Annotated in this window: 44 protein-coding genes (1 of these 44 cut by a window edge); 10 read left to right on the top strand and 34 right to left on the bottom strand. The window is 66.1% G+C overall.

Going from position 1 to position 50,958, the window contains the following annotated elements:
• Positions 1-243 precede the first annotated feature (243 nt).
• Entirely contained in the window at positions 244-900 is a 657-nt protein-coding gene (locus tag HK108_RS14725) for a response regulator (protein ID WP_181272053.1), read from the bottom strand.
• Entirely contained in the window at positions 900-2,702 is a 1,803-nt protein-coding gene (locus tag HK108_RS14720; protein WP_181272052.1) for an ATP-binding protein, read from the bottom strand. Before HK108_RS14720 ends, HK108_RS14725 begins: the two co-directional genes overlap by 1 nt.
• A gap of 143 nt (positions 2,703-2,845) precedes the next feature.
• Between HK108_RS14720 and HK108_RS14715 the strand changes: the two genes are divergently transcribed.
• Both HK108_RS14715 and HK108_RS14710 read left to right on the top strand, forming a co-directional pair.
• Positions 2,846-4,339 (top strand): CitMHS family transporter, encoded by a 1,494-nt coding sequence (locus tag HK108_RS14715; RefSeq protein ID WP_181272051.1) that lies wholly within the window; start codon positions 2,846-2,848, stop codon positions 4,337-4,339.
• Positions 4,340-4,352: 13 nt separating this feature from the next.
• A complete protein-coding gene (locus tag HK108_RS14710; protein WP_181272050.1) occupies positions 4,353-4,814 on the top strand; it encodes a universal stress protein in 462 nt (153 codons plus the stop codon).
• A gap of 52 nt (positions 4,815-4,866) precedes the next feature.
• Here HK108_RS14710 and HK108_RS14705 read toward each other — a convergent pair whose 3' ends face one another.
• Both HK108_RS14705 and aceB read right to left on the bottom strand, forming a co-directional pair.
• A complete protein-coding gene (locus tag HK108_RS14705) occupies positions 4,867-6,021 on the bottom strand; it encodes an FAD-binding oxidoreductase (protein ID WP_181272049.1) in 1,155 nt (384 codons plus the stop codon).
• A 160-nt stretch (positions 6,022-6,181) separates the two neighbouring features.
• Entirely contained in the window at positions 6,182-7,786 is a 1,605-nt protein-coding gene (gene aceB, locus HK108_RS14700) for a malate synthase A (RefSeq protein ID WP_172174384.1), read from the bottom strand.
• Between the two features lie 336 nt (positions 7,787-8,122).
• Between aceB and HK108_RS14695 the strand changes: the two genes are divergently transcribed.
• Positions 8,123-10,015: an L-lactate permease gene (locus HK108_RS14695; protein WP_229664177.1), complete on the top strand. Its 1,893-nt coding sequence runs from the start codon at positions 8,123-8,125 to the stop codon at positions 10,013-10,015.
• 328 nt (positions 10,016-10,343) lie between these two features.
• Here HK108_RS14695 and HK108_RS14690 read toward each other — a convergent pair whose 3' ends face one another.
• Together HK108_RS14690 and dapA are read right to left on the bottom strand one after the other, a co-directional pair.
• Positions 10,344-11,990, bottom strand: a complete 1,647-nt coding sequence (locus HK108_RS14690) for a ribonuclease J (protein WP_181272060.1) — start codon at positions 11,988-11,990, stop codon at positions 10,344-10,346.
• Between the two features lie 34 nt (positions 11,991-12,024).
• Positions 12,025-12,948, bottom strand: coding sequence for a 4-hydroxy-tetrahydrodipicolinate synthase (gene dapA / locus HK108_RS14685; RefSeq protein WP_139468766.1), 924 nt, complete (start codon positions 12,946-12,948; stop codon positions 12,025-12,027).
• A 174-nt stretch (positions 12,949-13,122) separates the two neighbouring features.
• On the opposite strand from dapA, the gene HK108_RS14680 reads away from it, so the two are divergent.
• Positions 13,123-14,436 carry an ATP-binding protein gene (locus HK108_RS14680; RefSeq protein WP_181272048.1) on the top strand — a complete coding sequence of 438 codons (1,314 nt, stop codon included), beginning with the start codon at positions 13,123-13,125 and terminating at the stop codon, positions 14,434-14,436.
• 11 nt (positions 14,437-14,447) lie between these two features.
• Here the strand turns inward: HK108_RS14680 and HK108_RS14675 are convergent, their stop codons facing one another.
• The 3 genes from HK108_RS14675 to ypfJ form a co-directional block, all read right to left on the bottom strand.
• Positions 14,448-15,140, bottom strand: a complete 693-nt coding sequence (locus HK108_RS14675) for a TetR/AcrR family transcriptional regulator (protein ID WP_181272047.1) — start codon at positions 15,138-15,140, stop codon at positions 14,448-14,450.
• Positions 15,137-17,137 carry an oxidoreductase gene (locus HK108_RS14670; RefSeq protein ID WP_181272046.1) on the bottom strand — a complete coding sequence of 667 codons (2,001 nt, stop codon included), beginning with the start codon at positions 17,135-17,137 and terminating at the stop codon, positions 15,137-15,139. Before HK108_RS14670 ends, HK108_RS14675 begins: the two co-directional genes overlap by 4 nt.
• A 163-nt stretch (positions 17,138-17,300) precedes the next feature.
• On the bottom strand, positions 17,301-18,179 hold the full coding sequence (gene ypfJ / locus HK108_RS14665; RefSeq protein WP_181272045.1) for a KPN_02809 family neutral zinc metallopeptidase: 879 nt from the start codon (positions 18,177-18,179) through the stop codon (positions 17,301-17,303).
• Between the two features lie 68 nt (positions 18,180-18,247).
• Here ypfJ and HK108_RS14660 point away from each other — a divergent pair, with 68 nt between their 5' ends.
• Entirely contained in the window at positions 18,248-19,528 is a 1,281-nt protein-coding gene (locus HK108_RS14660) for a heparan-alpha-glucosaminide N-acetyltransferase domain-containing protein (RefSeq protein WP_181272044.1), read from the top strand.
• On the opposite strand, the gene HK108_RS14655 is transcribed toward HK108_RS14660, so the two are convergent.
• The 8 genes from HK108_RS14655 to HK108_RS14620 form a co-directional block, all read right to left on the bottom strand.
• A complete protein-coding gene (locus tag HK108_RS14655) occupies positions 19,491-19,949 on the bottom strand; it encodes a tetratricopeptide repeat protein (RefSeq protein ID WP_139908413.1) in 459 nt (152 codons plus the stop codon). The genes HK108_RS14660 and HK108_RS14655 overlap by 38 nt on opposite strands.
• Positions 19,949-20,695, bottom strand: coding sequence for a 4-hydroxy-tetrahydrodipicolinate reductase (gene dapB, locus HK108_RS14650; protein ID WP_181272043.1), 747 nt, complete (start codon positions 20,693-20,695; stop codon positions 19,949-19,951). The genes HK108_RS14655 and dapB overlap by 1 nt, the downstream gene beginning before the upstream one ends.
• A gap of 221 nt (positions 20,696-20,916) precedes the next feature.
• Entirely contained in the window at positions 20,917-21,486 is a 570-nt protein-coding gene (locus HK108_RS14645; RefSeq protein WP_181272042.1) for a GNAT family N-acetyltransferase, read from the bottom strand.
• A 122-nt stretch (positions 21,487-21,608) separates the two neighbouring features.
• Complete coding sequence (locus tag HK108_RS14640; RefSeq protein WP_135539373.1) at positions 21,609-22,235, bottom strand: superoxide dismutase; 627 nt, start codon at positions 22,233-22,235, stop codon at positions 21,609-21,611.
• A 123-nt stretch (positions 22,236-22,358) separates the two neighbouring features.
• The gene (locus HK108_RS14635) at positions 22,359-23,525 is read right to left on the bottom strand and encodes an acyl-CoA dehydrogenase family protein (protein WP_181272041.1); all 1,167 of its coding nucleotides are present in this window, start codon (positions 23,523-23,525) and stop codon (positions 22,359-22,361) included.
• Positions 23,526-23,595: 70 nt separating this feature from the next.
• Positions 23,596-25,230 (bottom strand): thiamine pyrophosphate-binding protein, encoded by a 1,635-nt coding sequence (locus HK108_RS14630; protein WP_229664178.1) that lies wholly within the window; start codon positions 25,228-25,230, stop codon positions 23,596-23,598.
• Positions 25,231-25,232: 2 nt separating this feature from the next.
• Positions 25,233-27,320 (bottom strand): acetate--CoA ligase family protein, encoded by a 2,088-nt coding sequence (locus HK108_RS14625; protein WP_181272039.1) that lies wholly within the window; start codon positions 27,318-27,320, stop codon positions 25,233-25,235.
• 4 nt (positions 27,321-27,324) lie between these two features.
• Positions 27,325-28,509 carry a Glu/Leu/Phe/Val dehydrogenase dimerization domain-containing protein gene (locus tag HK108_RS14620; protein WP_181272038.1) on the bottom strand — a complete coding sequence of 395 codons (1,185 nt, stop codon included), beginning with the start codon at positions 28,507-28,509 and terminating at the stop codon, positions 27,325-27,327.
• Positions 28,510-28,624: 115 nt separating this feature from the next.
• Here HK108_RS14620 and HK108_RS14615 point away from each other — a divergent pair, with 115 nt between their 5' ends.
• Positions 28,625-29,290 (top strand): SDR family NAD(P)-dependent oxidoreductase, encoded by a 666-nt coding sequence (locus HK108_RS14615; RefSeq protein WP_181272037.1) that lies wholly within the window; start codon positions 28,625-28,627, stop codon positions 29,288-29,290.
• A 105-nt stretch (positions 29,291-29,395) separates the two neighbouring features.
• On the opposite strand, the gene HK108_RS14610 is transcribed toward HK108_RS14615, so the two are convergent.
• The 14 genes from HK108_RS14610 to rimP form a co-directional block, all read right to left on the bottom strand.
• Positions 29,396-29,983: a TetR/AcrR family transcriptional regulator gene (locus HK108_RS14610; protein ID WP_181272036.1), complete on the bottom strand. Its 588-nt coding sequence runs from the start codon at positions 29,981-29,983 to the stop codon at positions 29,396-29,398.
• A gap of 77 nt (positions 29,984-30,060) precedes the next feature.
• Positions 30,061-31,332: a M16 family metallopeptidase gene (locus HK108_RS14605; protein ID WP_229664179.1), complete on the bottom strand. Its 1,272-nt coding sequence runs from the start codon at positions 31,330-31,332 to the stop codon at positions 30,061-30,063.
• A gap of 62 nt (positions 31,333-31,394) precedes the next feature.
• Positions 31,395-33,617 (bottom strand): polyribonucleotide nucleotidyltransferase, encoded by a 2,223-nt coding sequence (locus HK108_RS14600; protein WP_139468948.1) that lies wholly within the window; start codon positions 33,615-33,617, stop codon positions 31,395-31,397.
• Between the two features lie 334 nt (positions 33,618-33,951).
• Entirely contained in the window at positions 33,952-34,221 is a 270-nt protein-coding gene (gene rpsO, locus HK108_RS14595) for a 30S ribosomal protein S15 (RefSeq protein ID WP_039210907.1), read from the bottom strand.
• Positions 34,222-34,312: 91 nt separating this feature from the next.
• Entirely contained in the window at positions 34,313-35,251 is a 939-nt protein-coding gene (locus tag HK108_RS14590; protein ID WP_181272035.1) for a bifunctional riboflavin kinase/FAD synthetase, read from the bottom strand.
• A gap of 90 nt (positions 35,252-35,341) precedes the next feature.
• Positions 35,342-35,713 (bottom strand): hypothetical protein, encoded by a 372-nt coding sequence (locus HK108_RS14585; RefSeq protein WP_139468782.1) that lies wholly within the window; start codon positions 35,711-35,713, stop codon positions 35,342-35,344.
• Positions 35,703-36,344, bottom strand: a complete 642-nt coding sequence (locus HK108_RS14580) for a hypothetical protein (protein ID WP_139468783.1) — start codon at positions 36,342-36,344, stop codon at positions 35,703-35,705. The genes HK108_RS14585 and HK108_RS14580 overlap by 11 nt, the downstream gene beginning before the upstream one ends.
• 99 nt (positions 36,345-36,443) lie before the next feature.
• Positions 36,444-37,382: a tRNA pseudouridine(55) synthase TruB gene (gene truB, locus HK108_RS14575; RefSeq protein ID WP_181272034.1), complete on the bottom strand. Its 939-nt coding sequence runs from the start codon at positions 37,380-37,382 to the stop codon at positions 36,444-36,446.
• An 11-nt stretch (positions 37,383-37,393) separates the two neighbouring features.
• On the bottom strand, positions 37,394-38,269 hold the full coding sequence (locus HK108_RS14570; protein ID WP_139468785.1) for a VldE C-terminal domain-containing protein: 876 nt from the start codon (positions 38,267-38,269) through the stop codon (positions 37,394-37,396).
• Between the two features lie 194 nt (positions 38,270-38,463).
• Positions 38,464-38,898, bottom strand: a complete 435-nt coding sequence (gene rbfA / locus HK108_RS14565) for a 30S ribosome-binding factor RbfA (protein ID WP_181272033.1) — start codon at positions 38,896-38,898, stop codon at positions 38,464-38,466.
• A gap of 189 nt (positions 38,899-39,087) precedes the next feature.
• Positions 39,088-42,006, bottom strand: a complete 2,919-nt coding sequence (gene infB, locus HK108_RS14560) for a translation initiation factor IF-2 (RefSeq protein WP_139468787.1) — start codon at positions 42,004-42,006, stop codon at positions 39,088-39,090.
• Positions 42,007-42,136: 130 nt separating this feature from the next.
• Positions 42,137-42,412, bottom strand: a complete 276-nt coding sequence (locus tag HK108_RS14555) for a YlxR family protein (protein ID WP_101547294.1) — start codon at positions 42,410-42,412, stop codon at positions 42,137-42,139.
• 72 nt (positions 42,413-42,484) lie between these two features.
• Complete coding sequence (gene nusA / locus HK108_RS14550) at positions 42,485-43,447, bottom strand: transcription termination factor NusA (RefSeq protein ID WP_172174327.1); 963 nt, start codon at positions 43,445-43,447, stop codon at positions 42,485-42,487.
• Between the two features lie 137 nt (positions 43,448-43,584).
• On the bottom strand, positions 43,585-44,049 hold the full coding sequence (gene rimP, locus HK108_RS14545; RefSeq protein WP_139468788.1) for a ribosome maturation factor RimP: 465 nt from the start codon (positions 44,047-44,049) through the stop codon (positions 43,585-43,587).
• 223 nt (positions 44,050-44,272) lie between these two features.
• Between rimP and HK108_RS14540 the strand changes: the two genes are divergently transcribed.
• Positions 44,273-45,271: a hypothetical protein gene (locus tag HK108_RS14540; RefSeq protein ID WP_139468789.1), complete on the top strand. Its 999-nt coding sequence runs from the start codon at positions 44,273-44,275 to the stop codon at positions 45,269-45,271.
• On the top strand, positions 45,268-46,287 hold the full coding sequence (locus HK108_RS14535) for an aminoglycoside phosphotransferase family protein (protein ID WP_139468790.1): 1,020 nt from the start codon (positions 45,268-45,270) through the stop codon (positions 46,285-46,287). Before HK108_RS14540 ends, HK108_RS14535 begins: the two co-directional genes overlap by 4 nt.
• Before the next feature lie 69 nt (positions 46,288-46,356).
• On the opposite strand, the gene HK108_RS14530 is transcribed toward HK108_RS14535, so the two are convergent.
• Together HK108_RS14530 and HK108_RS14525 are read right to left on the bottom strand one after the other, a co-directional pair.
• On the bottom strand, positions 46,357-47,166 hold the full coding sequence (locus HK108_RS14530) for a TSUP family transporter (RefSeq protein WP_229664181.1): 810 nt from the start codon (positions 47,164-47,166) through the stop codon (positions 46,357-46,359).
• Between the two features lie 9 nt (positions 47,167-47,175).
• Positions 47,176-49,023, bottom strand: coding sequence for a proline--tRNA ligase (locus tag HK108_RS14525; protein WP_139468791.1), 1,848 nt, complete (start codon positions 49,021-49,023; stop codon positions 47,176-47,178).
• 205 nt (positions 49,024-49,228) lie between these two features.
• On the opposite strand from HK108_RS14525, the gene HK108_RS14520 reads away from it, so the two are divergent.
• Both HK108_RS14520 and HK108_RS14515 read left to right on the top strand, forming a co-directional pair.
• A complete protein-coding gene (locus HK108_RS14520; protein WP_229664182.1) occupies positions 49,229-50,089 on the top strand; it encodes an NUDIX hydrolase in 861 nt (286 codons plus the stop codon).
• Entirely contained in the window at positions 50,089-50,505 is a 417-nt protein-coding gene (locus HK108_RS14515; RefSeq protein ID WP_139468792.1) for an RNA-binding S4 domain-containing protein, read from the top strand. Before HK108_RS14520 ends, HK108_RS14515 begins: the two co-directional genes overlap by 1 nt.
• Positions 50,506-50,517: 12 nt before the next feature.
• Here the strand turns inward: HK108_RS14515 and HK108_RS14510 are convergent, their stop codons facing one another.
• Positions 50,518-50,958 carry the end of a GNAT family N-acetyltransferase gene (locus tag HK108_RS14510; protein ID WP_139908433.1) on the bottom strand. Its footprint extends 441 nt past the window's final position, so 441 of the gene's 882 nt are visible here — the last part of the coding sequence; its start codon lies off the right edge, out of view; it ends in the stop codon at positions 50,518-50,520.

The raw sequence follows: 50,958 nt of genomic DNA, 5'->3' as shown, positions 1-50,958 counted from the left end.
TGGAAGGGCAGCCGTGGACGTCTGTAGTGCGTGGTCATGGGGGTGTTCCTTCGTTCAGTGGAAACACCCGGTCTGATAGTGCTGGTCAGACCGGGTGTTGCACTAGAACCTAGAAACCGCCTCGCCTATTTGGCAATCTGCGCACACTTAACTTGCCGTTGGCGGCGGACTCAGTGCGGCCAGGCAGCGGCGAAGTCGTCGATCGAAAGAGTTCGAGAGGGACCGAGACGAGCCCGAAACACCTCAGCGGGTGGCGTAGAGGTGTTCGGGCCGACCAGTGTTGCCGTACTGCAGGGACACCGTGATCGTGCGGGCTTCGGCAAGTTTCGCCAGATGCCGCTGCGCGGTCGCACGGGAGGCACCAACCGCCTCGGCGACCTCGAGAGCCGTCATCGGACCGCTCGCCTCCTCGAGTGCGGCGAGAATCCGGGTCGTCGTCGACGATCCCGCCGGGCTCGCTCCGGTCCCGCCGACGGCCGCGGCATCGTGGAGGTTGCGCAGCTGCCGCTCGAGGTCGGTCTGCCCGACCTTCTCCCGCTCCCAATAGCGGAGGAACCGCGCATAGCGGCGCAGGAAGTTCTGCAGCACCTCGGCGGCGAAGGGCTTGACGATGTACGTCATCGCCCCAGCACGCAGCGACGAACGGACCACCTGCGGATCAGTGACCGCCGAGAGCACTATCGCATCGATGTCGGTCTCACGGATGAGTTCGACTCCGGTGCCCTCGGGCAGCACATAGTCGACGAGAAGCAGGTCGACCTCGTTCTCGGCGATGACCTCGCGGGCCGTCGTCAGGTCGCGGACTGGTTCGAGCGCCGTGAAGCCGGGCACCTCGTCGACGTACCGGGCATGGATCTGCCCGACGAAGAAATCGTCATCGAGCACGAGAACTTTGACCATCATCTCTCCTCATCTTGCTGAAATTCATCGAGGGCATCGGGCAGGCGCATGCCGAAGCTCGCCCCGCCGAGGTCCGGGTCGTGGCCGTCGATGAGCCACACCGCTCCCCCGCCCTTCTCCGCGACGCGGCGGCTGAGCGCAAGTCCGATGCCGAGTCCGTGGCCGTCCCCGGTGCCGGTTCCGGTGGTCAGTCCGATCCCGAAATCCGGCGCCGAGGCGGCCGTCGAGGTCGAGAATCCCTCGTCGAAGATCTTCCCCGCCACCTCGTCGTCGATCCCGTCACCGGTGTCCGTGACGACGGCGTGGAGCTCCGTCCCGGAGCTGAGCACCTGCACTTCGACTCGGCCTCCGTCCTCGGCGTACCGCCGGCCTGCGACGGCCGCACGGACAGCATTGTCGATGAGGTTGCCGAGGATGAGCGTGACTGCCTCCGGGTCGCGGACCGCACCGACGGCCAGGGAGTCAGGGGTGACGGCCAGGGCCACTCCCGCCTCGGCGGCGGTCGTTCCCTTCGCTTCCAGAACTGCGCGCAGGTACGGGTCGGACACGAGGTCGATGTCCTCGACGGGAGTCGTGATCGGCCCGGTGCCCAGGAGGGAGGACAGGTAGGTGTGGGCCTCATCGGTGGCGCCCGTGTCGACGAGTCCGAGCACGGTGTGCAGCCGGTTGGCGAACTCGTGCCGCTGGGTGCGCAGGGCCCGGGCCATGGCGGTGACGGACTCGAGCTGGCGAGCCATCGTGAGCATCTGGGTCTCGTCGCGGAGGGTCACGACTCCGCCGACGGACACCCCGTCGCGTTGGACCCGCACGGCTGTTGCCAGCAGGATCCGGTCGCCGATCGTGACACGCCGCCGCAGGGCTCCGTCCGCCGGGGCGTCGGCCATGAGCGCGGTGATCTCATCGGGCACATTGACGAGTTCGTTGTCGGAGGCGTCGACCAGTTCGCGGCCGGAATCCCCCGCCGAGGCGGCTCCCCCGTTCGCGCCGGCCGTTTCGCCCGCGCGGTCAACGTGCTTCGCCGAGGAGGCCCCAAGCAGCTCCTTCGCGTTCGAATTGCTCAGGGTCAGCTTTCCGTTCGTATCGAATCCGAGCACTCCGTCGTCGAGGCCGTGGAGCACGGCCCCTTGGTCGCGGGCCATCTCGGCAAGCTCTTCGGGTCCGACGCCGAGCGTCTCCCGCCGCAGCCGGCGCCCGAGCATGACGGAGACGACCCCGCCGAGAGCGAGGGCGAGCACCGCGACAGTGCCGAGCAGGATGAGTTCGCGGCGGACATCGGCGTCGAGCACAGAGGCGAAGATGCCGACCGAGACCTCACCGACGACGGTCTTGCCGTCCTCATTCGAATAGATCGGCACCTTCGCGCGCACCGTCTCGCCCAGGGTTCCTGATTCGTGGGAGACGTTCTCGCGTCCGGCAAGTGCCTCCTCCGGCGACGTCGAGACCCTGTGCCCGATCTTCGACCGATCAGGGTGGGTGAGTCGGATGCCGCGATCGTCGGTGATGACGGCGAAGCTGATGCCCGACCGGTCGCGCAGATCATCGGTGATCGCCAACATCGAGGTCACGAGCTGCTCATCGGGCTTCTCGGCATGCTCGGCAGAAGCCTGGGTGGCGGCGGCGCGGACGTCCGGATCGATCGCCAGCGTGCGGGCAGTGGCCAGCGCCTTCGTCTCGGTCACCTCGGTGACGGTGCGCGCACCCATCCACGCGAACACTCCGGTGACCAGGGCGAGGATCACGATGACGAGCGCGAGCTGAGAGATCAGCACACGTCGGGAGAACGAACGATGGGGCCGGGGCACGCGCTCAGCGTAGCCGCGTTTGAGCGCAATGCGCAAAAGGCGCGCAACGATCTAAACGCCATCAGTGCACACAAGCGCGCGCGGCCCGTGATCTGGGCCCTACGGTGTTTCGAGCCTCACATTCGCCTTCGAAGGAGAAGCTCGTGCTTGTCATTCTCGGTTTTGCCATGATCCTCGTCTTCATGACGCTGATCATGACCAAACGACTCTCGCCGATCCTCGCGCTCATCCTCGTGCCCACGATCTTCGGCCTCTTCGCCGGGGCCGGTCTGGGCATCGGGGACATGGTCATGGACGCGATCGCCTCGATGTCGTCGACAGCAGCGCTGCTGCTCTTCGCCATCATCTACTTCGGCATCATGATCGACGTCGGTCTCTTCGACAAGCTCGTCGAGTTCATCCTCAAGGTCGCCGGCAACGACCCCGTCAAAGTCGTCCTCGGCACCGCACTGCTCACCGGCGCCGTGTCCCTCGACGGTGACGGATCGACGACGTTCATCGTCGTCACCGCGGCCATGTTGCCGATCTACCAGCGCCTCGAGATGTCACCCGTGGTGCTCACCTGCGTCGCCGGCCTCATCAACGGCACCCTCAACATCGTCCCGTGGGGCGGCCCGACTGCCCGAGCCTCCTCGGCGCTGCAGATCGACGCCAACGAGATCTTCGTCCCCATGGTCCCCTCCCTGGTGGCCGGCCTGCTCGCGTGCCTCGTCTTCGCCTACGTGCTCGGCATCTCCGAACGTCGCCGCCTGGCCAAGAACGGCGTCGCCTGGGTCGAGGACCGCGGTTCGAATCGTCGCATGGACCTCGTCGGCGCTGTGGCCGGAGCCAGCACGACCGCGGGTTCGTCCGCGGGCACCACCGCGGGTGGTCACGGACACGGAACCGGCTCGGCCGCCTCGGCGAATGATGACACCACCCCCGAGGCGGGACCCGCCTCCGCGAACGACACAGGCGATTCCGCTGGTTCCGGCACGGGCCTGTCGAACACCGCGCTCGATCCCAACCGCGCAACGCTGCGTCCGAAGCTGTTCTGGTTCAACCTGGCTCTGACCGTGGCCGTGATGGTCCTGCTCATCATCGACATCCTGCCGCTGCCGTACCTGTTCATGATCGGCACCGTCATCGCGCTCATGGTCAACTTCCCGAAGATGAAGGACCAGCAGGAGGAGCTCGCCTCCCATGCGACCGCGATCATCTCCGTCGTGGCCATGGTCATGGCCGCGGGCGTGCTCACTGGCATCATGTCCGGCACCGGAATGGTCGACGCGATGGCCGAATGGCTCGTCGAGGTCATCCCGAACTCGATGGGCCCCTACATGGCCGTCATCACCGGCCTGCTGTCGATCCCGATGACGTTCTTCATGAGCAACGATGCCTTCTACTTCGGCATCCTGCCCGTGCTCGCCGAGACCGCCTCCCACTTCGGCATCTCCGCTGCAGATATGGCCCGCGCCTCGATCACCGGCCAGCCCGTGCACATGCAGTCGCCGCTGGTGCCCGCGATCCTGCTGCTCGTGTCCCTGTCCGGCGTCGAGCTCGGCGATCACCACAAGAAGGTGCTGTGGCGCGCGCTCATCGTCGCCCTCGTCATGCTCGCCGTGGGTGTCGCCGTCGGCGTCATCGGAATCGGCTGAGCGGAGGACTGCGATGACTGACCTCTATTCGACTCCGCAGCGCCGCTTCCCTGCCCCGTCGCTGCAGGTCACTGCCTCACCGAGCATCAATTCGGCTTCAAATACTGTGGTCCTGGCGCTGCGCCCGGATGCCTCGGATGAGGTGCTCGAGCAGGCGATCGCCGCGGCCCGCCGTGAGAACGCTGCGGTGCAGGCGGTCGTGTTCGGCACGGATACGACGACGGCCCCGTCGACGTCGTCCCTGTCCGAATGCACCCGGTTGGGGGCCGCCCTCGCCGAGGCGGGGCTCGAGTATGCCGTCCACCGCTCCGGGCCCGACCCGGCCGAGCAGATCCTCGGTCTCGCCGAGGATCACGATGCCGCACTCATCGTCATGAGCACGAAGCGACGCTCGCCCGTGGTCAAGCTGCTGCTCGGCTCGAGTGCGCAGCAGGTCATCCTCGAGGCCGAGTGCCCGGTGCTGTTGGTCAAGTAGAAGTTCGGAGCCGGCCGCACGAATTTGGTCGCCCGGCCTCGGTGGCGCGACGCTAGATTCCGGCGATCCCGCGGCCCGGAGCCAGGATTCCTCGAGGGTCGACCAGTTTCTTGATCTCGCGCAGACCCGACCGCCCCGGCTGCGGACCCCAAGCGTCCACCTCGTTCCAGACCGGTGCGGGTGCGTGGATCAGCCGGGCGGCGATGACATGCAGGCCGAAGCTGCGCAGATGCTCGAGGGCCACTCGGGTGGCCACCCCCGGTTCGGATTCCGGTGCGCCGATGCCCAGTTCGAACGTGCCCGTTGCACTGCCGCGCAGCTGCAGCGGATAGCCGATCGTCGTCTCCAGTCGGGCGACGGCATCGATGAGCCTCGGAATGAAACTCGGCACCACGGATACTCCGATAGTCGCGGCCAGTCGCGCCCGGCGCCCCCACCATTCCGGCTCCCCGCACGGGGTCGCACCGGGGTTCCGATCGACGAGGTGGCCCACTTCGGCCTCGACTTCGTCGGTCTCCCCTTCGATGAGGACCACTGTCGCCGCCAGTGAACCAGGTGGGCGTTCGATGACGACCGCGTCCGGGGCTCTGCGGGCGATGAGGAGATCGGCAGCCGCCTCGGTGCCGGGAATCCAGACGAATCCCTGCGCTGCGGGGCGCTCTGTCAGACGGATCTCGGCCTCGGCAATGATCGCTCGGGTTCCCCAGGATCCGGTGACGAGTCCGGGCAGATCGCGGCCGCCCAGGTCCCGGTGGAGCCCGTGAGAGGTGCGGGCGATGGTCCCATCGGCACCGACGACGGTCACGGATTCCACGGTCTCGGCCAGGCGGGGACGGCGCAGACTGCGGGGCCCGGTGGCCGCGGTGGCGATCATGCCACCGAGGGTGGCGCCGGCTTCGATGCGGTCGGCGGGAAGGTCGCCGAGGAGCTCCAGATCTGACTGTGCGGCGAACCTGGTCAGGGCGCTGATCCGGGAGCCGGTTCCGGCACGGATGGTGCCGCCTCGAGGATCGGCCGCCTCGGCGATGGATGTCAGGTCGATGAGGAGCACCGGAGTGGAGACCGGCGGATGATCGTCGAAGGCGGTACCGCCGCCGAACACGGTCACGGTGCGGTGCTCGGCATGGGCGCGGGCCATGAGCTCGGAGAGTTCGGCGATGTTTGAGGGGCTGGCCAGTCGGGGCAGTTCGTCTGTGGTCAGGCTCATCCCCACCTCCGTAGGTCCATCCGTCGTCGGCACCTCCCACCTGCGGGTCGAGTTGGAACCCTCACGTGGGTGTGTATGTCGAGCTTAGCGAAGAACGCCCCCGAAATCGGTGCTCAAGGCACAGATTTCGGGGGCGTTCGGCTTCGTCAGCGAGTGCCGATCACGGCATGCGGGCGTAGGCCGGCAGGGTGAGGAAGTCGACGTACTCGGGATCGAGGGCGACCGAGACGAAGGTGTCGGTGGCGTCCTTCCAGCCTGCGTCGTCACCGGGCAGCTTGGCGACCTCCTCGGCGACGATGCGCTCGACGAGCTCCTTCGTCACCTTCTCACCGGAGTCCAGGGTGATTCCGGCGTCCAGCCACTGCCACACCTGGGACCGTGAGATCTCGGCGGTCGCGGCGTCCTCCATGAGTCCGTTGATGGCGACCGCGCCGTTGCCTTCGAGCCAGGCGCGCAGGTACTGGATGCCGACGGACACGTTGGTGCGCAGGCCCGCCTCGGTCATCGCACCCGGGGTCGACTTCACGTCGAGCAGATCGGCAGCGGTGACGTTGACGTCTTCGCGCTTGTTGTCTATCTGGTTCGGCTTCTCGCCGAGGGTCTCGGTGAAGACCTCCTTGCAGAGGGCGACCATTCCGGGGTGTGCGACCCAGGAGCCGTCGAAACCGTTGGAGGCCTCACGCGACTTGTCCTCGCGCACCTTGTCGAAGGCGGCCTTGTTCGCGGCTTCGTCCTTCGAGGGGACGAACGCGGACATTCCGCCGATGGCATGCGCACCGCGCTTGTGGCAGGTACGCACGAGCAGTTCGGTGTAGGCGCGCATGAACGGCACCGTCATCGTCACGTCCGAACGGTCCGGCAGCAGGAAGTCGGAGCCGCGGGAGCGGAAGTTCTTGATCACGGAGAAGATGTAGTCCCAGCGACCGGCATTGAGTCCGGCGGAGTGCTCGCGCAGCTCGTAGAGGATCTCCTCCATCTCGAAAGCCGCGGTGTAGGTCTCGATGAGCACGGTGGCGCGGATGGTGCCGCGGGCCAGGCCGAAGGCATCCTCGGCGTGTTCGAAGACCTGGTTCCACAGGCGGGCCTCGAGGTGGGATTCCATCTTCGCGAGGTAGAAGTAGGGGCCGCGGCCCTTCTCGATCTGGATCTGACCGGCGGTCGAGAAGTACAGCGCGAAGTCGACGAGCGAACCGGAGGTCTCCTCACCGTCGATGAGGATGTGCTTCTCCGGCATGTGCCAGCCGCGGGGGCGCACGACGATGGTCGGCAGCTCCTCGTCGGGGGCGAGCTTGTATTCCTTGCCCTCGGGCGAGGTGAAGTCGATTTCGCGGTTGAGCGAGTCGAGCAGGTTGATCTGGCCCTGGATGACCGAGTCCCACTGCGGGGTGTTCGCGTCTTCCTGGTCGGCCAGCCACACCTTCGCGCCGGAGTTGAGCGCGTTGATCGTCATCTTCTTGTAGGTGGGGCCGGTGACCTCGACGCGGCGGTCTTCGAGACCGGGTGCCGGGGGTGCGACCTGCCAGGAGGGATCGTTGCGGATCTCCGCGGTCTCGGGGAGGAAGTCGAGGTCCTTGCCCGCGGCGATTTCGGCCTGGCGTTCCTTGCGAGCCTCGAGGCGCTCGAGACGGTCGCCGTTGAACTTCCGGTGCAGATCGACGATGAGCTCAAGCGCCTTGGGCGTGAGGACCTTCTCAGCCCCGTCCGGCAGCTCACCGGTGATCTCCATCCCGGCGGGGATGTCCAGGTTTTCGATATGAGCGGTCATCGATGGTTCTCCTTAGTCAGCACATCGGTGCTGCGTCCTTATCCACATCTGGTGATGCGATATGTTCGCTGGTCAACGGGGTTTTGACTGCGAAACTTTCACATTGTGAAAATGTTTGTTCACACAACGAAAGAATATGAGGTGATGCACGTCTCGTCAAACCATATCCTGCATTCGAGACGGTGTGTTCATTGACTCTGATCAGGCGGCTGGGGAGGATAAGGGGAACATCTCTCATGGACTCGCCGAGGCGGCCCATCGTCACCGACCACCGCTGGTTCTCGGTCGGCTGAGGAAGATCGTCGCTCCAGGTCAGGTCCGTGGAACGATGCGGCAATGACGCCGCGGATCGGACTTATGGTGGACAACCTCGCTGTTGCAGCACTCCTGGCCCTCTCCCCCATCCTCTTGGCCGGAATCCTTCTCATCGGATTCCGCTGGCCCGCGAAATACGCCATGCCTGTCGGACTGATAGCCGCGGCGCTCGTGGCGAACTTCGCCTGGAAGATCGAGTGGGTGACGATCGGCGCTTCGGTCGTCCAGGGCCTCCTCGTCGCGATCGGCCTGCTGTGGATCGTCTTCGGTGCACTTCTGCTGTTGGCCACGATCACCCGGTCCGGAGCGATCGAGACGATCCGCGCCGGCTTCATCGCGATCTCCCCGGACCGGCGGGTGCAGGTCATCATCGTCGCCTGGCTCTTCGGTTCGTTCATCGAGGGCGCCGCCGGATTCGGCACTCCGGCCGCCGTGGTCGCCCCGCTCATGCTGGCCCTCGGCTTCCCCGCGATCGCCGCGGTGCTCGCCGGTCTCATCATCCAGTCGACACCGGTGAGCTTCGGCGCCGTCGGCACCCCGATGGTGTTGGGCATCGGCTCCGGGCTGGCGCAGGAGGACGGATCGATGTCGGCCGACGTCGCTGAACGTGCCGGTCAGCTCAGCCTCGGCCAGGCCGAATTCGTCGCCCACACCGCGACTCAGGTCGCACTCATCCACGCCTGCTGCGGCATCCTCATCCCGCTGCTGCTCTCGTGCCTGATGACGGGATTCTTCGGTGCCAACCGACGCTTCGCCGACGGCCTGGCCATCGCCCCGTTCGCGATCTATGCGGCCCTGGCAATGATCGTGCCCTACCTCATCGTGGCCAATGTGCTCGGGCCGGAGTTCCCGTCGCTGCTCGGCGGGCTCATCGGTCTCGCCATCGTCGTGACGACCTCGCGGATGGGCTTCCTCATGCCGAAGAAGACCTGGGACTTCGCACCGCGCGAGAAGTGGCCGGCCTTCTGGATGGGCACCGTCGACCCGAACAAGGAGAAGGCGCAGCTGACCAAGAAGATGTCGCTGCCCCGGGCGTGGTCGCCCTATCTCATCGTCGTCGCCCTGCTGCTCATCACCCGCAATGTGCCCGCGATCAAGGAGTTCCTCAACGGTCCGGCCGTGATCAAGATCGACAACATCTTCGGCACCCCGATCAGCCAGAACATGGATCTGCTGTGGTCGCCCGGCGCGATCTTCGTCCTCGCCTGCGGGCTGACGTACTTCATCCACCGGATGACTAAGAAGCAGATCGCAGGGTCCTGGCAGATCGCCGGTTCGCAGATCGCCGGCGCGGCCGTTGCCCTGCTGTGTTCCCTGCCGCTGGTTCGCGTGTTCATCAACTCCGGCGCCGACTACAACGGCGCCGGCTTGGAGTCGATGCCGGTCACCCTCGCCGAGGCGGCCGCCAGTTCCGTGGGCGACGCCTGGCCGCTGTTCGCCCCGTTCGTCGGTGCCCTGGGTGCCTTCGTGGCCGGATCGAACACCGTCTCGAACGTCATGTTCTCGCAGTTCCAGTTCTCCACCGGCACCGCGATCGGTGCCGCCAGCCCTGAGACCGTGGTCGCGGCTCAGGCGGTCGGCGGCGCCGCTGGAAATATGGTGGCCGTGCACAACGTCGTGGCCGCCTCGGCGACGGTGGGACTCATCGGTCGGGAGGGTGAGCTCATCCGTCGCACCTCGATCCCGATGCTCGTGTATTCGCTGGCCGCGGGTGCCCTGGCGTTCATCGGACTCAACGGGCTGGGCTTCAACGCGGGCACCGTCGTCCTCACTGCGATTGTCATCGGCCTCGCCGCCGTCGTGGTGATGATCCGCCGCTCGCCGGGCAAGCCTCTGCCGGGCCTTGAAGCAGGCGTCAGCGACCTTCGCACCTCCGACCCCGACGACGAACCGGAGTCCACCGCCCGCGCCTGACCGGTGTGGCAGCCACAGACGCGGCCATGACCGACGGGATTGCCGAAGGCGCCGACGGGCACTCGGCTCGCGGCGGCAGCTCTGACATCGACGATGACGAACCGGAGCCCACCGCTCGCGCTTGACGCTTCCGCACGCGCGAATCGTCCCCCGAACCAGGTGTCATCGCCTTTTGATCCACGCATCGGGTTCAAACGCGATGTGCCGATCAAAAGGCGATTCGCCCAGAACGCGACAACGCCCGCAGAGCCTCACGAGGAGGCACCTGCGGGCGTTCGCAGTTTCGTCGGGCAACAGACCGACGACGGAGCCGCTCGAAAGCGGAGTCTCAGACGATGACGACCATGGGGACGATCATCGGCTTGCGGCGCAGCTTCGAGGACACCCAGCGGCCGATGGTGCGGCGCACCACCTGCTGGAGCTGGTACTGATCGGTGGTGCCGTCGCGCAGAGCATCCTCGACGGCTTTCTGCACCTTCGGGACGATCGAGTCGAAGACGTCATCGGACTCGGCCACACCGCGGGCGTGGATCTCGGGACCGGCGATGAGCGACTTCGTCTGCGAGTTCACGGCCATGAAGATCGTCACGAAGCCCTCACCGGACAGGACGAGACGATCCTTGAGGTCCGCCTCGGTGATCTCACCGACCGAGGAACCGTCGACGAAGACGTAGTTGCAGTCGACGGCGCCGACGACCTCCGCGTGACCGTCCTTGAGGTCGACGACCCAGCCGTCATCGGCCAGGACGATGTTGTTCGGGTCGACTCCGGTCGCCTCGGCGTGGCGGGCGTTGGCCAGCAGGTGGCGCCATTCGCCGTGGACGGGCATGACGCCGCGGGGCTTGACGATGTTGTAGCAGTAGAGCAGCTCGCCGCCGGAGGCGTGGCCGGACACGTGGATCTTCGCGTCGGCCTTCGAGATGACACGAGCGCCGAGCTTCATCAGGCCGTTGATGACCTTGAACACGGAGTTCTCGTTGCCGGGGATGAGCGAGGAGGCGAGGATGACGGTGTCGCCGTCGCCGACGTCGACGCGGTGGCTGCGGTTGGCCATCCGGGACAGGGCGGCCATCGGCTCCCCCTGGGAGCCGGTGCACATGAGGACGATCTGATCCTCGGGGTAGTCGTCGACCTTCTTGATGTCGATGAGCGTTCCGGCAGGCACGTTGAGGTAGCCGAGGTCTTCGGCGATCTTCATGTTGCGCACCATGGAGCGGCCGACTAGGGCTACCTTGCGACCATGGGCGGTGGCGGCGTTGAGCACCTGCTGCACACGGTGGACGTGGGAGGAGAACGAGGCGACGATGATGCGCCGTTCGGCGGTGCCGAAGAGGTTCTCGAGCACGGGCCCGATGTCCTTCTCCAGTGCGGTGAAGCCGGGAACCTCGGCGTTCGTCGAGTCCGTCATGAACAGGTCGACGCCTTCTTCGCCGAGGCGGGCGAAGGCGCGGAGGTCGGTGATGCGGCCGTCGAGCGGCAGCTGGTCCATCTTGAAGTCACCGGTGTGCAGGATGTTTCCGGCGCCGGTGCGGATGAACACGGCCAGGGCGTCGGGGATCGAGTGGTTGACGGCGACGAACTCGAGGTCGAAGGGGCCTAGCTGGTCGACATCGTCTTCCTTCACCACACGGGTGATGGGCTTGATGCGGTGCTCTTTGAGCTTGGCTTCGATGAGCGCGATGGTCAGCTGCGAACCGAGGATCGGGATGTCGCCCTTGCGACGCAGCAGGTAGGGAACGGCGCCGATGTGGTCTTCGTGGCCGTGGGTGAGCACGAGGCCGATGATGTCATCGAGGCGGTCATCCAGGTAGGAGAAGTCGGGGAGGATGAGGTCGACGCCGGGCTGGTCCTCTTCGGGGAAGAGCACACCGCAGTCGACGATGAGGAGTTTGCCGTGGTATTCGAAGACGGTCATATTGCGACCGACTTCGCCGAGTCCGCCGAGCGCGACGATGCGGACGGCTTCTTTGTCCATCTTCGGCGGGAGGGACAGTTCTTGGGTCAATGCATTATTCACTGAGGTAACCACTCCTGGTCAATTGGGCGGCGACGAACGCCATCTGTTCCTCATCAGCTGGGAGCAGCGGCATACGCACGTCGCGGTTGTCGAGTATTCCTTGGGCCTGCAGAGCGGCCTTCGCCGAGATCACTCCCGGCATGTGGTTCATGAGCGCATCCACCACGTCCGCGGTGTCGCGGGAAAGGGTGCGTGCGGTGTTGAGGTCGTTGTTCGCCACTGCGGAGACCATGGCGGCGAACCGGTCCGAGCAGACGTGTCCGGCCACGGACACGAGTCCGAGCGCGCCGAGGGACAGCAGCGGCAGGTTGAGGGCGTCCTCGCCGGAGTAGTACACGAGCGAGGAGTTGTTCATGACGAACGAGGAGGCGAAGAGGTCGCCCTTGGCGTCCTTGACCGCGAGGATGTTCGGGTGGTCCGAGAGTCGCAGCAGGGTGTCCGTGATGATCGGGGCACCGGCGCGGCCGGGAATGTCATAGAGCATGACCGGCAGGTCGGTGGAGTCGGCGGCCGCGCGCATATGGGCTTCGATCGCCGGTTGGGTCGGCTTCGAATAGTACGGGGTGACGAGCAGGATCCCGTCGGCTCCGGCGTCGGCCGAGCGGCGGGAGAGGTCGATGGTGTGTGCGGTGACGTTGTTGCCGGTGCCGGCGACGATCTTCGCCCGCTTGCCGATGACGCCGCGGACGACGCGGATGAGTTCGACCTTCTCGTCGTCGGTCGTCGTGGGAGATTCGCCGGTGGTGCCGGAGACGACGAGCATGTCGTTGCCGAGCTCGACGAGGTGGTTCGCCACCTTCTCCACGGACGCATAGTCGATGCTGCCGTCGCGCTTGAATGGAGTCACCATTGCAGTGCCGACGGAACCGAACGCGTCAATGGCAGTCGCTGCTGCCTGGTCACCGAGAATCGCCATAGAACCAGGATAGCGCCCACGTCCTCTCATGAGTGCAGTGGTCCACCCGCGTTGCGGGTGTCGTTCGCCTCGCCTGCGGTGCCCGTGCGGTCACGTTGAGAGACGGATCACACCTGCGGCCGTTCGATCGTCTACTCTTGAGCCCTGCCCGCCACCGAAACAAAGGAGTTTTCGATGACCCGCACCCGCATCCGCGATTTCCATGATGATGACCTCGACGGAATCATCCGTCTCTTCGAAGCCGCCGTCCCGGAATCCGAGGCCGCTCCCCCGCTCTATCCGCTCTCCGAGGTGTTGGCCGCCTGCCAGCGCAATCAGGCCGTCGTGGCCGTCCGCGATGAGGAGATCGTCGGTGCCGCCGTCGGCCGCGCCGCGCACGGTCAGGGAGTTCTCGTGTTCTTCCATGTCCTGGAGGCGGTGCGTGCCGATCCTGAGCAGGGCACCCGCGCCGAGGCGGGGCTGCTCGATGCGCTCGAACGACGCCTCATGCCGCTGGGCTTGGGGAAGCTGTCGATGCTCATTCCCGCGGGGACGTCGGCCTGCGATGGTCTGGTGGCCAACGGTTTCGAGGCCCGGTCCGGGCTGAAGTACGTCGAGCGGCACTTGCCGGTGCAACGTCGTGAGCTCGACCGACTCAAAACGGTCGGGGGACGGATTCTGCCCCGCCACCTCTGGGATGGGGTGAGCGGGATGCAGGAGGAGAAGGACATGCTCGAGGATCGCCTCGTCGTGCCCTTGGCCGAACCGGATCTCGCCGATCATTTCGGGGTCGTGCCGCCTCGGGCGGTGATGCTCTTCGGTCCGCCGGGGACGGGGAAGACGACGTTCGCGAAGGCGGTGGCGTCGCGGTTGGACTGGCCGTTCGTCGAGGTGTTCCCGTCGCGTCTGTCCGGTGAGCCCGGCGGTGTGGCCGCGGGTCTGCGAACAACGTTCGAGCAGATCAATGAGCTCGAACATGCTGTGGTGTTCATCGATGAGGTCGAGGAGATCGCGTCGAAGCGCGGAGGTGAGCCGCCGTCGCCGACGCAGGGGGTGACGAATGAGCTGCTCAAGCAGGTTGCGGAGTTCCGGGATCGGGAGGGTCGGCTGCTCATCTGTGCGACGAACTTCGTCCGTGCCCTCGATGCGGCGTTCCTGCGGCATGGGCGCTTCGACTATGTCATTCCCATCGGTTTGCCGGATGCCACCGCCAGGGAGGCGATCTGGTCTCGCTACATTCCAGAGCATACGATCGCCGGTGTCGATCTCGATGTGCTCGTCGATGCCAGTGACGGTCTGACCCCGGCCGATATCGAATATGCGGCCCGGCGGGCTTCGCAGGAAGCTCTGGCGTCGTCGCTGCGACAGCAGCACGTCGATATCGCCTCCCGGTCTGATGTGCTTTCGACCGATGACTATCTCGAAGCGCTGCGGGCGACGCGGGCGACGGTGTCCGAGGAGACGGCTCGGGAGTTCGGTGAGGACGTGGAGACGATCGCCAGGCTGTGAGGCGGGCCGGGCTATGACCGGACCGGATTGTGCGGACCCGAATGCGTCGCAGCGGCGCCCGGACTCCCACCGCTCAACAGGCCGTCCGCAGTCGCGCCGAGGATGCGCGCCATCGTCGTCGGCTCGGGTCCCTGTCCGGCAACGGCGGCGAGGTCGAAGCCGTCGATGATGGCGATGAACGTATCGACCACCTCGGTGGCGGTGAGCCCGTAAAGAGTGAAATCTCCGGTCCTGATGCCGTCACCGATGATGCGTGAGAACAGGCTGCGCCACCCTTCGAAGACGGAATCGACACAGTCTTGCAGGCTCGTATGGGTGCGTGCCGCGGTGACGAGCTCGATCCAGATCCGCGACCTCTGGCCGTGGTTGCCGACCTCGTGGACGGCGGTGAAGGCCGCGTGCAGGCGGGACCGAGGCGAACTGGCCTCTGCCCCTTCGCCTGTGTTCTTGCCATTATGGTTTGCCATGTCGGCGATGTCCTTGAGCACCGCATCGCTGTGGGCCGAGAACGCTGCGGCGAGCAGGGCATCGCGTGACCCGAAGTAGTACTGCACTGTCCCGACCGACATGCCGACCGCCTTCGCCACATCGGCCATGCGCACAGCCGTGGGGCCTCGGTCGACGATCTGGTCGAGGGTGGCCTGGATGATCGCCGCCTTCTTCGCCTCGGTTTCGGCCGCGGGTTGGGCCGGTCGTGGGCTCACGCCGTGACCGGTGTTCGTCGTTCGGCCAGAGCGGTGGCCGCGGTCAGCCCTTCGTACACGGCCTCTTCGACCGTGCGCGGGGCCAGGGCGTCACCGATCACCGTCACCGAGGCGGCCCCGAAGTCGAGGTCGACCGTCACCGCTCGCGGGGCGCCGGAGACGATCGTCGCGGCGACGTCGGCGACCTCGTGGACGACCTCGCAAAGTGTGGATTGCAGGTACCCGGTGTCGACATCGACGCCGACGAGGCGAGCGTCGTTGACGAATTGCACCCGACCGGTCCGCAGCGCTTGGGACACGAGCAGGGTGCGCGTGTATTGCTGGATCGCGGCACCGGCGAAGTTCGCCGCCGTCGCCAAGCTCACGTGTCGCCCGGCCTCGGCCAGCCGCAGGGCGATGCCGAGTCCGATCCAATCGCCCTTCCAGTCCGTGACGAGCACGCGGCCGGGCGGCAGGTCCGGGGTCTCGCGCAGGTAGTCGCGAGCCCCGATGACGAATGCGTCGTCAGCAATCTCGAGGGCGGGCATGCGCTGTTCGGCTCCCGTGGCGATGATGACGTGGTCGGGGGCCACCTCGGTGATGAGGTCCTGGGTGGCCGGTACGGAGGTGCGGATGTCGACGCCGGCGCGGGCTGCCTCGGCGGTAAGGTTCGTCGCCGCTCCCCCGAATTCGGATCGATACGGCAGTTCCTGAGCCAGCAGCACCGCCCCGCCGAGGTGGGGCTCCTTCTCGCACAGGACGACGTCATCTCCCTGTTCGGCGGCGACCGCGGCGGCCTTGAGTCCGGCCGGTCCCCCGCCGATGACGAGGATCTTGCGTCGGGTGCGCACCGTCGGTCGGGGAAGGAAGGTGAGTTCCCGGCCGGATTCGGGGAATTGGATGCACGAGATCGGCACGCCCTGTTGGAAGTGGCCGATGCAGGCTTGGTTGCAGCCGATGCAGGCGCGGATTTCATCGACGTTGTCGGCCCGGGATTTGTTCGCGATTTCGGGATCGCAGATCATCGCGCGGGTCATGATCGCCATATCGGTGCGGCCCTCGGCGATCGCGACTTCGGCTTCGTGGGGTTGGTTGATGCGGCCGGCGACCATGACGGTCTTGTCGGTGATCTTCTTGACCTGCTCGGACAGGTTCGCGGCGTAGCCGGGGTCGATCTGCATCGAGGGCACGATGTGGACGGCGCCCTGCAGAGTGGAGGAATCGCCGGCGGTGATCGAGAAGTAGTCGAGGCAGTCGACGCCGTCGGTGGTCAGGGAGTCGAGGTGTTCGATGAGGTCGAGGATCTCGGTGGCGACGAGGCCGTCCTCGGTCTTCTCCTCACCGGAGATCCGCACGCCCACCACGACGTCGGGTCCCACGGCGGCACGGACGGTCTGGGCCACCTCGGTGAGGAAGCGGCGACGGTCCTCCGGGCTGCCGCCGTAGTCGTCGGTGCGGGTGTTGACGGCGGGGTTGAAGAATTGGATGGGCAGGTAGCCGTGGCTGGCGACGATCTCGACGCCGTCGATTCCGGAGTCGGCGATGCGTTTCGCTGCATGTCCGTAGCCGGCGATGATGTCTCTGACCTCAGCGGTGGTCAGAGACTCGGGGACGACTTTGAAGCGTTCCTGCGGTTCGTCGCTCGGGGCCTTGGCCCGTGGTGCCATGCCGCGCTCGCCGTCCATGACTTCTCGGCCGGGGTGGAAGAGCTGGGCGAAGATCGTTGCTCCGTGGCGGTGGACCGCCTCGGCGACGTTTTGGTAACCGGGGACGGAGGATTCGTCGGTGGCCATGAGGACGTGGCTGGTGTAGCGGGCGGTTTCGTGGACGCCGGAGACCTGGAGGACGATGAGTCCGGCTCCGCCTTTCGCGCGGGCCTCATGGTAGGCGACGAGGTCGTCGCCGATGTGGCCGTGATCGTCGAGGACGGTGTCATGGCCGGAGGAGACGATGCGGTTGCGGATCGTTGTGGAGCCGATGGTGATGGGTTCGAAGAGGTGCGGGAACAGCTGAGACATGATCGTCCTTGATCAGATCGTCGGGTGGGACTGGGTGGCTGCCCCTCGATGGGGCTGCCTCAGTTATTCATATCACCGTATGACGAACGGCGGCAAGGGTCGGCTCCCGAGGTGTCGATCGCCGGTTGGGGGGGGTGCGATTGCTGTTGGGCGGAACCGTCAGTCAGAGCTCGTTGCCCGACACTTCGAAGGTGTCGCAGCTGTTCAGGCCCTCGTTGTATCCGGTGGTGAACCATTTCTGGCGCTGCTTGCTCGAGCCGTGGGTGAAGGATTCCGGGTTGACGAAGCCGGACTGCTCCTGGATGTGATCGTCGCCGACGACGAAGGCCGCGTTGAGAGCGTCGTCGAGCTGTTCTTTGGAGGGCTCTTCGAGATACGGAGTGCCGTTGTCGTCGGTGAGAGTGGTGACCTTGCCCAGCCAGGCGCCTGCGTAGCAGTCGGCTTGGAGTTCGGTGCGCACGCCGTTGCTCTCCGGACCCGTGCCGTTGTTCGGATGTTCGCTCATCACACCCGTGATGTTCTGGATGTGGTGACCCCATTCGTGGCCGACGATATAGAGCTGGGCGAGCTCATCGGCCGAGGCACCGTACTGCTGGCGCAGAATGTCGAAGAAGCTCGGATCGATGTAGACGCCCTGATCGGCCGGGCAGTAGAAGGGTCCGACCTGGTTCGATGCGGTCCCGCAACCGGTCGAGGTCTGACCGTCGACCAGTGTCATCGCCGGCGGTTCGTAGCCGTCGACCTTCTGCGCCCAGTAGTCGTCGAGAACGACCTGTGCTCCGGCCATTCGGCAGTCGATGTTCGTGTTCGCATCCTCGCCCGTATCGCACTGGGACATGCTCGTCCCGCTCGATTGGTTCTGGCCGCCGTCGTCAGGGGTGATTCCGCCCATCAGTCCGGTGACATCAACGCCGAGCAGCGGTCCGATGAGGAAGACGAGCAGGCCGACGATGCCCACGCCGCCGCCCCCGACGATCGCGGTGTTGCGACCGCGTTTGCTCGTCCTGTTGCCGCTGATATCGGCGTTCGGGTTGAAGGTCATGGCATAAAGATACCCCGGGAGCGTACGCGGGAGGGCGCGCAGAAGTGAAGTCGTGTGAGAATCGTTCCATGAGCTCTCACCCGGCGGAACCTCACCGAGCGCACGACGCGGACTCCACGGCCACCTCGGCGAGGGTTGCCCGTCGGCTCAGCCCCGATGGGCGGCTCATCGGACTCGATGTCGCCCGCGGGATCGCCCTCTTGGCGATGATGGTCACGCACATCTTCGCCCTCAGCGACGAGACGGGGATGCCGACCTGGGCGGCGGTCTTCGCCGGGCGCGCCTCGGCGCTGTTCGCGGTCCTCGCCGGCTGTTCCCTGGTGCTCTCGACCCGATCGCGGATGGCAGTGTCGGGGCGGTTGCGCGATGCGGCACCGAGCGTGCTCATCCGGGCGGCGGCCATCGTCCTCATCGGGCTCTGCCTCGGGTCGATCTCCGGACTGCTCGCGGTCATCCTCGTCAACTACGGGATCATGTTCGCCCTCGCCCTGTTCTTCCTGCGGCTGCGCGCGGGGGCGCTGTTCGCGATCGCCGGGGTCTGGATGGTCGTCTCCCCCGTCGTCTCGATGTGGGTGCGTTCGACGTTCCTCCTCGAACCGAGCTACCTGCCGATGGGCTTCTTCGACTTCGCGACGCCGGGGACGATGCTCACCGATCTCTTCCTCACCGGCTATTACCCGGTGCTGCAGTGGCTGTCATACATTCTGCTCGGCATGGCCGTGGCGAAGCTCGACATCGGGCGCCACCTGCTCGCACTGTTCACCACCGGACTCGGACTCTTCATCATCGGTCGCGGCGCCTCATGGATTCTGCTCAATGTCTTCGGCGGTGATGCCGCGCTCGTGGAGGTTGCGCAGATGTGGGGCACGGATCTCACGGCGGCCCTGTTCACCGGCAGCTACGGCGTGACTCCGGCGACGTCGTGGTGGTGGCTGGCGATCGCGGGACCGCATTCGGGGACGCCGTTCGATCTGCTCTCCACGGGTGGAACCGCGGTGATGACGATCGCTGCATGCCAGGCCGCTGCAGCGCTCTTGGGTCGCCAGTCATGGGTGCTCGCACCGCTGTCGGCTCCGGGATCGATGCCGTTGAGCGTGTATTCGGCGCACGTCGTGCTGTTGGAGATCACGAGGTCTCAGATCGTCGGCGATCCGTTGGAGGAATCCGCAACTGCTGGCGAGCAGACTCTCGAGTTCGTCATCCACGCACTCACATTCGTGCTGCTGCCGCTGCTGTGGAAGTTGGTTGTCAGCAGCCGCGGCCCGTTGGAAGGCGGGATCGCGGGCATCATCAGGGTGGCGTCGCCGGGACCTAAGCGCCCTGCTTCTGACCTTCCCGGAAGAGGCTGATCGATTTGCGCATCGTGGCCCGCGCCCGTTTCCGGTCGCCGCTGGCATCGTAGGCGCACGAGAGCCGGAACCAGGATCGCCAGTCCTCGGGGGCGGCCTCGGCTTCGGCCTGGTACTTCACGAATTCCCTGTCGGCGGCCTCGCGGATGATCTTTCCGCCCGGCGTCCTGGGCAGGTCGTCGACGGGCAGTCCGCCTTCCTCCCCGAGAATGCGGGCGAGCTTCTCCGTACGGGCGCCGAAGACGAGTTCGACGATGAGCGTCCACGCGCCGATTACGGGCAGGACGAACAGGGCGATACCCATGATCTTGGGGATCATCGCGGGCTCGCGGACGAGGATCCACGCCCGCTGACCCATGAGGACGAAGTAGAAGACGAGGACGACGGAAACGATGATCGCTCCGATCTTGGCCTTCGACATCAGAGGTCGAGCATGTTCTCGAGGCCGTGGATGAGCCCCGTGTAATCGGCGATGGACCGCACGGCGGTGACGATGCCGGGCATGAACGCCGAGGTGGAGTGCGAGTCCGTGCGGATGGTCAGGGCTTCGCCGTCGGAACCGAAGAGGATCTCCTCGTGGGCATTCATGCCCTGCTGACGGATGGCGTGGACGTGGATTCCGTCGATGACGGCACCGCGTGCACCCTGCGGATCGGATTCGGTGGAGTCGGGAACGGCGGGCAGACCGGCGGCATTGCGGGCGGCGGCGATGCGCTGGGCCGTGTGGTTCGCCGTGCCGGACGGGGCGTCGAGTTTGCGGGTGTGGTGGATCTCGACGACTTCGGCCGAGTCGAAGTAGGGGGCCGCGAGCTCGGCGAAGCGCATGGCCAGGACGGCACCGATCGAGAAGTTCGGGGCGATGAGCACCGCAGTCTCCGGGTGGTTCTTCAGCGTGGCTTCGAGTCGGGCCAGGCGGTCGTTGTCCCAGCCGGTGGTGCCAACGACGGTGTCGATGCCGTTCTCGACGAGGAAGGTGACATTGTCCTCGGTGGATTTGGGAACGGTCAGTTCGACGGCGACGTCGATGTTCTTCTCGAGCAGGGTCTCCAGCGAATCGCTGCTGCCGAGTGCGGCGACGAGTTCGAGTCCTTCGGCGTCGTTGATCGCATCGACGGCGTGGGATCCCATCCGACCCTTGGCTCCGATGACGGCTACGCGAATGCTCATATGCTGTGACTCCTTGTGCGATGATCCCTGCGAGGTGTGCCGGTCGGGCCGAGGCGAGACGACCGGAACGATCTCCGCCAGTCAGTCTAGCGACCCTCGGCAGTTCTCTTCACATCCAGTGACCATCCGAACACTCCCAATTACTACCTGACGGCGGCGCAGCAACCTGGCGCGAGGTTGCTGGGCCGCCGTCAGGTAGTTCTGGAGGGGACGATGCGGGGTCAACGAGGTGGGTCGAACGGTATGCGCGGTCCACGGTGCCGCGGGTCTCCACTCAGCCGAGCGCAGACCTCGGTGTCGTATCTGATGCCGTCGTAAAGGAGTTTCTCTCGTTCGCGGCCTTCGACGATGAAACCCGCGTTCCTCGCGACTGCCGCCGAAGCCGGGTTGTTCACCCGGTAGCCGAGTTCGAGCCGGTAGATCCCGAGTTCGTCGTGGAGGAGGTCGACGAGGCTGCGCAGCGCTGCCGACACCAGGCCCTGGCCGCGTGCTTCGGCCACGGACCAATAGGAGATCCACGCGCTCGAGTGCCGGCGTTCGATCCCGGAGGCCATGACGTTTCCAAGGATTCGTCGCCCTGAACGGTCACCGTCATCAATGATCGCCCGAGCGCAGAGGTCACCGGCTGCCTCGGCGTCGGTGATGGTCTCCAGCCATGTCTGGGCACCACCGATCGTGCGGTCGTCGGGGATGTTGCTGAGCAGTGCGTCATCGGCCCGCTCATACACCTCAGCCAACGCCTCGGCATCACCCGAAGCGCCTGACTGCCAGGGTCGGAGAATTGCGCTCATCCGGCCACCTTATCCGCAGTCGCCGGTCCGCCAGCGCCCGCTCCGAGGTCTCAAACAACCTGACGGCGGCCCAGCAACCTCGCGCGAGGTTGCTGGGCCGCCGTCAGGTAGCAATTGGGGTCTCAGCCGAGGAGGAGGCCCTTGGTCTGAGCGACTGCGCGGTCGAAGCGTGCGCCGGCGTCTGCCCAGTTGACGATGTTCCACCAAGCCTTGACGTAGTCGGGCTTGACGTTCTGGTAGTCGAGGTAGAAGGCGTGCTCCCACATGTCGAGCTGCAGAACCGGGGTGCCGCCGAGCTGGATGTCGGACTGCTGGTCCTTGAGCTGCTCGATGAAGAGGTTTCCGCCGAGCTGGTCGTAGACGAGGACGGCCCAGCCGGAGCCCTGGATCGTGGTGGCCGCGGTGGTGAAGTGCTCGCGGAACTTGTCGAACGAACCGAACTGGTCGTCGATGGCTGCGGCGAGTTCACCGACCGGCTTGTCTCCACCGTCCGGGGACATGTTGTTCCAGAAGATCGAGTGGTTGACGTGGCCGCCCAGGTTGAACGCGAGGTCGCGGGTCAGCTTCGGCACATTGGCGAGGTTGCCGGATTCGCGGGCTTCGGCCAGCTGCTCAACGGCGGTGTTGGCGCCCTTGACGTAGGTGGCGTGGTGCTTGTCGTGGTGCAGCTCCATGATGCGAGCCGAGATGTGCGGCTCAAGAGCGGAGTAGTCGTAGGGCAGTTCCGGAAGTGTGTACTGCTCAGCCATGAGATTCCTCCTGATCAGATTTGATGACCACCACATCGGTGGCTTCATTTCGACCCTATCCCAGGGTCTCATCTCGGACAACAAGGGGTCCGTCGGGTCTATTCCATATGACGCCGAGTGACTTCACCCGAGGTTGCGTGAGATGAGCAGCCGCATGATGTCCGAGGTGCCCTCCTCGATCTCCTCGAGCTTGGCATCGCGCATCCACTGCTCGACGGGATGCTCTCGCGAATACCCCCATCCGCCGAGGGTCTGCACGGCCGCCCAGGTGCAGAACATGGCCGTCTCCGAGGCGTTCAGCTTCGCCATCGCCGCCGCGGCCGTCATCCGCTGTCGATCAACGGCATCGCCGGCGTCGAGCATCCGCGCCGCATTGAGCACCTGCAGCCACGCCGCATCGATCCGCGAGGACATGTCCGCCAGCCGGAACGCGACGGCCTGATGATCGATGATCTTCGTCCCGAACTGCGTGCGCTCCCGCGCATAGTCACGCGCATATTCGAAGGCCGCCCGTGCCGTGCCGAGCGCCGCAGCACCGAGCACCACCCGAGAGATGTCGAAGGTGCGCATGAGTCCGTAGAAGCCCTGCCCCTCCTCGCCGAGGCGGCCCAACGTGGGCACGAATGCGTCGGAGAAGAAGATCTCCCGACACACGATGGCTCGCTGTCCCATCTTCTTCATCGGCGCACCGAACTCCATCCCCTCGGTCTCCCTGGGCAGCAGGAATGCGCTGATTCCGCGAGAGCGCCGGCTCGAGTCCGTCTTGGCGAAGACAACGTAGAAATCGGCGAGCCCCGCGTTCGAGATCCAGGCTTTCTGCCCGTTGAGCACGTATCCACCGTCGACGGCATCCGCCCGGGTCATGATCGAAGCCGAGTCCGATCCGGATCCGGGTTCGGTCGTTGCCAGCGCCGTGATCTTCGGGTCTGCTCCAGTCAGCGGGCGCAGCCACTCCTCCTTCTGCTCCGGCGTGCCCAATGCGAGAATCGGGTCGGCGAAGAAGCCGTTCGAACACACGAAGTTCCCGATGCCCGGATCCCCGAAGCACAGCTGTTCCTGGACAAGGCACTGAGTGAAGACATCGGTGAATCCGCCGCCGCCGTATTCCTCGGGAATCATGAAGTCGGTGATCCCGAGCCGTGCTGCCGCCGCAAAGATGTCGACGGGCGATTCGGTGTCGGCCTCGTCGACGCGGCGACCGGCCGGGCGGATCGTGTCGTGGGCGAATCCGCGCACGAGGTCGAGGATGTCATGCTGTTCATCGCTCAGCGGCCAAGGTGTGTAGCTCATCAGTTCTCCTTCGAAGTGTCAGTGGAGGTCGGGCGCCTCACTGCGCCCGGCCGACGTCCCTCGTCCCCGGTCAGTCGAGCATGTCCGCTCCGGCCCGGGAATCCTCGGTGATGTGGATGAGCGTCGGGCCGACCGCTGCCTCCGCCTCGCTGAGCGCGGCCAGCAGCGCGTCCGCGCCGTCGACGTGGATTCCGCGTGCCCCCATCGCCTGCGCGAGTGCCGGGAAATCCGGCCCGGTGAGCTTCACCCCTGACGGAGTGTCCCCGCGGTCCTCCATCTCATTGCGGATCTCCCCGTACCCGCCGTTATCGACGACGATGAGGCACATCCGCACGCCCGCCTGCACGGCCGCGGCGAGTTCGGCGATCGTGAACATCGATCCCCCATCGCCTTCCACCGCGACCACTCTGGCCTGCGGAGCAGCGAGTTTCGCACCGATGCCGGCGGGCAGCCCGTAACCGAGCGTGCCTGCCCCGGCCGGGTAGAGGAACCGGTCACCGGAGCGAGCTTTCCACCCGGTCTGCACCCCGTAATAGCAGGCCATCGTCGAATCCGCTGCGACGAAGAGCGGTGAGGTGTCCGATTCCGCGAACGCTGTGAGTGCGGCCGACAGATCGGCCCAAGGTCGGCCGCCGGTTTCCATCGCCGAGGCGGCCCTGCTCTTCCAGCCGGCCGTCCAGTTCCGTGCGGCGGCGGTCGCGGACTCCGTCCGCAGCGCTGACACTTGTTCGTTCAGGGCCGCTGTCGCGTTCTTCGCGGCGGCGAGGATCGGATGGGTGACGGTCGCGTTCGTGAGCATCTGCACTTCGTCGATGTCGATGCGCACCACGGTGTCGGGCAGCGGCAGGGGTTCCGGCCAGAAGTCACTGGGTGCCAGTTCCGTACCGATCGCGATGACCGCATCGGCATCGCTTGTGAGTTCGGGAAGCAGCTCGAGGACCCCGACGGCGCCGATGGTGGTCTCGGCGCGGTCATCGACGAGTCCCTTCGCGTTCGAGGACAGGACGATTCCCGCTCCGAGCGTCTCAGCCAGAGCTGCGACCTCCGCTCCTGCTCCGTGTGCTCCGGCCCCGGCGATGATGAGCGGTCGATTCGAGCCGGCGATCGCCTCGGCGGCAGCATCGATCTCCGAGGACACGGGAGCCGGCAGCGCCCGGGTCACGGACGGATGGAGCTGTCCCGGGCCGGCGTCTTCGATGAGGTCGAGGGGGATCTCGATGGCGGCCGGGCGGGGCCGGCCTGAGCGCATCGCCGACAGCGTCTGCCCGACGGCCAGCGACACCTCGCCGGGGCTCGTGACCCGCATGACCTCGGTCAGTACCGCCGAGAGGGCCGCGGACTGGTTGCGCACTTCGTGAAGGAGTCCGTTCCCGCGGCCGGGGTGGGTCAACGGCATGCCGGGGGTGATGAGGAGGACGGGCACGGAATCGGTGAAGGACTGCAGCAGGGCGGTGAGTGCGTTGAGTGCGGCCGGCCCGGTGGTCGTGACGATGACCTGCACCTCGCCGGTGACGCGGGCGGCTCCATCGGCCATGTAGCCCGCGCCCTGCTCGTGGCGAGGTGAGACGATGTCGATGCCTGCGGCGCTCAGCTGCGCGAAGATCTCGAGGTTGTGGGTGCCGGGGATTCCGAAGACGCGGGTGATCCCTTCGGCCTGGAGCGCACGAGCCAGGTGTGCTCCGCCGGTGATGGTCGTCTGGTCCATTCTCATTCCTCGCTGTTCGGTTTCTCTGCTGGCACGTTCTCTGCGGTCGGGTTCTCCGTCGTCACGACGAGTGCGTCGACGGCCAAGGCGCTGTCCGGAGCGACTCGCACCGGGTTGATCTCGATCTCGGCGATGGCGTTGTTCCCGGCCACCATTCTGGATACCGCGACGATGATTTCGGCGAGGGCGTCGATATCCGCGGCGGGTCTGCCCCGCCATCCGGTGAGCAGCCGCGAGCAGCTCAGTCGCGAGATCATGTCCAAGGCTTCGGTGTGGGTGACGGGGGCGAGTTCGAGCCACGTGTCGGCGAAGAGTTCGGTCTCTGTCCCGCCGGCGGCCACGATGACGAGCGGCCCGAAGTTTTCGTCCTGCCGACCCCCGACGAGGATCTCGACGACGTGATCGCGCGTGTCCATCTCCTCGAGGATGTACTCACCCTCGCCGAGGCGACCCACCATGTCCGCGTATGCCGTTTCGACTGCGGGGAGATCGCTCAGTCCCAGGGCGATGCCGCCGACCTCGGTCTTGTGGGCGGGCCATCCGGCCTTGAGCGCGAACGGCGGTCTGAGTTCGGACGCCTTGGCCGCCTCGGCGGGTGCACGGGACTCCCCCGGGCCCACGCTGCCCACAGTCACAGCGGCAGGGACGGGAATCCCAGCGCCCTCGATCACTGCTCGAGCGGCCGCGTATCCGGTGCCCCACGGGGTGACGGGGCCGGTGAGTTCGAGGGATTCGGTGAGCCGACCCGAATGGGCGGCGTAGAAGCCGGCGCGGGCGAGCACGCGCATGGCCGCTTCGATGGAGGTGTAGGCGGGTATGCCGAGCTCCCAGAGGTGGGTGACGGCGGGCGACGATGCGCTCATCGAGTGGACGATGACGGGCTTCTTCGCCTCGGCGACGAGCTCGCCCAGACGATCGACGACAGCCAGTTCTCGGTCGCGCAGGTCGGGGACGTCCTCGCCGTAGCAGCCGAAGTATCCGGAGACGACGACAGCGTCGATGTCCGTATCGGTCAGCAGCACCTCGGCGAGGTCAGCATAGACATCAAGGTTCTTCTCTCCTGCGCCGTCGAGGTCGATGGGATTAACGATGTGGTCGGCCTCGGGCAGCAGTTCGCTCACGCGTCCGGCAGCGCCGGCGCTGAGTTCGCGCACGTCGAGTCCCCAGCTCTCGGCGGTGTCGGCGGCGATCGCTCCCTGTCCGCCCGAGTCGGAGAGCACACCGATGCGCCGGTCTTTCGGCAGCCAGGCGGAGGCGAAGAATCCGGCGAGTTCGACGAGTTGTCCGGGGGTGGCCAGGCGGATGGCGCCGGCGGCCCGGCAGGCGGCATCGACGGTGTCCATGGCCGAGGTCATCGATCCGGTGTGGGATCTCGCGAGACGCGCTCCTGCACTGGAGGCTCCTGTAGTCAGGATCATCGTCGGCTTCCCGGCGGCGCGCAGGGCTTTGAGGGCTGAGACGAGGGCGGCTCCGCCGGTGAAGGATTCGAGGTAGAGCGCGACCTGAGCGGTGGCGGGGTCGTCGACGAGGGTGCCGAGCACCTCGGCGGCGCGGACGTCGGACTGTCCGCCGATCGAAGCGAATCGGGAGACGCCGAGTCCGCTGCGGGCCGCGAGTGTCGCGATCTCCGTGCCGAGCTGGCCGCTCTGGGTGACCACGGCGAGACTTCCGGGTATGAAGTTGCCCCAGGCCAGGAGCAGATCGGCGTGTGAGTCGACGATCCCGAGCGAGTTCGGGCCGATGAGGCGGCCGCCGGTCTCACGGATAGTGGCAGCCAGTTGGTCGGCGTCGGGGACGCGGGCGGAGATGATGAGGAAGGCGCGCACTCCGTTCTCGAGTGCTTCGGCGACGACTCCCGCCACGGTGGGGCCGGGCACGGAGATGACGAGCAGCTCGGGCGTCTCCGGCAGGTCTCTCAGGCGAGCGTACGTCGGCTGGCCCTGGATCGAGCCGGCTGTGGCGTTGATGAGGTAGACGCGGCGGCGCTCGGCCCCGCGCAGAGCTCCGGCGGCGAGCCAGAAACCCCATTTGCTGGAATCGTTCGATGCTCCAAGGACGGCGACGCTGCCGGGATCGAAGAACGCGTCCATATCGCTAGCTTTCCGTCACCGAAACGGCAGCGGCAGCACGATCGCCCAAAGCGGCGAGATTCGCATCGACCTTCGCCTGGGCGGCCCCCCGGGGACTGATGCCCTGGTCGCGAGCTGCGGTGAGGACTTCGGCGGTGAGGTCGCGCAGGGTCGTCGTGACGATGGTGCGGCCGTCCTCCCAGCTGCCGTCGACGTCGCCGAAGGTCACCCACCACCACCAGGCGTTCGTCGCCGAGTTCGCGAGGAAGTCCGGGACGACGATGACGCCGCGAGCCAGCAGCGTCTCTTCGGCCGCGGGCAGGACAGGCATGTTCGCGGCCTCGACGATGAGTGAGGCGGTGATGCGGTCGCAGTTGTCCGGCGTGATCGAGTAGCTCACGGCCGCGGGGACGAGGACATCGGCGTCGGCGGCGAGCCAGTCGTCGCGATCGCCGACGCGGTCCTCCGGGCGCAGCGCTTCGCGGTCGATTCCGCCGAACTGGTCCCGGGTGACCAGCAGCGCTTCGACGTCGAGCCCGGCAGGGTTGGACACGAACCCGTCGGCGTCGGCGATGCCGACGATGCGCAGTCCCGCCTCGGCGAGATAGCGGGCGGTGGCACCGCCCATGGAGCCGAATCCTTGGATGACGGCGGTGGATTCGCTGGGGTCGCGGCCGGCGTCGTGCAGGGCCGCAATCGCCGAGGTGGCCACACCGAGGCCGCCGACGAGTTCGTCCTGGGCGACGCCGTCGACGACGGCGGAGAAGGCCTTCTCCGCACGGGCCTCGACGGCGACGGGATCGTCGACGAGCTTGTTGACGGCGGAGAGTCCCGAGCCGAGTTCGCGGCGGGCGAGGATCTCGTCGATGTCGTCCTGGCGAACGCCGAGGTCTTCGCCGAGGGCCCAGTAGGCGTGCATGATCGGGTTGATGTCGACGAGGAAGCGTTCGAGGACGTCCTTGGCTCCGGGTGCGCGGGGGTCGAAGTCGATTCCGCCCTTGGCTCCGCCGACGGGCACATAGTGTCGGCCCTCGCGCAGATGGATCGCTTCCTTGCGGGTCATCCCCTGGGCGAGTCCGCGCACCTCCTCGAGGGTGCAGCCTTTGCGCATGCGCAGACCGCCCGAAGCGGTGCCGCGCACGAGGGTGTCGATGACGACGTACCCGTGTGCACCGGTGTCCGGATCCTGCCAAGTGATGTCCATGAACATGGGGCTCCCAAAAGATCGGCGTCTCAAGACTCTTACTGAACCGCTATTCAGTAAGACGTGTGACTCCAGTCTGTCCGGGTGAGGGCCACCACGTCAAGGCCGCTAGGATCGAAGCATGCCGACAGCACTCATCACCGGAGCCGGACGAGAGAACAGCATTGCCGCGGGAGTGGCCGCACGACTGTCGTCCGACGGCTGGACCGTGTGCACGAGCGATCTCGATCGCGGAGACTACCCGTGCGACCTGTCATCGGCTCAGGAAGCTCAGGAGCTGGTCGGTCGGGTGAGCAGGGATCATGGCACCATCGACGGATTGGTGCTCAGCCATGCGCACGGCGAAGAGTCCGGGATCTTGGACACCACCGCCGACAGCTTCGACCGCCACATGGTTGTCAACGCACGCGCGTCGCTGCTCCTCATCGCGGCGTTCGCGAAGCAGATCGGCGAGTCGGGAGGCGCGATCGTCGCCTTCACCAGCGATCACGCCACGGGCAATCTGCCCTATGGAGCATCGAAAGGCGCGCTCGATCGAATCGTCATCTCCGCTGCGCGGGAACTCGGACCGAAGGGGATCTCTGCGAACGTCGTCAATCCTGGGCCGATCGATACGGGCTGGATGGACGAAGAGACGAGGACCGGGCTGATCCCTTATCAGCCGCTCGGCCGCATGGGCACTCCTCGCGACATCGCCGGGGTCACTGCATTTCTGCTCTCTGCTGAGGGTCGGTGGATCAGCGGCCAGCTGCTGTCTGCCGACGGAGGGTTCTCCGCTCGCTACTGATGGGAGCGCACGGCAGTCGACCACATGACCGCACGGAAGCATTGTTGGGTCGATCCGCGGCGTTCTGGACGTGCAGAACACCGTGGATCGACCCAACAATCACCCTCAGCCGAGTTCGCGGGTGAGGAAGTCGTCGACCCAGGTGCTCAGCGCCTCTGTGTCAACGGTCTCCGAATTGACCATCACCTGGATAGCCAGGCCGTCGAGGAAGGCGAGGACCCTGGTCGCGCCCGACGCGGTGCCGCCTTCAGGTGCCGTGCACTCCCCCGCCGCGATGGCCTCGTCCATGAGGTGCACGAGAATCGACTTCCACTCCCGGTCGAGAGCGGCGAATGTTGCTCTCAGACCAGCATCGAAGAGTCCGGCCGACCAAGCGTCGATCCAGATCTTCCAACTGCGCGAGGAGCCGCTTGGCAGGTACCAGCCGACGACGTCCCGCAGTCGCTGGAGAGCCGAGACCTGCCCGGCAGCCAGCTCCCGGGCACGGTCGATGTCCTGCCGCCCGGCGAAATCGAAGGCCTCGGCGACGAGGGCTTCCTTCGTCTCGAAGTGGTAGATGACGAGACTGGCGCTCAAGCCCAGACGCGCGGCGACGTCGGAGACGCGCAGCGCGCGCAGACCCGTCGCCTCGATCTCCTCGACCGTGGCCGCCAGGATCTCCTCCCGGCGGACCGCTGCGCTCTTCCTCGCCATCTCGCCTGTCTCCTTTCACGTTCCAGCCGGACGGCATCCCGCGCCCGAGGCTCGACGCCCCGAACGCGGCGACGCGCTCAGGGCAGTTCAACCTCGGCGGCCGGTCCGACCAGCGCCAGAGCCTTGGGCCGCGACAGCAGCCGCCCGGCCATCTCGCTGACGTCCTCGGCCGTGACCGAGCGGACGCGTTCGATGAGGTCCATCGGCGATTCGAGCGGCAGCCCGAAGATCTCCGACCGGGCGAGACGATTCATCCGCGCCGCAGAGGACTCGAGTCCGAGCACCATCGACCCCGACAGTTGGGACACGATCTCGTCGAGCTCGAACTGACTCGGCGTCTCCTGCGCCAGCCGATCCCATTCGCTCACCGCCAGATCGACGACGGCCTGAGCGTTCTCGGCCGTGCATCCGGCGTAGATGCCGAAGGTGCCGGTATCCGTGAACTGGCTGGCCACGCAGTTCACGGCATAGGCCAGTCCGCGCTCCTCGCGCACGCTCTGGAACAGTCGCGACGACATTCCCCCGCCGAGCATGGTGAGCATGACCGAGTAGATGAACCGGTCGTCGTCGCCTTCCGGCAGGCCTTCGCAGCCGAGCATGATGCCCAACTGTTCGATGTCTTTGACGGTGTGCGACTTTCCGGAATGGAACTCCGGACGCACCCGTGCGGCCCCACCGAGGTGCGAGCCCTTCGCCACCGAGGCGGCGTCCCCGTTCCCCGCGCCCGACCAGACGTCGGCGCGGGACCCGAGCCCCGCCTCGGCGAGGGCATCCTCAACCATCTCGAGGACCTCTTCGTGGGTCGCCCCGCCCGCGGCGGCGATGACCAGACGAGGCGGGATATACGTCGACTGATAGTGGTCGATGACCGTGTGGTGGCCGAGCACGCGGGCCTGATCCTTCGTCGCACCCACGGGCCGGGCCAGCGAATGCGGCCCGAAGACCAGAGAATCGAAGTCGTCGAAGAGGACGTCTCCGGGATCATCGGCGGACATGGCGAGCTCTTCGATGATGACACCGCGCTCGCGTTCGAACTCCTCGACGTCGAGTTGGGAGTTCGAGACCATATCGACGAGGAGGCCGGTGATGTTCGGCAGATCCGTCACGAGGCACCGGGAGTAGTAGCAGGTGAGCTCCTTGGCGGTGATCGCATTCGAATCCCCGCCGGTGCGGTCGAAGGCCGCGGCGATGGTCTTCGCATCGCGGCTGCCGGTGCCTTTGAACAGCATGTGCTCGAGGAAATGCGTCGAGCCGGCGGTCTCGGCGGATTCGTCACGGGACCCGGCCGCGACCCAGATCCCGATCGTCTCCGAGGCCAGACCCGGCATGTGTTCGGTGGTCAGCGTCAAACCACCGGGGAGGACAGACCGATCGATTCGGCTGCCCTCCCCGGTGTGCGAACTGCTCAGTATCAGTTGTCTGATCCCTCTTCGTCCGATTTCTCGTCTTCGTCGGTGACCGGAGCCAGCGACAGCTTGCCGCGGTCATCGATCTTCGTGATCTCGACCTGGACCTTCTGGCCCACACCGACGACGTCTTCGACGTCCTCGACGCGCTTGCCGTCGTTGAGCTTACGCAGCTCGGAGATGTGCAGCAGGCCGTCCTTGCCCGGGGTCAGGGACACGAATGCGCCGAAGCTCATTGTCTTGACCACGGTGCCCAGGTAGCGTTCGCCGACCTCGGGAACCTGCGGGTTCGCGATCGCGTTGATCATCGAACGGGCGGCCTCGGCGGCCGGTCCGTCCGTGGCACCGATGAGGACGGTTCCGTCGTCTTCGATGCTGATGTCCGCGCCGGTGTCCTCCTGGATCTGGTTGATCATCTTGCCCTTGGGCCCGATGACCTCACCGATCTTGTCGACGGGGATGTTCACGGAGATGATCCGCGGTGCCGTCGGGGCCATCTCGGCCGGGGCGTCGATGGCCTCTGCGATGACGTCGAGGATGACCATGCGTGCTTCGCGGGCCTGCTTGAGGGCGGCACCGAGCACCGAGGCGGGAAGGCCGTCGAGCTTGGTGTCGAGCTGGATCGCGGTGATGAAGTCACGCGTACCGGCGACCTTGAAGTCCATATCGCCGAAGGCATCTTCGGCACCGAGGATGTCGGTCAGAGCCGCGTAGGCGGTCTGCTCACCCTGGTCGGTGGAGATGACGTCGGAGACGAGACCCATGGCGATGCCGGCGACGGGCGCCTGCAGCGGCACACCGGCCGAGAGCATAGCCAGCGTCGAGGCGCAGACCGAGCCCATCGAGGTCGAACCGTTCGAACCGAGGGCCTCGGAGACCTCACGGATCGCGTACGGGAAGTCCTCACGCTTGGGCAGAACGGGCACGAGGGCGCGTTCGGCGAGAGCGCCGTGGCCGATCTCGCGGCGCTTCGGGCTGCCCACGCGGCCGGTCTCACCGACCGAATAGGGCGGGAAGTTGTAGTGGTGCATGTAGCGCTTCGACGTCTCGGGTGAGAGCGAGTCGATGGTCTGCTCGAGCTTGAGCATATTCAGGGTGGTGACACCCAAGATCTGGGTCTCGCCGCGTTCGAAGATCGCCGAACCGTGCACGCGCGGGATGACGTTCGTCTCGGCGGTGAGCGGACGGATGTCCTTGAGCCCACGGCCGTCGATGCGGACCTGCTCGGTGAGGATGCGCTTGCGCACGACCTGCTTGGTCAGGGCGTTGAGAGCGTTCGCGATCTCCTTCTCACGGCCTTCGAAGCGCTCTCCGAGCTTCTCGAAGAGCTCGTCGAGGAGGGCGGCACCGGCGGCTTCCCGCTCCTGCTTGTCGGCGATCGTGAAGTTCTCGGTCTGCTTCGCCTCGGCGAGTTCCTTCACCGCTTCGAAGACGTCGTCCTCGTAGTCGCGGAAGACGGGGAATTCGACGGTCGGCTTCGCGGCGCGATCGGCGAGCTCGGACTGCGCGCGGCAGAGCTCTGCGATGAACGGCTTCGCAGCTTCGAGACCTTCGGACACGACCTCCTCGGTGGGGGCCGCGGCACCGGTCTTGATCTTGTCGATGGCGTTGTCGGTGGCTTCGGCCTCGACCATCATGATGGCGACGTCGTCACCGACGACACGACCGGCGACGACCATGTTGAACACGGCGTCCTCGAGCTGCGAGTGGTTCGGGAAGGCGACCCACTGGCCGTCGATGAGCGCGATGCGCACACCGCCGATGGGGCCGGAGAACGGCAGACCCGAGAGCTGAGTCGACATCGACGCGGCGTTGATGGCCAGAGCGTCGTAGATGTGGTCGGGATTGACCGACATCACGGTGACGACGACCTGGACCTCGTTGCGCAGGCCCTTGACGAACGAGGGGCGCAGCGGACGGTCGATGAGGCGGCAGGTCAGGATCGCGTCTGTCGAGGGGCGTCCCTCACGGCGGAAGAACGAGCCGGGGATGCGGCCGGCGGCGTACATGCGCTCTTCGACGTCGACTGTCAGGGGGAAGAAGTCGAAGCCCTCACGGGGGTTCTTGCCGGCCGAGGTGGCCGAGAACAGCATGGTGTCGTCGTCGAGGTAGGCGACGGCGGATCCGGCGGCCTGCTGGGCAAGTCGTCCGGTTTCGAAGCGAATGGTGTGTTTGCCGAAGCTGCCGTTGTCGATATGGGCAACGGCGGATTCAGGGTTGAGTCCCACGTAGTCTCCTATGTTGTGCCGGCACGCGGTGGTCTGCGGTGCGCAGGTGATAGTTCTCAACGCATGAGTGGACGCGCTGCCTTCGGCGGTGTGCCCTCGGCAGTGCGCGACCCCGCGTCGTTCCGGCGGGATATTGGCTCGGACATCCCATGGATCCAAGCCGGTCATCGATCGGGGCCCACGGAACCGGCGCTCAAGCGCTCATTCCTCCGGAGGCCACTACCGAAGACCGAAACGTCCATGGCGTGGTTGTCCGGTACGAAGTCTACCGCAGAAGCACAGAAGCGCCCCACCCGAAGGTGGGACGCTTCCATTTCAGCTGCGCTGAGTCGAATCAGCGGCGCAGGCCGAGGCGCTTGATGAGCGAGCGGTAACGCTCGATGTCGACCTTCGCGAGGTACTTGAGCATGCGGCGACGCTGGCCGACGAGGAGCAGCAGGCCACGACGCGAGTGGTGGTCGTGCTTGTGATCCTTGAAGTGCTCGGTCAGGTCGGTGATCCGGCGGGTCAGCAGTGCAACCTGGACCTCGGGAGAACCGGTGTCGCCCTCATGAGTTGCATATTCCTTGATGATCTCTTGCTTCACAGCGGTATCGAGAGCCATGGAGTTCTCCTTCGTGTCGTTGCGCGGCGCAGGGACCTGAAGTCTCTGCCCTATGGGACCGCGGCCGGTGAAAACGGCAGAGATCAGCTTATCAGGTGTGCAGGACCTCGCGCACATCGGCGATGTCCTCATGCATCTGCACGATGAGGTCGTCCATCCCGGTGAACGCGACCTGCCCACGGATGCGGGAGACGAATTCGAGAGTCATCTCACGGTCGTAGACGTCGAATTCGCCGAATTCCTTGTCGAGCACGTACGCCTCGACCCGTCGGACCTGTCCCTGGAAGGTCGGGTTCGTGCCCACGGAGATCGCGGCCGGGTACGCCTGATCCTCACCGGAGAACGTCGCCCAGCCGGCGTAGACGCCGTCGGCGGGGACGAGTCCGTCGGGATCGTCCGAGAGGTTCGCCGTCGGAAATCCCAGGTCGCGTCCGCGGGCATCGCCGTGGACGACGGTGCCGTGGAGTGCGTGGTAGCGCCCGAGCTGGTCGGCCGCCTCGGCGACATCACCGGCAGTGAGCTGCTCCCGGATCCGGGAGGACGAATACCGACCCCCGCGCCCGACTTCGTCGATCGTTTCGACACGGAACCCGAATTTCTCGCCGAGGCGGCGCAGAGTCTCGATCGTGCCTTCATTGTCCTTGCCGAACCGGACGTCGTCGCCGACGACGACGATCTTCGCGCGCAGGGCTTCGACGAAGTACCGGCGCACGAATTCCTCGGCCGACTGGGCGGCGAAGTCGAGGTCGTAGGGCTGGATGAGGAGGCCGTCGATTCCGGTGGCGGCGATGAGGTCGGCGCGCTGCCGGGTCGAATTGATCATCACGGTCGGCTCGTCGGGGCGGTGGACCGTGCGCGGGTGGGGATCGAAGGTCATTGCGATCGAGCGCAGGCCTTCTTGCCTGGCCAGGGCGGCGACGGTGGTCAGGACCGTTTCGTGTCCGCGGTGCACGCCGTCGAAGTTGCCGAGGGTGACGACGGTGCCGACAGCGTCGACCTCGACCTCACCGAGTCCGTGATACAGCTCCACCAGACATTCGCTCCTTCCGTGCACCGATTCAGATTATCGCAGAGATCTTCCGCCTCCTAACCCGGACCTCGCCGAGGCGGAAGGACGGGTTCAGGCAACGATCGCCCACCCGATGACGCCGAGGAGGGAGGCCAAGGCGATGGAGACGAAGGTGCCGATGATGAACCGCTCCCCCGCGGCCGCCGAGGACTTGATCTCCGCGAAGCGCCCGAGCCCTTTGACCGCGATGACCACGGCCATGAGTTCGGGGCGACCGAGCACGATCGCACCGGCGATGAGTGCGCGTTCAACGATGCCGATCCACAGTCCGCCGCGCAGGACTTCGACGTCCTCGGCTCCTGTGCGTTCGGGCTTGGAGCCCGGGCCCGCATGGGTCAGACGGAGGAGAAGCGGGACGAGTGGCCAGCCGATGAGGGCCGCGATGATGGCGGCGGCGATGGCGACGAGCACGTCAGTCCACATGTGCGTCTCCTTCCGATAGGGCTCGTTGGAGCCGGTCGAGGTGATGTCGGGCCAGGTGCTCGGCCCCGGCGATGATCTCGGCGGGACCGGCCGCCAGCACCCGAGAGACCGCCTGTTGGGAGACGTCGAATTCCGCGGCGATCTCGGCCTGAGTGGCATCAGGGTGGTCCAGTCGGTATCCGACGTAGCCGCGGGAGTGACCGCGCAGCTCTGTCAGCGTGCTGATGAGGAGCCGCAGAGCTGCCTCCGCCAGCCCACGATGGTCACTGTCCGCATCGGCGCTGACGACGTCCGGGTCGGCGCTCACGACGAGGTGGACCGGTGCGGATTTGGCCGCTTCGACCGCCTGGCGGGCGGAGTAGAAGGCTTCTCCCCTGCCTTCGGTGGTCGTCTCGGGCAGCGGCCGTTCGACCTCGCCGATTCCGAGGCCGATATGCCAACCGGAGTCGATGCCGATACGGCGGACCGCCTCGGCGACGGCGTCGGGACCGTCGAGGACCCCTTGGACCTCGTCACCGATGGTGCGGGCGAAGGGAACGACCGTGTCGATCGGAGAGAGAGCATCGAGGATGCGGGGCACCGCGTCGGCGTTCGACCGCGAATCCTGCTGGTCGATGGTCAAGACGAACATAGGACAAGTAGACCAGATGATAGCCTCAGACACAATAGTTTCAGTTGTATCTGATGAATACAAACTATTTAGTTGTTTCGAGCGTGAAGGCTGAGCCCCTCAGGCGAGGTCGATGGCGAAGGCGGTCAGCGACTTCAGACCGCCATTCCGACGCACTTCGGCCACGGAGACGAGGGCGTCATCGCAGATGACGGCGACCTCTCGGTTCCCCGCGTCGCCGGCGTCGGAGCCTATATGCCAGTCACCAGCCTCAACGATCTTGCCCTGCATGAGGGCGCGGGCCCGCTCGGCATCGACGGTGACGACGGGCAGGAGGGTGCGGGCCGCCTCGGCGAGGGAGATGAGGCTGGGCGCGGGGAGGTCGAGGTCCTCGGGCAGGGTCACGGCCTGGTCGATGTGGAAATCGCCGACGCGCGTCCGCCTGAGCGCGGTGAGATGGCCGAAGACGCCGAGGTCGGTGCCGATATCGCGGGCCAGGGCGCGCACATAGGTGCCCGACGAGCAGTCGACTTCGACATCGACGTCGATATGCCCGTCCTCGGCGGCGAAGCGGATGTCGATGATCTCGAAGGCCGATACCTCGACACGACGGGCCTTGAGTTCGACGTTCTCACCGGCACGGACGCGGGCGTAGGAGCGCTTGCCGTCGACCTTGATCGCCGAGACGGCGCTGGGCACCTGATCGATGGGGCCGCGCAGCTTGGCCACGGCGGCCTCGATGGCCGCAGCGTCGACACGAGCGAGATCGGACGGATCGGCGAAGCGATCGGGCTCGGAATCGGCATCATCGGTCGGCGTCGATGCCCCCAGGCGAATGGTGGCGAAGTAGGTCTTCGAGACCCCGGTGATGTAGGTGAGCAGCTTGGTGCCGCGGCCGAGGCCGAGCACGAGGACGCCCGTGGCCATCGGGTCGAGAGTGCCGGCGTGGCCGACCTTCTTCGTCCCGAACCAACGGCGGATGCGGGAGACCACGCCGTGGGAGCTCAGTCCCTGCGGTTTGTCGCAGACAAGGACGCCCTGTGGGGAAGTATCGCTCACTGGGTGTGCGATCAGTTGAAGGACGCGTGCACGTGGTCGAAGTGGTTGGCGGTCGCGTCTCCGCGGTCCTCCATGCCCTTCCAGCCCTGTCCGGGCATCCAGATGCGCTGCTTCCAGATGACGTACTTGACGTTGAGGGCGCTCTGGTTCTGGATGAGGTATTCGGCGATGCGGTCGCCGGTGGATCCGGTGATCATGATGTCGACGGCTTCACCGGTGTTGTGATCCGAACCGGTGCCGGGGCGACGTCCGCCGAAGGTCTTGACCTCGGGGAACTTCGCGCAGACAGCACGGTAGCCGTTGACGGCGTTCGGCAGCAGGCCGGACTCGATCGAGGAGGACACGCTGCACGGCGGTGCCGAGGTGTCCGAGGAGGTGCCTTCGCCGGAGGACTTCTCATCGGAAGACTTCTCATCGGAGGACGAATCGTCGCTCTTCTCCTCAGCAGCCGAGGATTCCGCGGTCGGCTTGGGCTTCGGCGGAGCCTTGACCTCGAGATCGGTCTTCGAGGTCTTGTTCTTGTACTTCGGGTCGTCCTTGACCTTCTCCAGGTACTCTTCGCCGGCCTTCTTGCGTTCGGCGTCGAGTTCTTTCTGACTCGGGGTCGAGGCAGTGGTCGACTCCTCGGGGGTCGTCGATGCGGCCTCGGTGGTGACGTTGCCGGACTCGGGCGGACCCATGACGACGGTCGAACCGACGACGGCGGCGGTCGCGGCTGCAGGAACGGCGATCGCGGCGACGACGGGACGCTGCTTGACGGTCGCCAGCACGGAAGTCGCCGAGGACGGCGCATTCGCTGCGCGTCGGCCTGCGGGGCGCTTGCCGGGAGTCAGGTCCCGGATCAGCTGCTTCGCGAACGACGGCTTCGGTGAGGAGTGCTTACCCAATGCAGAATTCCCTTAACAGAGTCGTAATCATTTCGTTACCGCAAAAAGTCTACGACATCTCGGAAAGATAACAAAACTGTTACGAGAACTTTTTTCGTGACGTGACGAAGCTCAAATCGGACCCGGAACGGCCGTTCCGCCGCTCTCCACCCGATGACCAGGCGCGATGCAGTCTGTTCGCTGGAATGCGACGATCACTCCTCGTCGGCGTCGTCGGCCTTCTTGTACGGGTCGGATTCACCTGCATGCTGCGCGTTCTTGGCCAACCCGGCGACTCGAGCGTCGTCGGCGGCGGCCTGAGCGAGCAGTCCGTCGAGACGGGCGGCCGCCTCGGGGACGGCATCGGCGATGAATTCGAGGCTCGGGGTCAGACGGATCGTCAGCCCCTTGCCGACCTCGGAGCGGATGAAGCCCTTGGCCGATTCGAGGGCATGACTGGTGCCGACGAGATCCTGGTCGTCGCCGTAGACGGTGTAGAAGATGGTGGCGTGCTGCAGATCGCCGGTCACGCGAACATCGGTGACGGTGACGAAGCCGAGGCGGGGATCCTTGAGCTTGCGCTCGATGGTGCTGGCGACGATGACCTTGATCTGGTCGGCGATCTTGCGGGCCCGTGTCGAGTCTGCCATGGTGTGTGTCCTTCTGTTCGGGGCCGGAACAACTCTTCCGACCCAATATTAGCTGTGCAATCGAACCGGCTCCGGCCGGTCCCCCGTTCGGGGGCCGACCGGAGCCGTCGACTCACGATGTGAGTCCCATCCTCCTCGCCTGCGCTGCTGCGCTGTCGAATCAGCGGGTGGAACTCGCTGTGCGACCGATCAGTCGCGCGGCTTCTCTTGCATCTCGAAGGTCTCGATGATGTCGCCGACGCGCAGGTCGTTGAACTTGCCGAGTCCGATACCGCACTCGTAGCCCTCGCGGACCTCGGTCGCATCGTCCTTGAACCGGCGCAGCGATTCGATGTGGACGTTGTCGCCGATGACGATTCCGTCGCGGGTGACGCGAGCGGTCGAGTTCCGCTTGATGAGGCCGTCGCGGACGATCGAACCGGCGATGTTGCCGAACTTCGAGGAGCGGAAGACCTCGCGGATCTCCGCGGTACCGGTCTGGACCTCTTCGTACTCGGGCTTGAGCATGCCCTTGAGCGAGGACTCGATGTCGTCGATCGCCTGGTAGATGACCGAGTAGTAGCGGACGTCGACGCCTTCGCGGTCTGCCAGGTCGCGAGCCTTCGCTTCCGGACGGACGTTGAAGCCGAGGACGATCGCGTTGTCGACCGTGGCCAGGTTGATGTCGTTCTCCGTGATCGCACCGACGCCGCGGTGGATGATCCGCAGGTCGACGTCGTCGCCCACATCGATCTTGAGCAGCGAATCCTCGAGCGCTTCGACAGCACCGGAGACGTCACCCTTGAGGATGAGGTTGAGCATGTCGACCTTGCCCTCAGCCAGAGCCTTCGTGAAGTCCTCAAGGCTGATGCGCTTGCGACCGCGGGCCTGAGCGGCGTTGCGCTCGATGGCGTCACGCTTCTCAGCGATCTGACGGGCCGTGCGGTCGTCATCGGTGGAGATGAACGAGTCACCGGCACGCGGGACGGACGACAGGCCGAGCACCTGCACGGGGCGGGAGGGCCCTGCCTCCTCGACGACGTTTCCGTTCTCGTCGAACATCGCACGCACACGTCCGTAGGCGGTGCCGCAGACGATGGCGTCGCCCTGACGCAGGGTGCCGGACTCGACGAGGACGGTGGCAACCGCACCGCGGCCCTTGTCGAGCTTGGCTTCGATCGCGATGCCGCGAGCGGACTTGTCGGGGTTCGCCCGCAGGTCCAGGGCCGCATCGGTGGTCAGCAGAACGGATTCGAGCAGCTGGTCGATGCCCTCGCGCTTGAGCGCGGAGATCGGCACGAACATGGTCTCGCCGCCGTATTCTTCGGCCACGAGGTTGTATTCGGTCAGCTGCTGCATGACCTTGGCGGGGTTGGCGCCTTCCTTGTCGATCTTGTTCACGGCCACGACGATCGGCACATCGGCCGCCTGAGCGTGGTTGAGAGCTTCGATCGTCTGCGGCATGACGCCGTCGTCGGCGGCGACCACGAGGATCGCGAGGTCCGTCGACTTCGCACCACGGGCACGCATGGCGGTGAACGCCTCGTGACCGGGGGTGTCGAGGAAGGTGATCTTGCGGTCTTCTCCCTCGTGCTCGACCTCGGCCTGGTAGGCACCGATGTGCTGGGTGATTCCGCCGGCTTCGCGGGAAGCGACATTGGCCGAGCGGATCGCGTCGAGCAGCTTGGTCTTACCGTGGTCGACGTGACCCATGACGGTGACGACCGGCGGACGTGCCTGCAGGTCCTCGTCATCCTCTTCTGCGGCTTCGGCATCGAGGTCGATGTCGAAGGTCTCCAGCAGCTCACGATCTTCGTCTTCGGGCGAGACGATCTCGATCTTGTAGCCGAGCTCTTCGCCGAGGACCTCGAAGGTCGCCTCGTCGAGGGACTGGGTGATCGTGGCCATCTCACCGAGGTGGAAGAGCACGGTCACGAGGTTCGTCGGATCGGTATTGATCTTCTCGGCGAAGTCGGCCAGCGAGGAGCCGCGACGCAGACGCAGCGGCGTGTTGCCGTCTCCGCGCGGAACGGTGACGCCACCGACCGAGGGAGCCTGCATCTGTTCGAGCTCTGCGCGCTTCGCCCGCTTCGACTTGCGTCCCTTCTGACGGGGACCGCCGCCGCGGCCGAATGCACCCTGCGTGCTTCCGCGACCGCGACCTGAACCGCGACCACCGGGACCGCCGCCGGGTCCACGACGAGGACCGCCGGGAGCGCCGCCCGGGGCACCGGGTGCGCCGCCGCCTGGGGCGTTTCCGCGTCCGCCGCCGCGACCGCGGCCGGGAGCGGGCTTGTTCAGTGCCGAGTTCTTCAGCATCGACGGGTTCGGGCGTGGTGCGCCCGGGCGAGGTGCCGGACGGGGACCGCCCGAGGATTCCTCACCGGATCCGCGCTGCTTCTGGCCGGGCTTCGGCATTCCCTGCGAAGGCGCAAACGGATTGTTTCCGGGGCGTCCGCCCTGGCCACCCTGACCGCCTTGACCGCCCTGGCCCGCACGACCGCCGGGCTTGGGTCCGCGACCGGGCTTCGGCATTCCCTGCGAGGAAGCGAAGGGGTTGTTTCCGGGACGCGCGGCACCACGACCGCCGGGCTTCCCGGCAGCACCCGGCTTGGGAGCGCCGGGCTTCGGGGCACCGGGCTTGGGTGCGGCAGCCGGCTTCGGGGCACCGGGCTTCGGCGCCGAGGAGGCAGCCGGCTTGGCAGCGGGAGCCTCGGTCGATTCGGCTGCCTCCGGGGCAGCCGGGGTCGCCGGCTTGGCGGCAGGCTTCGGTGCGGACTTCGCAGCGGGGGCGGCATCCTCGGCGGGGGCCGATTTCGCCGCACCGGCGGACTTCGCAGCACCCGGCTTGGCGGCCGACTTCGCGGCGGGCTTGGGTGCGGGCTTCGCACCGGGTTTCGGGGCTCCGGGCTTCGCGGCCGGCTTGGCGGCCTTCTTCGCGCCGGTGGACTTCTCACCATCAGCGGAAGAGGAATCGGCGAATGCCTCCTTCACGCGGCGCACGACGGGCGCTTCGAGCGTCGAAGAGGCGGAGCGAACGAATTCGCCCATGTCCTGGAGCTTTTCGAGGACGTTCTTACTTGTTGTGCCGAGCTCTTTCGCGAGCTCATGGACACGGGGCTTTGCCACAGTTCTCCTGTCCGGGTTCTTTCCCGGTCAGGAAAGAACCTCATCAATGAAGAGCAGTACTCATTTCACTGCTCTCTCGAATTCCGTTTGGGTGTCATCGTGCGACACTCACAACTTGTCATCCATTCGGCTACCCGTTCTCTTTGGGTTCGGTGTCCGGCCTCGGGAGGTCCGAGGCGGTGATCTTCGTTCGAAAGGATCGAGCGAAGGCGGCAGTGGTCAGGGCCTTGTCCAGGCACTTCGCATCAGGATGCACCCACGCACCACGTCCCGGCAGTGTCGCTGACACATCGCGGACGACGGCGGGGTGCTGATCGGGGCGGAACACGAAGCGTGTCAGCTCGTCCCGACCGGCCTTCTGCCTACAGGCGATGCACGTCCTTACGGGTCCATCACCAACATTCACAATGAATGATTCTACAGCACCGGCACCCGGGCTCGCGCCAAGGGGGCCAGTGGTGCGAATCACTGCACGAGGCTATTCGCCTGCGACGATGTCGATCTTCCAGCCGGTGAGCTTGGCTGCCAGGCGGGCGTTCTGCCCTTCCTTGCCGATGGCCAGGGACAGCTGGTCGTTGGGGACGACTGCGCGGGATTCCTGAGCGGCGGCGTCGAGGATCTCGACGCTCTTGGCCTTGGCCGGGGACAAGGCGTGTGCGATGAACTTCGCCGGGTCGTCGGAGTAGTCGACGATGTCGATCTTCTCCTGGCCGAGTTCGTTCATCACCGCACGCACACGGGAGCCGAGTTCGCCGATGCACGATCCCTTCGCGTTGACTCCCGGCTTCGTGGCGCGCACGGCGAGCTTCGTGCGGTGGCCGGCTTCGCGGGCCAGGGACACGATCTCGACAGTGCCGTCGGCGATCTCCGGAGCCTCATGGGCGAAGAGTCGGCGCACGAGGTTCGGGTGGGTGCGGGAGACGGTGACCGAGGTGCCCTTCGTGCCCTTGTGCACGTCGGCGATGTAGACGCGCAGTCGGGTGCCGTGGGCGTAGGTCTCGCCGGGGACCTGTTCGTGCGGGGGCAGCACGGCTTCGACGTCTCCGATGTCGACCTGGACCATCTGCGGGTCGCGGCCCTGCTGGATGATGCCCGAGACGATCTCGCCCTCACGGCCCTTGAATGTGCCCAGCAGCGTCTCGTCCTCGACATCGCGCAGCCGCTGGTGGATGACCTGCCGAGCGGTCTGGGCGGCGATGCGGCCGAAGCCGGTGGGAGTGTCGTCGAACTCGCCGATCGGGTTGTCGTCGTTGTCGAATTCCACGGCGAGGATGCGCACCTCGCCGGTGGACTTGTCGAGTTCGGCACGGGCGTCGGGCCAGGCCCCTTCGGTCTTCTGGTAGGCGAGGAAGAGCGCCTGTTCGATGAGTTCGATGAGGGTTTCCAGCGGAATCTCACGCTCTCGTTCGATGACGCGCAGAACATTGAGGTCGATGTCCATGTCTAAGTCCTCTCTCGCTCAACCGAGCATTGAATTGTCTGTGTTCACTTATGCAGGCGTAACAGTCTATCCCAGTCCGCGCCCGCACTCTGTCTGCGAAGGGGCCGCCGCACTGCCGGAGGTACGTGAGGTTCGCCTCAGCGGAACTTCAACTCCACCTGGGCCTTGCGGATCTCGCCGAGGTCGACCGTCTTCGACTCCTTGCGCTGGGGGTCCGTGCCCGTGATCGAACTCTCCCCCACCTCGGCGAGGTCGAGCTTGAAGGTGTCCTTCTTCGTCGTGATCTCCAGGCGACGGCCGATGACGCGTCGGAAGTGGCGTGGGGTCTCGAGCTTCCGGGTCGCGCCGGGGCTCGTGACCTCGAGCTGGTACGGCTTGTCCCGGAAGATTTCGACCTCGTCGAGGGCGTCGCCGACGATCTTCGTCGATTCGGCGATCTTCTCCATCGACATCGGATCGGAGCTCGATTCGTCGAGGTCGACGACGACGGTCAACGTGCGCCGCGGACCGGCCGCCACCGCTTTGACGGTCTCGAGGTGGAATCCCGCATCCTGCAGGGGCGGGGCGAGCAGGCCCTTGATCCGCTCGACGTCTTCGTCCATTTCTCCTCCATATCCTTGTGCGTCCCCTTCACCGAGGCGGGGCGAGGGGGGCCGGCGCACCGTGCACGTGTGCGACCGCCGTGTTCTCCCCCACCCTAAGCGACAGCCGCCGTCGAGGTTAAGCCTTCGGCGGGGTTCTGCCGGGTGCGCGTCTCATTCTGCGGTCGGGCGGGCGACGGTCGGTGCCCCTCGGCGATGGCGGGGCATCCGATAGGATTGCCGTATGCATTTTCCCGTCAGTCGCCGCGGCCTGTTGACTGCCGGCGTCGGCGGGTTGAGTCTGAGCCTGCTCACCGCCTGCGGCCTGCGACTCGATCAAGATCCCAAGATCCCCACTCTTGATGCGACTCAGCAGCTGCGCAATCGTCTGGCCCGCACCTTGGACTCCGCTTCTCCCGGCGCCGGTGATCCCGAAACCGCGGGTGAGGACCTTACTGACTTCGCTGCGGCGATCGGTCCCGAATGGAACCCGCCGACCGAATTCGCCACCGAGGCACCTCCGACAGAGAAGAACCGCACCTTCGTCCAAGCCGCCGAGGTGGCTTCCCGCGCCGTCTTCGAAGCCTCAGCGTCCTTAGGTTCGGACCTTATTCCCGTCCTGGCCGATGTGGCCACGGGTCTGGCTCTGGTCGCTGGGACGAAGAACCCGGAGATCATCACCACCGCCGACGAACTCATCCGCGCCGGCCGTGAGGAACTCGACCAGAACAGGGACGGCGGCGATGATGCGACAGCGCCACCCAGTGCCACCGGTGGGGCCGACGCGGATGCCGGGACGAACGACTCCGGAAGCCAGGATCCGAAGGGTCGGGCGGAGATGTTCAACGCGATCCTCAATCAGTCGCGGGCTGCCGCTTACGGCTTTGAACGGCTGGCCGTGAACTTCGATTCGAAGTCGCGTGAACGCAAAGCCACCCTGGCCAGGCTCGAATCCTTGGGTGCCCTGTCCGGGGAGATGCTCGAACGCCTCGGTGAGGACGCAGCCGATCCGGCCGCCTCGGCGTGGAAGCTCGATCCCACCCCGACGGATGCGGACTCCGCGAAGGAGTTGGCGCTGTCGTTGGAAGACGGCATCGCTTCCGCGCTTCTGCCCTGGTTGGAGGCGGACGCCTCGGCGATTCTCCGGCTCTGGGAATCGGCCCGGAACCGGATGGTCTTCGCCGCTCCGCAGCCGCTGCGTTTCACCTATGACGAACCCGGGCAGGCGGAGGTGCAGGAGTGAAGGTCCCACCGGTTCTCTACCGCGCGACTCGCGAGATCATCGGCGATTATCGCACCGATTCGTGGGTCGCCGCGCTCGACTATATGGCAAACGAACTCCTCGATCGGTGGAAGCTGCGCTTCGACGATGTGCCGGGGGCGCCGTGGGCCGGGTGCGAGTCCTTGGTGATTCCGGTGCTCACTCAGGAGAACTATCAGGGGGTGCTGCGGTTCGCGGCTCCCACCTCGGCACATACGGCCGCGCATGCGCAGGTGCTGCGGGCGCTGAAGATGTGGAACGGGCACGGGGCGGTGCGGGTCATCCGGGATGATCGCAGCTTCCGGGTCACTCTGCAGGAGCGGCTGCGCACGAAGGACAATCTGTCCGTGCTGCCACTGGCCGATGTGCCTCCGGTGTGGGGTGCGCTGCAGCGGTCCTTGGAGATTCCGGCGACCTCGGAGTTCCTGCGGGTCCAGGATGTCGTGGCCGGGTGGCTGAATTCGTTCGATGCCGATGCCGCGCTGTTGACCGGGTGGTCGGAGGCGGGCCCTCACGATTCTCTGCTGCTGTCGTTCGCCCGCAATTGGATGCAGACTCTGGCGTCCTCGGATGAGAACTGGCTCATCCATGCCGATCTGCACTACTACAACATCCTCGCCGGCAATCCCGACCCGACGGGCATCTCGACGTGGAAGGCCATCGATCCGCAGCCTTTGGCCGGTCCGACCGCATACACCTTGGCCCCGGTGCTGTGGAACCGCCTCGCCGAGATCCCCTCGGATCATCCGCAGGCGCAGGCGGCGTGGCTGCGTGGTTTCGCCACGGACCTAGCGCTGTGCGCCGGGGTCGATCCGCAGTACGGGATGGGGGCGACCGTGGCACGGGAGATCACGAACATGTTCTGGTATCTGCGCGCGGCCTCCGGCGGGTCGAATTCGAGCCTGGCCGATGCTGCCCGCTCCCTGTGGGTGGCCCGCGCGCTGTCCGGCGCCGATGTCGCCGGAGTCAACGCCCACGCCCTCAAACCCATCGGCTAACCCCTTATTACTACCTGACGGCGGCCCAGATACCTCGCGCGAGGTTGCTGGGCCGCCGTCAGGTAGCAATTAGTGGATGAGGGTGGAGATGAAGTCGAAGCCGAGTTTGAGGATCAGAGCGGAGACGACGATGACGAAGACGACGCGGACGAACCCGGAGCCCTTCGCCAGCGCGGTGCGCGCACCGAAGATCCCGCCGGTGACATTGCCGGCGGCCATGATCACGCCCAGCAGCCAGACGACCTGACCGTCGGGGATGAAGTAGACGAGCGCCCCGAAGTTCGTCGCCCAGTTGATCACCTTCGCCGTGGCCGAGGCCTGTAGGAACGAGAATCCGATGATCGAGACGAAGGCGATGACGAGGAACGATCCCGTCCCCGGCCCGAGCACTCCGTCGTAGACGCCGATGACGAGCCCGATCAGCCACGACAGGGCATGGTGGCGTTTCGACGTTTCCCCGAACCGCAGCGTGGCATCGGCGCCGAGGCTCGGGTTGAGCACCGTGAAGATCCCGACCCCGATAAGCGCGAGCAGAATGATCGGGGTGAAAGCGTCGCTGGGCACCAAGGTCGCGAGTTTCGCCCCGAGCACGGCACCCAAGAACGCCGAGGCCGCGGCCGGAATCGTCGCCGACCGGTCCGGGGTGATCTTGCGCAGATAGGTGACCGCCGAGGCGGTCGTGCCCGCAATCGACCCGATCTTATTCGTCGCGACCGCCTGCACGGGGCTCATCCCCGGCACGAGCAGCAGCGCGGGCAGCTGGATCAGCCCGCCCCCGCCGACGACGGCATCGATCCACCCGGCCAGAACTCCCGCGGCGAGCAGCCACAGGACCATCGTCCAGGTGACATCGATTCCTCCGGCGAGAGCTTCGAACACCGAGGCGGCTCAGGCGTTCTGGTCGGCGCTGATCGCCGCGTCGGCTGCGGCTGCAGCCTTCGCGTACGCCTCACGCACACGTGCCACGGTGGCAGGAACCACCTCGGCGACGGGCTGGTCGGACTTCTCCCCGGCCAGACGGTCGCGGACCTCGACGACGCCATCGGCCAGACCGCGGCCGACGACGATGACGGTGGGAATGCCGATGAGCTCGGCATCGGCGAACTTGAATCCGGGCGAAACCTTATTGCGGTCATCGAGCAGGACGCTGATGCCTTCGGCCTCGAGTTCGGTCGTCATCTTCTCGGCGGCTTGAGCGATCTCCTCACCCTTGCCGGCGACGATGATGTGCACATCGGCCGGGGCCAGGTGCTGGGGCCACAGGAGGCCGTCCTCGGAATGGTATTCCTCGGCGATGCAGGCCATGACGCGGGTGACGCCGAGACCGTAGGAGCCCATGGTCACGGTCGTCGCCTTGCCGTTCTGGTCGAGCACCTTGAGGTCGAGGGACTCGGCGTACTTGCGGCCGAGCTTGAAGATCTGACCGATCTCGACACCGCGGGCCAGCTCCAGCGGACCGGAGCCGTCCGGTGCCGGATCGCCGAGGACGACCTGGGCGGCTTCGATGGTGCCGTCGGCAGTGAAGTCCCGTCCGGCGACGAGGTCGAAGACGTGGCGTCCGGGCTCATTGGCTCCAGTGATCCAGCGGGTGCCGTCGACGACGCGAGGGTCGAGGAGGTAGCGGATCTTCGAGGGCGATTCGAGGCCGAGAACCGGCGCGTCGAGGGAGTTGCCGGGTCCGATGTAACCCTTGACGAGCTCCGAATGGGCGGCGAGATCCTCAGCCGTCGCGGCTTCGAGGTCGACCTCACCGTCGCCGAGCATTCCGGTGCCGGCGGCCCGGTCGAGGTCGACTTCGCGGTCGCCGGGCAGGCCGATGACGATGATCTCGCGGGTGCCGTCGGGGTGGGTGACGGCGCAGACGACGTTCTTCAGTGTGTCTGCGGCCGTCCACTCACGATCGGAGCGCGGGTGCGAGGCGTTTGCGGCTGCCACGAGGGTCTCGATGGTCGGGGTGTCGGGGGTGTCCTCGACATGCGCGGCCGGCGACTGCGAGTAGGGAATCGCCTCGGGGACGATCGAGGTCACGGCCTCGACGTTTGCGGCATATCCGCCGGGCGACTTCACGAACGTGTCCTCCCCGACCTCGGAGGGGTAGATGAACTCCTCTGTCCCGGAGCCGCCCATGGCACCCGGGGTCGCCTTGACCGGCAGGCACGGCAGGCCGAGGCGGGCGAAGGCCCGCAGATAGGCCACGCGCATGGCCTCGTAGGAGGCGTCGAGTCCGGCGTCGTCGATGTCGAAGGAGTAGGCGTCCTTCATGATGAATTCGCGTCCGCGCAGCAGTCCGGCCCGAGGGCGAGCCTCGTCGCGGTATTTGGTCTGGATCTGGTAGATCGACAGCGGCAGGTCTTTGTACGAGGAGTAGAGGTCCTTGACCAGAAGGGTGAAGACCTCCTCATGCGTGGGGGCGAGGATGTAGTCGTTTTCGCGGCGGTCCTTGAGATGGAAGAGGTCGGGACCGAAGGCCTCCCAACGGCCGGACTTCTTGTACGGATCGGCGGGCAGCAGGCCCGGGAAGTGGACCTCTTGGGAGCCGGCGAGCGCCATCTCTTCGCGCACGATGGCTTCGATCTTGCCGAGCACGGCCAGTCCCAGCGGCAGCCACGTGTAGATTCCCGGTGCTGACCTGCGGATGTATCCGGCACGGTGGAGCAGTTTGTGGCTGGCCACCTCGGCGCCGACCGGGTCTTCCTTCTGGGTTCGCACGAACAGGGACGACATGCGCAGGGCCATGGGTAAATCTCCTCAACTTGTCAAGACTCAGATCGAACACTATCGCACGCGGGCGAGCCGGAGGGAATCGGAGCGGGCGCGGATTCGTCACCTGCGGGAAGAGAATTAGACTGGTGGCTGCAGCACCGAAGCCCGGCATCGGTCGGGGCCGTCCGGTCCCCGCCCGGTCCCCGCTGAAATGACGAGTCCGAACGATACGAAGAGCATGCCTGATCCCAGCCAACTCACGCAGTTCCCGCGGCCCTCGGTCGCGGTCGACACCGCGGTCCTCTGCCCCGTGCCCGGCCGTGGCCTGCATGTTCTCATGACCCATCCAGGAGATGGGGTGTGGCAGCTGCCCGGGTCGATCCTGCGTCCGCAGGAACGCCTCGCCGAGGCGGTCGCCCGCTGTCTGCGCGAAAAGGCTCGTTTGGTCGACCGCGCCCCCGTCCAGCTGCACGTGTTCGACCAACCCGACCGCGATGATCGCGGCTGGGTGATCTCCGTGGCCCACCTCGATGTTCTCTCCGCCTCCGATGTCGGACTCGCCGAGGAGGACGATCCCACCGAGGCGGCCGTGGCGGATGCTCCGGCGCAGGTGACGGAATCTTCCCCCGCCGAGGCGGTCCTCCCCGAGGCGGCCGACCCTGATCCTGCCGAATCGGATTCCGATCACCCGGACTCCCCCGTCCACAGGCGGAAGCTCGTGCCCGTCCACGATGTCGGCGAGCTCAGCGCCGAGCATCAGGAGATCGTGCGCGTGGCCGTGCACCGACTGCGGGCGTTCCACGAACGCACCCCGGATCCCTTCGGGCTCCTGGAGAAGGAGTTCTCGCTGCGGCAGCTGCGCGAGCTCCACGAGATCGTCGCCGGGGAGAGCCTCCAGGCAGATACGTTCCGCCGCACCATGCTGCCGCTGCTCGATCCCACCGGGGAGGCCGTCAGCCAGGGGCGAGGGCGTCCCGCGCAGACTTTCACCCGGCGCTCGGCACTGGCGCTGCGCGCCGACTCCCGGATACAGGACCCCGATGGTGCCGATGCGGGGATGCCCTCGTCCGGCACGAATTTCTCGGACGGTCATCGCTGATGACCGAGATCAACCGCGATGCCGGAAAGCACATGCGCGTCGACGTGTGGCTGTGGACGACGCGGATGTTCAAGACCCGCAATCTCGCCACTCAGGCCTGCCGCGGCGGGCATGTGCAGGTCGACGGTCAGCGCGTCAAGGCCGCGCAGAAGGTGAGCATCGGCCAAGAGGTGCGTGTGCGCAAGGCCGGGTCCGAATTCATCTGGAAGATCACCGGTTTCATCCCCACGAGGATGCAGGCCTCCATCGCCGTCCAGTGCTATGAGGACCTCACTCCCCCGCCCGATCCGGCACTGCGCGGATTCGTGCCCCGGCGAGACAAAGGGCTGGGGCGTCCGACGAAGAAGGACCGCCGGGAGATGGAGAAGTTCCTCGGCGATATGGCCAAACCTCAGTCGCGCAACCGCCGCGACTGATCCGCCGACCGCTCAGTACATGACGGTGGCGAAGGTGCCGACCTGTTCGAAGCCGACGCGGGCATACATGCGCAGCGCCGTCTCGTTGTAGTCATTGGCATACAGGCTCACCGTGGAATGGCCTTTGTCACGCGTGCGCTGGACGACCGCGGCCATGCCCGCTGCCCCCAGACCCTGATTGCGCACTGCGGGATGGACCCATACTCCTTGAACTTGGACGATGCGGCGGGCACGGATGCCGATATCGGCCTTGAACAGCACCTGTTCGTCCTGCTCTTCGGCCGGCCACCGCGGCACCGCACCGCCTTGGGGCAGGGTGGAGGAGATCCGGGCGTAGCAGTTCTTGCCGCGGATGATCCCGCGCACCCGCGCCAGGTACCCGGCGGTGCCGTCCTCGATCGGTGAGAATCCGACCTCTTTGGTGAACATGTCCACACTGGCGGGAAACACCGC

Source organism: Brevibacterium sediminis (assembly GCF_013623905.1).
Classification (GTDB): domain Bacteria; phylum Actinomycetota; class Actinomycetes; order Actinomycetales; family Brevibacteriaceae; genus Brevibacterium; species Brevibacterium sediminis.
The sequence above is the reverse complement of the archived record's forward strand: the minus strand, read 5'-3'. Positions and strand labels throughout refer to the sequence as shown.

What these genes read in the sequence shown, in the direction of transcription:
- HK108_RS14620 (WP_181272038.1), bottom strand. Translation starts at nt 28,509, where the DNA reads ATGTTCATGGACATCACTTGGCAGGATCCGGACACCGGTGCACACGGG.
- HK108_RS14610 (WP_181272036.1), bottom strand. Translation starts at nt 29,983, where the DNA reads ATGGCGAGGAAGAGCGCAGCGGTCCGCCGGGAGGAGATCCTGGCGGCC.
- HK108_RS14585 (WP_139468782.1), bottom strand. Translation starts at nt 35,713, where the DNA reads ATGTGGACTGACGTGCTCGTCGCCATCGCCGCCGCCATCATCGCGGCC.
- HK108_RS14525 (WP_139468791.1), bottom strand. Translation starts at nt 49,023, where the DNA reads ATGGCCCTGCGCATGTCGTCCCTGTTCGTGCGAACCCAGAAGGAAGAC.
- HK108_RS14660 (WP_181272044.1), top strand. Translation starts at nt 18,248, where the DNA reads ATGAGCTCTCACCCGGCGGAACCTCACCGAGCGCACGACGCGGACTCC.
- HK108_RS14515 (WP_139468792.1), top strand. Translation starts at nt 50,089, where the DNA reads ATGACCGAGATCAACCGCGATGCCGGAAAGCACATGCGCGTCGACGTG.
- HK108_RS14645 (WP_181272042.1), bottom strand. Translation starts at nt 21,486, where the DNA reads ATGAGCGCAATTCTCCGACCCTGGCAGTCAGGCGCTTCGGGTGATGCC.
- HK108_RS14640 (WP_135539373.1), bottom strand. Translation starts at nt 22,235, where the DNA reads ATGGCTGAGCAGTACACACTTCCGGAACTGCCCTACGACTACTCCGCT.
- HK108_RS14520 (WP_229664182.1), top strand. Translation starts at nt 49,229, where the DNA reads ATGCCTGATCCCAGCCAACTCACGCAGTTCCCGCGGCCCTCGGTCGCG.
- HK108_RS14725 (WP_181272053.1), bottom strand. Translation starts at nt 900, where the DNA reads ATGGTCAAAGTTCTCGTGCTCGATGACGATTTCTTCGTCGGGCAGATC.
- HK108_RS14710 (WP_181272050.1), top strand. Translation starts at nt 4,353, where the DNA reads ATGACTGACCTCTATTCGACTCCGCAGCGCCGCTTCCCTGCCCCGTCG.
- HK108_RS14580 (WP_139468783.1), bottom strand. Translation starts at nt 36,344, where the DNA reads ATGTTCGTCTTGACCATCGACCAGCAGGATTCGCGGTCGAACGCCGAC.
- dapB (WP_181272043.1), bottom strand. Translation starts at nt 20,695, where the DNA reads ATGAGCATTCGCGTAGCCGTCATCGGAGCCAAGGGTCGGATGGGATCC.
- nusA (WP_172174327.1), bottom strand. Translation starts at nt 43,447, where the DNA reads ATGGACATCGACCTCAATGTTCTGCGCGTCATCGAACGAGAGCGTGAG.
- HK108_RS14705 (WP_181272049.1), bottom strand. Translation starts at nt 6,021, where the DNA reads ATGAGCCTGACCACAGACGAACTGCCCCGACTGGCCAGCCCCTCAAAC.
- rbfA (WP_181272033.1), bottom strand. Translation starts at nt 38,898, where the DNA reads ATGGCAGACTCGACACGGGCCCGCAAGATCGCCGACCAGATCAAGGTC.
- aceB (WP_172174384.1), bottom strand. Translation starts at nt 7,786, where the DNA reads ATGACCGCTCATATCGAAAACCTGGACATCCCCGCCGGGATGGAGATC.
- HK108_RS14655 (WP_139908413.1), bottom strand. Translation starts at nt 19,949, where the DNA reads ATGTCGAAGGCCAAGATCGGAGCGATCATCGTTTCCGTCGTCCTCGTC.
- rpsO (WP_039210907.1), bottom strand. Translation starts at nt 34,221, where the DNA reads ATGGCTCTCGATACCGCTGTGAAGCAAGAGATCATCAAGGAATATGCA.
- ypfJ (WP_181272045.1), bottom strand. Translation starts at nt 18,179, where the DNA reads ATGACCTTCAACCCGAACGCCGATATCAGCGGCAACAGGACGAGCAAA.
- HK108_RS14695 (WP_229664177.1), top strand. Translation starts at nt 8,123, where the DNA reads ATGACGCCGCGGATCGGACTTATGGTGGACAACCTCGCTGTTGCAGCA.
- HK108_RS14635 (WP_181272041.1), bottom strand. Translation starts at nt 23,525, where the DNA reads ATGAGCTACACACCTTGGCCGCTGAGCGATGAACAGCATGACATCCTC.
- HK108_RS14630 (WP_229664178.1), bottom strand. Translation starts at nt 25,230, where the DNA reads ATGGACCAGACGACCATCACCGGCGGAGCACACCTGGCTCGTGCGCTC.
- HK108_RS14680 (WP_181272048.1), top strand. Translation starts at nt 13,123, where the DNA reads ATGACCCGCACCCGCATCCGCGATTTCCATGATGATGACCTCGACGGA.
- HK108_RS14670 (WP_181272046.1), bottom strand. Translation starts at nt 17,137, where the DNA reads ATGTCTCAGCTGTTCCCGCACCTCTTCGAACCCATCACCATCGGCTCC.
- dapA (WP_139468766.1), bottom strand. Translation starts at nt 12,948, where the DNA reads ATGGCGATTCTCGGTGACCAGGCAGCAGCGACTGCCATTGACGCGTTC.
- HK108_RS14615 (WP_181272037.1), top strand. Translation starts at nt 28,625, where the DNA reads ATGCCGACAGCACTCATCACCGGAGCCGGACGAGAGAACAGCATTGCC.
- HK108_RS14625 (WP_181272039.1), bottom strand. Translation starts at nt 27,320, where the DNA reads ATGGACGCGTTCTTCGATCCCGGCAGCGTCGCCGTCCTTGGAGCATCG.
- rimP (WP_139468788.1), bottom strand. Translation starts at nt 44,049, where the DNA reads ATGGACGAAGACGTCGAGCGGATCAAGGGCCTGCTCGCCCCGCCCCTG.
- HK108_RS14690 (WP_181272060.1), bottom strand. Translation starts at nt 11,990, where the DNA reads ATGGACAAAGAAGCCGTCCGCATCGTCGCGCTCGGCGGACTCGGCGAA.
- HK108_RS14540 (WP_139468789.1), top strand. Translation starts at nt 44,273, where the DNA reads ATGCATTTTCCCGTCAGTCGCCGCGGCCTGTTGACTGCCGGCGTCGGC.